The 57,671-nt window shown below is 45.5% G+C and carries 59 protein-coding genes (1 of these 59 running past the window's edge); 15 read left to right on the forward strand and 44 right to left on the reverse strand.

The window, feature by feature from the left end; all coding sequences use genetic code 11:
- The first annotated feature begins 337 nt into the window (after nucleotides 1-337).
- Entirely contained in the window at nucleotides 338-1,324 is a 987-nt protein-coding gene (locus tag C942_RS12190) for an integron integrase (protein WP_007466170.1), read from the forward strand.
- A 287-nt stretch (nucleotides 1,325-1,611) separates the two neighbouring features.
- On the opposite strand, the gene C942_RS12195 is transcribed toward C942_RS12190, so the two are convergent.
- The 11 genes from C942_RS12195 to fusA form a co-directional block, all read right to left on the reverse strand.
- A complete protein-coding gene (locus tag C942_RS12195) occupies nucleotides 1,612-2,508 on the reverse strand; it encodes a metal ABC transporter substrate-binding protein (protein ID WP_007466172.1) in 897 nt (298 codons plus the stop codon).
- A gap of 6 nt (nucleotides 2,509-2,514) precedes the next feature.
- Nucleotides 2,515-3,390, reverse strand: a complete 876-nt coding sequence (locus C942_RS12200; protein WP_036799977.1) for a metal ABC transporter permease — start codon at nucleotides 3,388-3,390, stop codon at nucleotides 2,515-2,517.
- Complete coding sequence (locus tag C942_RS12205; protein ID WP_198287491.1) at nucleotides 3,390-4,145, reverse strand: metal ABC transporter ATP-binding protein; 756 nt, start codon at nucleotides 4,143-4,145, stop codon at nucleotides 3,390-3,392. Before C942_RS12205 ends, C942_RS12200 begins: the two co-directional genes overlap by 1 nt.
- On the reverse strand, nucleotides 4,142-5,122 hold the full coding sequence (locus tag C942_RS12210) for a metal ABC transporter solute-binding protein, Zn/Mn family (protein WP_007466178.1): 981 nt from the start codon (nucleotides 5,120-5,122) through the stop codon (nucleotides 4,142-4,144). The genes C942_RS12205 and C942_RS12210 overlap by 4 nt, the downstream gene beginning before the upstream one ends.
- A 43-nt stretch (nucleotides 5,123-5,165) precedes the next feature.
- A complete protein-coding gene (locus tag C942_RS12215; RefSeq protein WP_036799964.1) occupies nucleotides 5,166-5,747 on the reverse strand; it encodes a DUF6162 family protein in 582 nt (193 codons plus the stop codon).
- Complete coding sequence (locus C942_RS12220) at nucleotides 5,744-6,061, reverse strand: hypothetical protein (RefSeq protein WP_036799980.1); 318 nt, start codon at nucleotides 6,059-6,061, stop codon at nucleotides 5,744-5,746. The genes C942_RS12215 and C942_RS12220 overlap by 4 nt, the downstream gene beginning before the upstream one ends.
- Nucleotides 6,062-6,155: 94 nt before the next feature.
- The gene (locus tag C942_RS12225; RefSeq protein WP_036799968.1) at nucleotides 6,156-6,992 is read right to left on the reverse strand and encodes a DUF4198 domain-containing protein; all 837 of its coding nucleotides are present in this window, start codon (nucleotides 6,990-6,992) and stop codon (nucleotides 6,156-6,158) included.
- A gap of 45 nt (nucleotides 6,993-7,037) precedes the next feature.
- Nucleotides 7,038-7,565, reverse strand: a complete 528-nt coding sequence (locus C942_RS12230; RefSeq protein WP_007466185.1) for a DUF2271 domain-containing protein — start codon at nucleotides 7,563-7,565, stop codon at nucleotides 7,038-7,040.
- Between the two features lie 43 nt (nucleotides 7,566-7,608).
- A complete protein-coding gene (locus C942_RS12235) occupies nucleotides 7,609-8,238 on the reverse strand; it encodes a PepSY-associated TM helix domain-containing protein (RefSeq protein ID WP_007466187.1) in 630 nt (209 codons plus the stop codon).
- Between the two features lie 99 nt (nucleotides 8,239-8,337).
- Nucleotides 8,338-9,102, reverse strand: a complete 765-nt coding sequence (locus C942_RS12240) for a metallophosphoesterase (protein WP_007466189.1) — start codon at nucleotides 9,100-9,102, stop codon at nucleotides 8,338-8,340.
- Nucleotides 9,103-9,209: 107 nt separating this feature from the next.
- The gene (fusA, locus tag C942_RS12245) at nucleotides 9,210-11,234 is read right to left on the reverse strand and encodes an elongation factor G (protein ID WP_007466191.1); all 2,025 of its coding nucleotides are present in this window, start codon (nucleotides 11,232-11,234) and stop codon (nucleotides 9,210-9,212) included.
- Between the two features lie 320 nt (nucleotides 11,235-11,554).
- Here fusA and rtcA point away from each other — a divergent pair, with 320 nt between their 5' ends.
- The gene (gene rtcA, locus C942_RS12250) at nucleotides 11,555-12,562 is read left to right on the forward strand and encodes an RNA 3'-terminal phosphate cyclase (protein WP_007466193.1); all 1,008 of its coding nucleotides are present in this window, start codon (nucleotides 11,555-11,557) and stop codon (nucleotides 12,560-12,562) included.
- 4 nt (nucleotides 12,563-12,566) lie between these two features.
- A complete protein-coding gene (locus C942_RS24395) occupies nucleotides 12,567-14,552 on the forward strand; it encodes an MBL fold metallo-hydrolase (RefSeq protein WP_007466195.1) in 1,986 nt (661 codons plus the stop codon).
- 146 nt (nucleotides 14,553-14,698) lie between these two features.
- On the opposite strand, the gene C942_RS12260 is transcribed toward C942_RS24395, so the two are convergent.
- The 7 genes from C942_RS12260 to C942_RS12290 form a co-directional block, all read right to left on the reverse strand.
- A complete protein-coding gene (locus tag C942_RS12260; protein WP_007466197.1) occupies nucleotides 14,699-15,862 on the reverse strand; it encodes a tetratricopeptide repeat protein in 1,164 nt (387 codons plus the stop codon).
- Nucleotides 15,859-16,473 carry an energy transducer TonB gene (locus tag C942_RS12265; RefSeq protein WP_007466199.1) on the reverse strand — a complete coding sequence of 205 codons (615 nt, stop codon included), beginning with the start codon at nucleotides 16,471-16,473 and terminating at the stop codon, nucleotides 15,859-15,861. The genes C942_RS12260 and C942_RS12265 overlap by 4 nt, the downstream gene beginning before the upstream one ends.
- A complete protein-coding gene (locus C942_RS12270) occupies nucleotides 16,473-16,877 on the reverse strand; it encodes an ExbD/TolR family protein (RefSeq protein WP_007466201.1) in 405 nt (134 codons plus the stop codon). The genes C942_RS12265 and C942_RS12270 overlap by 1 nt, the downstream gene beginning before the upstream one ends.
- Nucleotides 16,877-17,398, reverse strand: coding sequence for a MotA/TolQ/ExbB proton channel family protein (locus C942_RS12275; RefSeq protein WP_036799990.1), 522 nt, complete (start codon nucleotides 17,396-17,398; stop codon nucleotides 16,877-16,879). Before C942_RS12275 ends, C942_RS12270 begins: the two co-directional genes overlap by 1 nt.
- A 38-nt stretch (nucleotides 17,399-17,436) precedes the next feature.
- Entirely contained in the window at nucleotides 17,437-18,771 is a 1,335-nt protein-coding gene (locus C942_RS12280; protein WP_007466206.1) for a MotA/TolQ/ExbB proton channel family protein, read from the reverse strand.
- Complete coding sequence (locus tag C942_RS12285; protein ID WP_036799993.1) at nucleotides 18,771-19,535, reverse strand: DUF3450 domain-containing protein; 765 nt, start codon at nucleotides 19,533-19,535, stop codon at nucleotides 18,771-18,773. The genes C942_RS12280 and C942_RS12285 overlap by 1 nt, the downstream gene beginning before the upstream one ends.
- Before the next feature lie 184 nt (nucleotides 19,536-19,719).
- Complete coding sequence (locus C942_RS12290) at nucleotides 19,720-21,813, reverse strand: TonB-dependent siderophore receptor (protein WP_007466210.1); 2,094 nt, start codon at nucleotides 21,811-21,813, stop codon at nucleotides 19,720-19,722.
- A 293-nt stretch (nucleotides 21,814-22,106) separates the two neighbouring features.
- On the opposite strand from C942_RS12290, the gene C942_RS12295 reads away from it, so the two are divergent.
- Complete coding sequence (locus C942_RS12295) at nucleotides 22,107-22,547, forward strand: hypothetical protein (protein ID WP_007466212.1); 441 nt, start codon at nucleotides 22,107-22,109, stop codon at nucleotides 22,545-22,547.
- 144 nt (nucleotides 22,548-22,691) lie between these two features.
- Here the strand turns inward: C942_RS12295 and C942_RS12300 are convergent, their stop codons facing one another.
- Entirely contained in the window at nucleotides 22,692-24,071 is a 1,380-nt protein-coding gene (locus C942_RS12300) for a histidine kinase sensor domain-containing protein (protein ID WP_007466214.1), read from the reverse strand.
- Nucleotides 24,072-24,386: 315 nt separating this feature from the next.
- On the opposite strand from C942_RS12300, the gene C942_RS12305 reads away from it, so the two are divergent.
- Both C942_RS12305 and C942_RS25355 read left to right on the forward strand, forming a co-directional pair.
- Nucleotides 24,387-25,013 carry a hypothetical protein gene (locus C942_RS12305; RefSeq protein ID WP_007466216.1) on the forward strand — a complete coding sequence of 209 codons (627 nt, stop codon included), beginning with the start codon at nucleotides 24,387-24,389 and terminating at the stop codon, nucleotides 25,011-25,013.
- Nucleotides 25,014-25,455: 442 nt separating this feature from the next.
- Nucleotides 25,456-25,620 carry a hypothetical protein gene (locus tag C942_RS25355; RefSeq protein ID WP_007466218.1) on the forward strand — a complete coding sequence of 55 codons (165 nt, stop codon included), beginning with the start codon at nucleotides 25,456-25,458 and terminating at the stop codon, nucleotides 25,618-25,620.
- A 177-nt stretch (nucleotides 25,621-25,797) separates the two neighbouring features.
- Here the strand turns inward: C942_RS25355 and C942_RS12310 are convergent, their stop codons facing one another.
- From C942_RS12310 to C942_RS12335, 6 genes are all read right to left on the reverse strand, one after another.
- Nucleotides 25,798-26,070: a DUF1496 domain-containing protein gene (locus C942_RS12310; protein WP_007466220.1), complete on the reverse strand. Its 273-nt coding sequence runs from the start codon at nucleotides 26,068-26,070 to the stop codon at nucleotides 25,798-25,800.
- 77 nt (nucleotides 26,071-26,147) lie between these two features.
- A complete protein-coding gene (locus tag C942_RS12315; RefSeq protein WP_007466222.1) occupies nucleotides 26,148-26,915 on the reverse strand; it encodes an alpha/beta fold hydrolase in 768 nt (255 codons plus the stop codon).
- A gap of 210 nt (nucleotides 26,916-27,125) precedes the next feature.
- Nucleotides 27,126-28,691: a YfcC family protein gene (locus C942_RS12320; RefSeq protein WP_332308698.1), complete on the reverse strand. Its 1,566-nt coding sequence runs from the start codon at nucleotides 28,689-28,691 to the stop codon at nucleotides 27,126-27,128.
- A gap of 237 nt (nucleotides 28,692-28,928) precedes the next feature.
- Nucleotides 28,929-29,465, reverse strand: coding sequence for a GrpB family protein (locus tag C942_RS12325; protein ID WP_007466226.1), 537 nt, complete (start codon nucleotides 29,463-29,465; stop codon nucleotides 28,929-28,931).
- A 19-nt stretch (nucleotides 29,466-29,484) separates the two neighbouring features.
- Nucleotides 29,485-30,522 carry a DUF2955 domain-containing protein gene (locus C942_RS12330; RefSeq protein ID WP_007466229.1) on the reverse strand — a complete coding sequence of 346 codons (1,038 nt, stop codon included), beginning with the start codon at nucleotides 30,520-30,522 and terminating at the stop codon, nucleotides 29,485-29,487.
- Complete coding sequence (locus C942_RS12335; protein WP_051035814.1) at nucleotides 30,512-31,678, reverse strand: HlyD family secretion protein; 1,167 nt, start codon at nucleotides 31,676-31,678, stop codon at nucleotides 30,512-30,514. Before C942_RS12335 ends, C942_RS12330 begins: the two co-directional genes overlap by 11 nt.
- 239 nt (nucleotides 31,679-31,917) lie before the next feature.
- On the opposite strand from C942_RS12335, the gene C942_RS24400 reads away from it, so the two are divergent.
- The 6 genes from C942_RS24400 (at nucleotide 31,918) to C942_RS12365 (ending at nucleotide 36,247) form a co-directional block, all read left to right on the forward strand.
- Nucleotides 31,918-32,433 (forward strand): prepilin-type N-terminal cleavage/methylation domain-containing protein, encoded by a 516-nt coding sequence (locus C942_RS24400; RefSeq protein WP_007466233.1) that lies wholly within the window; start codon nucleotides 31,918-31,920, stop codon nucleotides 32,431-32,433.
- Between the two features lie 118 nt (nucleotides 32,434-32,551).
- A complete protein-coding gene (locus C942_RS12345) occupies nucleotides 32,552-32,857 on the forward strand; it encodes a hypothetical protein (RefSeq protein ID WP_007466235.1) in 306 nt (101 codons plus the stop codon).
- 195 nt (nucleotides 32,858-33,052) lie between these two features.
- The gene (locus C942_RS12350) at nucleotides 33,053-33,928 is read left to right on the forward strand and encodes an AraC family transcriptional regulator (protein ID WP_007466237.1); all 876 of its coding nucleotides are present in this window, start codon (nucleotides 33,053-33,055) and stop codon (nucleotides 33,926-33,928) included.
- 119 nt (nucleotides 33,929-34,047) lie between these two features.
- Entirely contained in the window at nucleotides 34,048-34,803 is a 756-nt protein-coding gene (locus C942_RS12355; RefSeq protein ID WP_007466239.1) for an AzlC family ABC transporter permease, read from the forward strand.
- Nucleotides 34,800-35,111, forward strand: coding sequence for an AzlD domain-containing protein (locus C942_RS12360; RefSeq protein ID WP_007466241.1), 312 nt, complete (start codon nucleotides 34,800-34,802; stop codon nucleotides 35,109-35,111). The genes C942_RS12355 and C942_RS12360 overlap by 4 nt, the downstream gene beginning before the upstream one ends.
- 731 nt (nucleotides 35,112-35,842) lie before the next feature.
- On the forward strand, nucleotides 35,843-36,247 hold the full coding sequence (locus tag C942_RS12365) for a hypothetical protein (RefSeq protein WP_007466243.1): 405 nt from the start codon (nucleotides 35,843-35,845) through the stop codon (nucleotides 36,245-36,247).
- 123 nt (nucleotides 36,248-36,370) lie between these two features.
- Here the strand turns inward: C942_RS12365 and C942_RS24405 are convergent, their stop codons facing one another.
- Together C942_RS24405 and C942_RS12375 are read right to left on the reverse strand one after the other, a co-directional pair.
- Nucleotides 36,371-36,871 carry an outer membrane beta-barrel protein gene (locus C942_RS24405; protein WP_007466245.1) on the reverse strand — a complete coding sequence of 167 codons (501 nt, stop codon included), beginning with the start codon at nucleotides 36,869-36,871 and terminating at the stop codon, nucleotides 36,371-36,373.
- A 120-nt stretch (nucleotides 36,872-36,991) separates the two neighbouring features.
- A complete protein-coding gene (locus C942_RS12375) occupies nucleotides 36,992-37,933 on the reverse strand; it encodes a LysR substrate-binding domain-containing protein (protein ID WP_007466247.1) in 942 nt (313 codons plus the stop codon).
- 112 nt (nucleotides 37,934-38,045) lie between these two features.
- On the opposite strand from C942_RS12375, the gene C942_RS12380 reads away from it, so the two are divergent.
- Complete coding sequence (locus tag C942_RS12380; protein ID WP_007466250.1) at nucleotides 38,046-39,368, forward strand: 6-phospho-beta-glucosidase; 1,323 nt, start codon at nucleotides 38,046-38,048, stop codon at nucleotides 39,366-39,368.
- 81 nt (nucleotides 39,369-39,449) lie between these two features.
- Here C942_RS12380 and phaC read toward each other — a convergent pair whose 3' ends face one another.
- From phaC to urtA, 17 genes are all read right to left on the reverse strand, one after another.
- The gene (phaC, locus tag C942_RS12385) at nucleotides 39,450-41,261 is read right to left on the reverse strand and encodes a class I poly(R)-hydroxyalkanoic acid synthase (protein WP_007466251.1); all 1,812 of its coding nucleotides are present in this window, start codon (nucleotides 41,259-41,261) and stop codon (nucleotides 39,450-39,452) included.
- 62 nt (nucleotides 41,262-41,323) lie between these two features.
- On the reverse strand, nucleotides 41,324-41,674 hold the full coding sequence (locus tag C942_RS12390; RefSeq protein ID WP_007466253.1) for a phasin family protein: 351 nt from the start codon (nucleotides 41,672-41,674) through the stop codon (nucleotides 41,324-41,326).
- A gap of 74 nt (nucleotides 41,675-41,748) precedes the next feature.
- The gene (locus C942_RS12395) at nucleotides 41,749-42,954 is read right to left on the reverse strand and encodes an acetyl-CoA C-acetyltransferase (protein WP_007466254.1); all 1,206 of its coding nucleotides are present in this window, start codon (nucleotides 42,952-42,954) and stop codon (nucleotides 41,749-41,751) included.
- Between the two features lie 39 nt (nucleotides 42,955-42,993).
- The gene (locus tag C942_RS12400; protein ID WP_007466256.1) at nucleotides 42,994-43,734 is read right to left on the reverse strand and encodes an SDR family oxidoreductase; all 741 of its coding nucleotides are present in this window, start codon (nucleotides 43,732-43,734) and stop codon (nucleotides 42,994-42,996) included.
- A gap of 584 nt (nucleotides 43,735-44,318) precedes the next feature.
- Entirely contained in the window at nucleotides 44,319-44,936 is a 618-nt protein-coding gene (ureG, locus tag C942_RS12405) for an urease accessory protein UreG (RefSeq protein ID WP_007466257.1), read from the reverse strand.
- 10 nt (nucleotides 44,937-44,946) lie between these two features.
- A complete protein-coding gene (locus C942_RS12410; RefSeq protein WP_007466258.1) occupies nucleotides 44,947-45,630 on the reverse strand; it encodes an urease accessory protein UreF in 684 nt (227 codons plus the stop codon).
- Between the two features lie 35 nt (nucleotides 45,631-45,665).
- Nucleotides 45,666-46,316, reverse strand: coding sequence for a HupE/UreJ family protein (locus tag C942_RS12415; protein WP_051035812.1), 651 nt, complete (start codon nucleotides 46,314-46,316; stop codon nucleotides 45,666-45,668).
- 85 nt (nucleotides 46,317-46,401) lie between these two features.
- A complete protein-coding gene (gene ureE / locus C942_RS12420; RefSeq protein ID WP_007466260.1) occupies nucleotides 46,402-46,860 on the reverse strand; it encodes an urease accessory protein UreE in 459 nt (152 codons plus the stop codon).
- Between the two features lie 11 nt (nucleotides 46,861-46,871).
- Nucleotides 46,872-48,575, reverse strand: coding sequence for an urease subunit alpha (gene ureC / locus C942_RS12425; protein ID WP_007466262.1), 1,704 nt, complete (start codon nucleotides 48,573-48,575; stop codon nucleotides 46,872-46,874).
- Nucleotides 48,576-48,594: 19 nt separating this feature from the next.
- Complete coding sequence (locus tag C942_RS12430) at nucleotides 48,595-48,984, reverse strand: urease subunit beta (RefSeq protein ID WP_007466264.1); 390 nt, start codon at nucleotides 48,982-48,984, stop codon at nucleotides 48,595-48,597.
- Between the two features lie 8 nt (nucleotides 48,985-48,992).
- On the reverse strand, nucleotides 48,993-49,295 hold the full coding sequence (gene ureA, locus C942_RS12435) for an urease subunit gamma (RefSeq protein WP_007466266.1): 303 nt from the start codon (nucleotides 49,293-49,295) through the stop codon (nucleotides 48,993-48,995).
- A gap of 64 nt (nucleotides 49,296-49,359) precedes the next feature.
- Complete coding sequence (locus tag C942_RS12440) at nucleotides 49,360-50,313, reverse strand: urease accessory protein UreD (RefSeq protein ID WP_007466268.1); 954 nt, start codon at nucleotides 50,311-50,313, stop codon at nucleotides 49,360-49,362.
- Nucleotides 50,310-51,005 (reverse strand): urea ABC transporter ATP-binding subunit UrtE, encoded by a 696-nt coding sequence (urtE, locus tag C942_RS12445; protein WP_007466270.1) that lies wholly within the window; start codon nucleotides 51,003-51,005, stop codon nucleotides 50,310-50,312. Before urtE ends, C942_RS12440 begins: the two co-directional genes overlap by 4 nt.
- 2 nt (nucleotides 51,006-51,007) lie before the next feature.
- Complete coding sequence (urtD, locus tag C942_RS12450) at nucleotides 51,008-51,907, reverse strand: urea ABC transporter ATP-binding protein UrtD (RefSeq protein ID WP_007466272.1); 900 nt, start codon at nucleotides 51,905-51,907, stop codon at nucleotides 51,008-51,010.
- Nucleotides 51,904-53,013 carry an urea ABC transporter permease subunit UrtC gene (gene urtC / locus C942_RS12455; protein WP_007466274.1) on the reverse strand — a complete coding sequence of 370 codons (1,110 nt, stop codon included), beginning with the start codon at nucleotides 53,011-53,013 and terminating at the stop codon, nucleotides 51,904-51,906. Before urtC ends, urtD begins: the two co-directional genes overlap by 4 nt.
- A gap of 3 nt (nucleotides 53,014-53,016) precedes the next feature.
- Entirely contained in the window at nucleotides 53,017-54,717 is a 1,701-nt protein-coding gene (urtB, locus tag C942_RS12460) for an urea ABC transporter permease subunit UrtB (protein WP_007466276.1), read from the reverse strand.
- A 143-nt stretch (nucleotides 54,718-54,860) separates the two neighbouring features.
- A complete protein-coding gene (urtA, locus tag C942_RS12465; RefSeq protein WP_007466278.1) occupies nucleotides 54,861-56,150 on the reverse strand; it encodes an urea ABC transporter substrate-binding protein in 1,290 nt (429 codons plus the stop codon).
- Between the two features lie 431 nt (nucleotides 56,151-56,581).
- On the opposite strand from urtA, the gene C942_RS12470 reads away from it, so the two are divergent.
- Together C942_RS12470 and C942_RS12475 are read left to right on the forward strand one after the other, a co-directional pair.
- Nucleotides 56,582-57,538: an AAA family ATPase gene (locus C942_RS12470; protein WP_007466280.1), complete on the forward strand. Its 957-nt coding sequence runs from the start codon at nucleotides 56,582-56,584 to the stop codon at nucleotides 57,536-57,538.
- Nucleotides 57,535-57,671, forward strand: the start of a protein-coding gene (locus tag C942_RS12475) for a DUF58 domain-containing protein (protein WP_007466282.1). Its footprint extends 805 nt past the window's final position; only the first 137 of its 942 coding nucleotides appear in the window; it begins with the start codon at nucleotides 57,535-57,537; its stop codon lies off the right edge, out of view. The genes C942_RS12470 and C942_RS12475 overlap by 4 nt, the downstream gene beginning before the upstream one ends.

The raw sequence follows: 57,671 nt of genomic DNA on the forward strand, positions 1-57,671 counted from the left end.
ATAACTTGTATTTGCAGCTAACATTATATTCAACGAACAAAGTTCGCATATCTCGTTCGTATATTTTGTTCGTAATCTCTCCTTGCTACCCCTTCATATTTTTATCAATAAAAACAGTAAGCTAAAGACAAAAACGTGCTATTCAAAGAGCAGATACACCGAACGAGGTTCGTGTATCACCTTTTTCTGCTACCACTTTCATTCAACTGATAAACAACAACTTTTCATTCTGGTGCGATAGACACTCTAAATCAGCGAACTCAAAGGATGTTGATATTGCTTTGAAAAGATACGTCATCTAGCCTGAATCAAAATTACTGTATGGATGAACAGATAAATGAAAGATATTCCCCACCCTATTTCATCAATCAATAGTAACTTTATTACCGAGGTTACATCATTTATTCGTGTTCGCGGTCTTTCTTATTCAACGGAGAAAACCTACCTGCACTGGATTCGGAGTTTCATTAAGTTTTGTGGTTATCAGTCAAGACAGGATATCTCAGCCAAAGATATCAGCAGTTATCTGAACCATTTAGTCACCAAGCAAAATGTCTCACCGAATACTCAAAAAACAGCTCTTAACGCACTCGTATTTCTCTGTCGGGAGTTATTAAAACAAAATACTGAATCACTGAGCTTCAAACGTGCGAAGAAAGGTCCAAAAGTGCCAGAGGTCTTTTCCCACTCTGAAGCATTAGCTGTTATAGATCATTTACCATTACCGTCAAAAATTATTGCACAGCTTATGTATGGGAGTGGCTTGCGAATCAATGAAGCATGTCGGCTCAGGATTGCAGATGTCGACTTTGAAGCAAGTTCTGTCACAGTAAGAAATGGCAAAGGAAATCGGGACAGAAAAACACTGTTGCCGAATTCTCTCCATGCACCACTTCAGCAACAAATAGCCATGGTTAATATACTTCATGAGCGCGATCTCGATAATGGGTTCGGCGAAGTTTACATGCCTTATGCCCTCGCTAAGAAATTCCCAGCCCAGGCTAGAGGCTTGGGTTGGCAATACTTGTTCCCGGCCCCAAAACTCAGTACAGACCCGAGATCAGGAAGGGTTATGCGTCATCACATTACTGATCGCGCTGTTCAAAAGCATGTCATGAAAGGTATACGAGCAGCACAAATTATTAAAAAAGCGGGCTGTCATACTTTTCGACATTCATTCGCGACCAGGCTGCTCGAAAGCGGAACTGACCTCAGAAATATTCAGGAGTTGCTGGGACATTCAGATATAAAGACAACACAAATCTATACCCATGTTGCAGGGCTTCATAAAACCGGAGTAAAAAGCCCGCTGGATAAGACTTAAATTCAAAATAGTGACATGCTACCGCCTAAGATACTGAAATCCCTCGCTGCATATTGATGATGTGCAATTGTAATACAAAGCATCATTATTTTGCTTTCAGGGATAGTCATTTTGTGAGAAATAGTGGGAATCAAAGCTCGGTTGTTTAATTTGTAAACAATATTGATACTTGCAAAAGCATTCTACTAACAAATGAAACAACACCTATTTTAATACCAAAAAGGCTTCAGCTAATGCTGAAGCCCTTCGTTATTAGGTGCTTTCGTCTGTTACAAAATAAATCTATTTTAGAGCTGTAGTTGCCAACGTTGTAGTGGTGAGTCAGAGTCAATGCCAGACCTTCCCCAACGATCAACACTGTCGACGACTAAGATACGCTCAGGGTTAGGAACCAAAGCTTTTAACACTTTGCTTGGTTTTCTTGCAGTCAGCAGCCAAAGCGATTCATCATCATTCAGCAATTGAATTAATGCTGTCTTATCTTTTTCAGTCCACTCAAGTTCAGGTGCAGTAAATCGGTCAACAACAAATAACTGATTGCCTGATGCAAAATCTTCAAGTTCTGTCGAAAGTAGAACAACCGAATGAACGTCTGCATCAAACAACGCATTTTGCTGCTGATTGATCAACTGACGAATATCCAGCATCAACTTTTGCTTATTAGCTTCAATGCTCGCAGATGCCTGAGGCCATACCCGTTGCAAGTCATCACTAACAATCGCAGTCATACGCGCCAAATTAGTCGGGTTTAACCAGGCGAATAAAGAGCTCGAACCGTCCTCTAATCGTAAAGATGCCACTCCCTGCGCTCGTGGAGATATAGCTTGTGAAGCATCAATTTCAATTATTCCGATATTTCCCATGCGGGCATGAACATATAACGGGTCATGTGGCCAAATCGCACCTAATGTAATCACCACTTTTGCTTGTTTCGCTGCTTTAGCTGTCAACTCCGCGCCTTTACTATTAAACCAGTTAGGCATTCGTTGTACACCATATCGCTTAGGAGGAAGATAGCTGGTTGTTATCGCCGTACCTTTCGTCAGTTCAGCGGCAAGCATGTAAGTTACAGGAGTAGCTGTCAGAATATCTTTTGCCTGTGCCAGTGACGAAGCGAATAGCCCACAACCAACGGCAAGCAGCCAACTCAGATTCAACAGCGCCTTTTTCGATAATAACGTCATTTTCATTTATCCCTTGCGAACAATGCGGAAAAAGGTGGCACTTAAGAAAAACAAAGCCGAGACGATAATGATTGCGGCTCCTGAAGGAACCGGAAGCTTTAACTCCATCGGCAGAATTGTTCCAACCAAACAGCTGATAGTTGCCAGCAGAGCCGACATCAATACAAAACTCCCCATATTTTTGGTCAGTAAGCGGGCCGTCGCGCCGGGAATCAACAGCAAAGCCCCCACCAGAACAGCACCGACAATTTTGACCGATGCAATCGTGACCAGAGTGATCATCATGACAAACAGATAGTCATAAAAGTTGGTCGCATAACCCCGGACTTTGGCGATATCCGGGCTGATACACGTCAGCAGTATCCGGTTAAAGGTCGGGATCAACAGCAACACAATTAGCAGGCAACTCAACGCCAGAATCAGCAGATCTTGATCAGATACCGTCAGAATTGAACCAAATAACACGTTTTCCAGCATGTGGATGTTTATCTTCCGGGCGACATACATCAGCAACGCTGCCCCTACAGCCAATGCCAGAGCAAGGAATACCCCAACCAGCGTGTCATAAGGCACATTGGTTCGATTACGTACGAAATGCAGTAATAACGCGAAAATCATGCAGAAGCTGAACAACCCTATCATCGGGTTTTCCGGTGGTTCACCAAGAAGTACACCCAGTGCGATACCAGTCAGAGCCGCATGCCCGACCGCTTCGGAGAAAAATGCCAGTCGCTTGGCGATAACTAAGGTTCCCAAACCACCAAGTAAAGGCCCTAACAGCAAAGCAGCCACTACCGCATTGACCATAAAGGCATAGGAGAAGCTTTCGCTAAGCAAGCCTGAGTTAACACCAGACTGTGCCCAGGTGCGAATGATATCCATCATGCCGCATCCTCCAAATTGGTCTTCGAAGGTAATGACGGAGCACTATAGTGATTGAACAAACGCTCAATTTTTTCCGGAATCAATACATCGGCAACAAAACCGCTATCAACCAACTGGCGGTTTACAACGTGTACCTGAGCATTTAGGCGCCTTACTGCTGTTACATCATGATGAACAGCCAGAACGGTTTTCCCTTCAGCAACTAACTCATGCATCAAAGATTCAAGATACCGAACCCCCTGTTCGTCCATACCGGTTGTCGGTTCATCCAGCACTAACAAATCCGGATTATCCAAAAGCGCCTGAGCAAAAAGAACCCGCTGTTGTTCGCCACCAGATAGCTGTCCCATTCTGCGCTCCGCTCTTTCTGCCATACCGACACGCTCCAGCTGCTGTAAAGCATATGCTTTCGCTTTTGCTCGACGGTGCCATTTGGGCCAGAACAAAGGCATTCTTGTTTGATTCAGCAAGATAAAATCCATAACAGTCAACGGCAGACTGGACTCAAAAGTCGCTTTCTGAGGAACATAACCGACTTTGCCTTTCTGCTCTCCCGGCCACTGAACCTGGATCTCTCCACTGAACGGCGTTAAGCCTAAAACCGAGCGAAGCAACGATGTCTTACCGCCGCCATTTGGCCCCATCACTACATGGCATTGCCCCGGCGCGAACACATGATTGATATCGTGCAGGATGATGTTGTCGCCATATTTCAGGCCAACATTATTAAGGTGAATACCCGGCCCCATTATTTGCCATCCTTATTTACAGCCACGCTTTTCACTGTGTTTTCAGCAGCAAACTTCATAGACCGAACCAGAGTATCCAAGTTCTCTTTCATCTCGACTTCGACTTTATCAGCTTCATACGGACCATGAGTCATGTGTGAAAAACGATAAAGCTGAACGCCGGTCGCTTTTTCGATGGTTTCGACATAACGGTTTGGCATGTTGAGTTCGTAAAAAAGTACATCAATGCCGGAATTACGGATCTTCTCTATCGTTTCCTGCAACTGGCTGGCGCTAGGCTCAACCCCGTGAGCAGGTTCGATAACCGCAGCCACATCAACACCAAATTCCTGCAGCAGATATCCATAAGCATTATGCGTGGTCGCCACAACCATACCGCTGGTATCCAAGTCTCCCAGCGTCATCATCGCGCTGTGTTTGAGCTTACGAAATTTTGCCGCATAGCTGCGGGCATTTTTACGGTAGAAACGGGCATTATCCGGATCAATTTTCGCCAGTTCATTTGCAATGGTGTAAACCTTCTGGATAGTGGTCGATAAACCGACGAAAGTGTGAGGATTTACCGCACCGTCACCGACAGACTGACCCATGGCAGGTAGCAGCGGTACATCTTTATTGGCTTCAATCACTATCAAATCATCACGATTAGCCGCTTTAATTACTTTCAAAGCAAAATCATCATGACCGATGCCGTTTACCACAATAATGTCCATCTGCTTCAAGCGACGGAGATCGTTAGGTTGCGGCTGATAGTTATGTGGATTAAAACCGGCGTCTACCAGCGGTAATACCTCAGCCTTGTCGCCAACAACCGCTTTTACATAGCTGTAATAAGGCTGAAGAGTAATGCCGATCGTGAGTTTATCTGCAGCCTGCGCGGTCAGACTGGTCAGCAGCAGGCCGAGTACAGATACCACTTTCAGCAAAGTGAGTTTTGTTGAAAACTTTTTAACCAACTGTCTTTGTAATAACTGTTTCATAACGTGTTTCACATCGTCGTTGTTGACACAATGAAAGGGAAAATTAATGGTTGTGAGTGTCCTGGTGGTCGCTAAATGCAACTTGCTGCCATCCAGCTTTAATCAAGGCTGAATCAGATAGCGACAGCTGAGAGACATCATCTTCAAAAGGCGTGGCTTGCAGATTGAAATCAATCCAAACATCCGGTTCCTGAGCATGACAGCTCAGAATTACAGACACGGCTCCCTGCTCTGACTGGCGAAGTCCCTGATAGATGCCGGGGGCGACCTGGTGCCAAAGGTGTTCACCTTTGTGTTGCCAGCTTTTATCTTTAACAAAAGGAGCTAACCACAAAGCTTCCAGTTCAGTAATCGACGGCCAGATATCTTTATCATCAAACTCAATGCTGTCCTGATGAATATTACGAATCTCTTCATGAGCGAGCCGAAGATCGCCAATCATCGCCAGTTCCTGCGCTTCAAGATTTGCCAGCGAAATTTGATGAGCGGCCAACTCCTGCTTATCAGAAACACACTGGTGATAAGGCAGCAAAATCGCGGCGACCAACAAAATAACGGCTATAGAAAGAGCCACCCATTTGCCTTCCCGGCCTCCGTCATCGGCTATGACTGATTCGGTGATCATTTCTCTGAAATCTCGACAACATCAACTTCAACCGGGCTTTCATGTCCGGCATCAAAAACCAGATAAAAATCTGTATCCGGACGTTTAAGCTCAGCAATGGAACGTCTGTCTGTGATCGATTTGGCAATCAGGTTATCGTCGTAATCGAACATATCGACGTCATAATCCACAGCGGTGCTGCCATCACTGTAACCGGCTTCGCAAATCACTTTGTCGGCTTCAAACCAACAACTCATCAACGGAAAGTGCGCATGTGCCGACATAGAAAACAGGGCCAAGAACGAAAGAAGCAACTGGCTGGTACGCTTTTTCATGAAATCCTCAAACAATTCTTTGAATACACTCTTGAACAAATTCTTGAACATAAGACAAAGGAAAAAACAGCCTGCTTCAGCAGGCCATCATCAGTTACTGAAGTACAGCTTCAAAAGTCAGGTGGACATTAACACTGGCGCGATCAGCCAGCGGATTGTTCGGTAAGTCGCCTCTATAGTTTGCTTTCATCAGCCAGCGACCAGCCTGTGCCGGCACGAATGTCACTATGCCGTTTTCATCACTGACTACATCAATTTGCTCCTGGTGGTTACGATAAAGCGTGCCTTCACGAGTGATTTCAGCGGTGACACCTTGCTGAGGCTGGCCGTTATAGAAGAACTGAAACTTTACTTCCTCTCCCTCAATAATGTCTGACGGGTGAGTGAGCGGCAGCATTTCGAGGTATTTACCTTCAAGCTCGAATGCTTTTTCTGTCGGCTTTCCTACCGTGACATAGCTTTCGGCACGGGTGAAACCAAGCTGAGTGACAACGTCACGGGACTTTACCGGCAACAGCTCATCACGTTCGGCTTTAGTGGCTTTCATCCACTTCACCGTGTCACGTCTACCAGCCTTATACTGGGTGTAATAAGACGGTGTGCCGTTAATCGCCACTTTATGTGTCCCTTCTTCTTCGAAGTAGAAGTCGAACATAGAACGGCGCTTACCGCGAATCACGAAATTCGGTCGTTCCTTTCGACCATCAGGCATCACAACCTGAGCGGTTTCACTTCCGGCCGGCTTATCAAATACAAAGGTACCGTGTGAAGCGGTTACATCGAAAGTCAGCCAGTCACCACCTTCTTTAGACACAGTGAAGTGCGAAGGTAATACCCAGCGCGGGTGAGCATTGGCTGTTGCAGATACCGCCAGACCGGCAACCATGGCACACGCCAGAGAGACCGCTTTCATCTTGTTATTTTTAATCATCATCAGACTCTTAAATATGTTTAATCCATTACATTTACGCTCAAGTTATTGAACCCGATAGCGTAGTTTGATCTCGCCAGTTTCTTCGGTCGGAGTTAGGACATGAGTAAACCCGGCTTCACCCAACTCCAGCTTCTGCCGAAGGTAGTTGCGGCCACCATGTTCTCGCACTACTTCGGCGTAGAAGGTGTACGCACCCTGCTCTACCCGGTTCCCATTATCGTCCAGACCATTCCAGACAAAACGGTATTCACCGGCTGGTCGTGTCGCCGAGGTCACCGCATCCACCAGCTCACGGTCATAACGCCCAACTTTGCGCCACCAGCTGCGCAAATCTTTCAGCCATTCGTCCTTTCCAACCCAGAGCTGAACAGTCCGAACCGGCTTACGATTGGCATCTTCTATCCATACCGCCACATAAGGGCGGGCATACATAGAGGTTTCAATTTTTGGCAGCTCAAATTCCACTTCCATCACAGCAGATTGAGGAAGCGGCTTTGCATTAACAGAAGCCGAAATAGCCAGCGGCAGTGCCACCGACATAGCCAGAAGTGACTTAGCAAAAGAAGTCATCACAAATCCTTTCAAAACAGTGGCACAGGCCCAGAGTTTGACCTTAGGGTACTGCGCAAAGAAAAATCAGAAGTGTGGAAAGCGAACCGACAGCAGTCCATACCAAAGAATTACTGAGTGTCTTTTTCTTCGGCAATAGCAAACAAACGCCTGTCATTACGAAGAAAATCATCAGCAACGCGGTGATATCGATAAACCACTTCCACACTTCACCACTGTTACGCCCTTTGTGCAGATCATTGAGCACAGCAACAGCGCCGTAATGGTTTTTCTCGATAATGGCTTCACGGTTAATTAAGTCGACATAAACCGATGCGTTGAACCCCGGACCTTTATAATCAAGGGTAATTTCCCCTTCGATTAACTCGCCGTCTTCCACATCAGTAAACACTTCCATGGCCGAAGGCTTACCGGACACATCACCTTCACTGGTCAGAAACGCAATCAACGCTGACTCGTCAGGCACAAACGGTCGACTGCCAGAGGTGATTAATGCATCAGGCAATGTCAGGGTCACTTCACTGATGGATGGCTTACTTTTGACGTAAAGTTCAGGCCTGTTGAGGGTGATGCCGGTTACAGCAAAAAAAAGCACCACAAACAACAGCGCCATTGATATGTAGATATGAAGGCGACGAGCCCATAGCTGGACAGCCTTTGTTTTTAGAAACATGAACAATCACATCAAAAACCACAGAAATCTAATGAGCACAATTTAATTGATAATTGTTTTCATTGGCATTTGATTTACATTGTTTACGTTTGGCAGGATTCAGATTTCGATTGTTCTGGCAGGATCAAAATCGTCATTAAGCAGCATCGGCCAGTAACCGCGAGGGTTAGCCAACACACGGGTATTGTGAATGGTCAAATCGGTACTGCTATGTATATGGCCGTGGAACCAGGCGGCTATATCGTATCTTTTCATCAGTTCTTCAAGATTACTGGCATAGGCGGCAGCAAGTGGCGGGATATTTTCATCAGGAAAGCATTTGGCGCTCGGGGCATGGTGGGAAACAATAACGGTTTTCCCCTGATAACCGCTTTGTAATTCAGATTCTAAAAACTGCAGGGTCTGGTAATGAATATCCAGTGCATCAATCGGTCTGAACATGGAACCTCGCGGATCCATATGAACCTTTCGGTGATCGTTCATACATTCCGCGGCTCGGTTCATCGCTTCCATAGGATTACCATCAATCCGGTAGTCGGTATAGAGCGTTGCACCCAGAAAGCGGACATGGTCGATTTCTATCGCTTCTTGCTCTAAAAAGTGAACATGGGTTCCCCGGGTCGCCGTTCGCCAGTTTTTATGGCATTTCTGCAAAATGGAACCATAAGGCTCATGGTTTCCGGCCACGACTATCGTCTGCTTGCCCTTTGTTTCAGCCAGAACCCAGTCAATATAGCGGCTCTCACAGCCGGTTCCGATATCCCCGGCAAGAATAATCAGATCAGCATCTGTCTCCGGCAACGAGAAATCCCACGGGCTTGCCATAAACTCCAGGTGTAGATCTGATAAATACTGCACGAGCATGCTTGTTCTCCGAAGCCGAGACAACAGAAAGCAGCCAACTGACTGCTTTCTGCTAATTACATTGTTATTTAATGATTTATATCATTATCTGCTCAGGTCAAAAGCCACTAACTCGCAGCCTGTGACTCACTGCACACACGTTTCTGAACATTTGGCGGTGCCGGTTCATAGTGACTGAACGCCAGACTGAAACTTCCCTCACCGCCGGTTATAGAGCGCAAGCGCTGTGAAAAGTCCTGAAGCTCATTAAGCGGAGCCTTTGCCTGAAGTGCTGTCTGGTTATTTGGTGTTACGTCGGTACCGACTATCACGCCGCGACTGGAAGAAAGATCACCGGTAACATCGCCGACAGCCGGAGTCGGTATCATCAGGGACAGATCAACAATCGGCTCCAGAACTATCGGATTTGCATTATTCACCGCATCCAGAAAGGCTTTCTTACCGGCAATAACAAAAGCAATCTCTTTCGAGTCGACCGAGTGGTATTTACCATCATAGACCGTCACTTCAATATCGCGGAGCGGGTTACCGGAAATTGCCCCTTCATCGACTGCTTGCCTGATCCCCTTCTCTACCGCTGGGATCAGCGCTGTCGGAATAGCCCCGCCAACCACTTTATTGACGAACTTAAACCCGGCTCCGGGCTCAAGCGGACGAACCTTTAACTGCACCTCACCAAACTGTCCGGCACCTCCGGTTTGTTTTTTATGGCGATAATGGCCTTCTGCCGGCATAGTAATTGTTTCGTAGTATTCAATGCTTGGCTGAGAAGTCTCCACGGTTAATTTGTACACCGTCTCCATTTTTTCCAGCGCGATCTTCAGATGAAATTCGCCCTGACCGCTCAACAAGGTTTCATTGGTTCGGGTACGATGCTCAAGCCAAAGTGTCGGATCTTCTGCCGCTATTTTCTGTAAAACTTCGGAAAGCTTTTGCTCATCCCCCCGCTTAATCGGCCGAATAGCTAAGCTGTACATCGGCTGCGGGAAAAACAAGGTGCTCATGACAATGCCGTCTTCGTCATGGGAGTCGTGGATCACCGAATCAAAGCCAAGCTCATCCACTTTCGCCAGCACACAAAGATCACCGGCTTTAGCGCTACTAATTTCAATGCGCTTTTTACCTTGCAACTGATACAGGTGCCCGACCTTAAATGCCTTGTTACTCTCTCCGATATAGAGCTGACTACCGGCATTAATCTCTCCCTGGAACACCCGGATATAAGCCAGTTTTCCCAGATAAGGATCTACACTGACCTTGTAAACATGAGCAACGCTGTGGTCCAGCTGATCACAGTCAACACTGATCTGCTTACCGTCTTTCTCCAGTAAAGGCGGGTTACCTTCTTCCGGCAGCGGCATAATTTCCGCCATGATCCGCAGTAGCATATCGATACCGACACCGGAATCTGCCGACACGAAGCAGACAGGAATCACGTGACCTGTTCGCAACGCTTCTTCAAACGGGTCATGCAGTTGTTCAGGGGACAGCGCAGAACCTTGTTCGAGATACAGCTCCATCAGTTCTTCATCAACTTCAATGATCTGATCAATAAGCCGTTCATGTGCCTCTGAAACACTGTCGAAAAGCGTCGGCTGATCATTATCAGGAGCAAAATAGCAATCGATAACACTGCTGCAATCTTGTGACGGTAAATTGATTGGCAAACAACAACTTCCAAAATGTGTTGATATCTGCGCGACAAAATCTGCCAATAAATTCGAATTCAAATCCATCTTGTTGATGATAATCATCTGGCATTTTTGCTGTTGCCGGGAAAATTCAAATAAACGCTCTGATACCTGATTGAGAGGAGTATTGGCATCCAGTACCAGTGCCGAAGTTTCAACTGCGGGGAAAATACTTAATGAGCGGCCGAGCAGCTCGGGAATTCCGGGAGTGTCGATGATGTTCATGCGGTGTTTATGCCAGGCTAAGGCAACGGGGGTAGCTTCAATACTGTGCTGGTACTGGATGGACTGATCATCAAAGTCAGTCACTGTATCCCCCTGCTGCACACTGCCCAAATGTGTGGTTGCATGAGCCTCGTATAACAAGCGCTCAACTAATGTTGTTTTCCCAACCCCGCTCTGACCAACAAAGCCAATGTTACGTATTTCATTTACAGACATAGATGCCCCCTGAATAACAAAGACGAGTGATGACACATTTTTACTGTGAGAGTTGGCGGCTATGCCGCCTTATCGTCTTCCAATTCATTTTCCGTCCGGGAACATCCATCAATGGCTCCATTCTTTGACCTGTTAATTAAAGCTTAACCTCACTTCCCGGCTCTGCCGTGATTTTCTTCATTAGAATCAATATGTATTCGAAATTTATGATGTTGCTCTCGCTCCAGTTTCATTACCTCATGCTGTAAATGAGGTATTCACTGGCACAGGCTTCCGCAGTGAACGATAGTTTCAGTATCTGAACTTAACGGATTCATCCGGTGAAAGGCATACATATTAATGGCGATCAGGGTGAAGGCGGCGGCCAGGTACTGCGAACCTGCCTGACTTTATCACTGCTGTACGGGATTAACTTCACCATCAGTAATATCCGGGCCCGGCGAGACAAACCCGGCCTGCGGCGACAACACTTAACTTGTGTGCGAGCCGCCAGGGAAATCAGCAACGCCCGTATTGAAGGTGATGAGCTTGGCTCCACCGAGCTGAGTTTCAGCCCCGGTGAAGTTTATGGCGGAGAATATCGGTTTGACATAGGTACTGCCGGCAGTACCACACTGTTATTCCAGACACTGCTGCTACCTCTGCTTCAGGCCAACAAAGAGAGCCGGATTACACTGACCGGAGGAACCCACAACCCAATGGCGCCAACACTGACCTACCTAAGACAAAGTTTCCTACCCTTATTAAGACAAATGGGAGCCAACGTCGAGGTAGAGGTGAAACAGTGGGGGTTTGTTCCCGCCGGAGGTGGGCAGTGGCTGGCGCGAATAAAACCGTCGAAACTCACTCCTATTGAATTAACAGAACGCGGTCGGCTAAGAAAATGTCGTTTGGTGAGTTACTGTGTAGGACTGCCAGAGAGTATTGGTAAGCGGGAAATCGACACCTTTATCGGCCTCTATCATGCCCCCATCGATAAATTTTACATTCGCTCTCCAGTAGCTTTATCCAGCGGCAACCTACTCTGCTTTGATATGAAGTTTGAACAGATGCAACTGAGCATAATCCAACTGGGAAGGTTAAAATTAAGAGCCGAAGCCGTCGCCGAAAAGCTCAATAAACAGGTCAGGGAATATCTTTCTTCCAAAGCCGTGCTGGACCGCTACCTGACCGATCAAATTATGCTGCCAATGGTCGTTGCCCGTGGTGGATGCTTCAGCTGTGATCAACTATCCACCCATGCCACCACCAACATGGAAGTGATTGCCCAAATGACCGGCTATCACCTTCTGTTTAAACCCGGTCATCCGTGCAAACTTATGGGGTAATGATATGTTCTGCCCGTCTAATATCCTCCGCTATTTAGAAGGTGTTGATACGCTTAATGAAAGTCTGCGCCAGCCATCAAGTCGTATTGTCTTATTTGGCCCACCGGGTGCCGGAAAAAGCTTCCTTGCAGCAGAACTGGCTAAGCGGATGCAATCTGAAGGTAAGCCTTGTGCCTGCCTGAGTGCCGATCCTGGCTCACCGGGGTTCGGTATTCCTGCTGCAATCAATCTTGGGATATGGAAGGAAACCGACTGGCAACTAACAGATTTCGAAGCTTTATGCAGCCTGGATGCTGCCCGCTTCCGCCTGCCGTTAGCAGAAGCACTCCGCAGCTTGATGCTACGTATTCCGGCGGAGATCCCGCTTATCATTGATGCACCCGGCTTAATTAAAGGTGTGGCCGCTGCCGAGCTTCTGCCCTCACTGATTGATATTACAGCCCCGACGCAACTGGCTGTGCTGGATAAGTTTACCAACAAGGACAGCCCGGAAAGCCCTGCATGCTCTGTCTCTCTTGAAAACGAAATAGCCAACCTCAACGTTCCGGTTATAGCGATAACAAGCTCTGAGCTGGCCATCTCACCAAACCGACACCAGCGAGCCTTGCGACGAACGGCGCTATGGGAGCAATACCTCAATACTTGTAGTGAAATGGAATTGGATATCCGGACACCAAAGCTACTCGGCACCCCGCCTCCTGTCGATCATCCTGAAAAATGGGCCGGGCTGGTTATCAAGCTAACAAACAGTGATGGCGAGACTTCTATGGGAGAAATCATTGAACTGGAAGATCACCTACTCAAGATTTACTGCCAGTCATTTAAACAGCCGACCGATCAATTACTGGTTCGCGATGCCAGGCATCTGCCCGGACACTTGCTGGTTACTGCCGTACCTAAGCATGCTGCCGGAGGTGCCTCTGACGCGCATAGACAAAAAACCGATACCCAATCTCTGGTTCATCCATCAGATGTAAAACCGCTTCGAAATACACCTCGCATCCGCCGAAGAGATATCACCGCGGAACTGGTCAACGGTCTGTTTGATGACCCGTTACTACTGATTAAAACCAACCAGAACCGTCGCTGCCTGCTGTTCGACCTTGGCAATACTTCCCGCCTGCCAGTTCGCCATGCTCATAATGTCAGCCATATTTTCATCAGTCATGCTCATTTCGACCATATCGGTGGATTTATGGGGCTACTCCGGGTAAGGCTGAGTACCAGTGGAAGCTGCCAGCTCTATGGTCCGCCAGGGCTGGCCAGACATATTGCCGGTATGATCAGCGGAATTTTATGGGATCGTATTGGAGACAACGGCCCTGTCTTTACCGTTTCTGAACTGCATGGCAACAAACTGTGCCGTTTTCGGCTTCAGGCAGGTCACCATGAAATACCGATTTTGCCGGAGATCACTGTTCATGACGGTATCATCCATCGTGAAGAGCGATTTATCATCCGAACCGTCGAACTTGATCACGGCACGCCTGTTCTGGCTTTTTCTTATGAACCGGTAGCTGCAGTTTCAGTCTCAAAGTCAGCGCTGAATGAACTAGATTTATCGCCGGGGCCATGGCTCGGAAAACTCAAATACGCTTACATGGCCGGAGAACAAGATCGATTAATTGACCTTCCGAACGGTGAAAGCCAGCCAGTGGCGATGCTGGCTAAGCAATTACTTCGCATGCAGGCAGGGAAAAAACTGGTCTATGCCACCGATCTGGCCGATACCACAGATAACCGTAAAAATTTAACTGCGCTTGCCCGTGATGCTGATGTTCTGTTCTGTGAAGCCACTTTTTCTCAAGACGATGTTCGCCGCGGTACTGATAACGGCCACCTGACAACCCGGGCTTGTGGTGAAATTGCAGCCGCCGCCGGGGTAAATCAGTTAGTGCCTTTTCACTTCTCCCGCCGTTATGAAAAACAGACAGACAAACTGTACCGGGAAATCGAGGAAGTGTTTCCCAATATCGTCAGATGCGACTGAAGCCAGTACAAAAGACAAACCGAAAACAAACCAACCCAATCCCCAAAAAATACGGTGAAACAAAAAAGCGAGAGCCTGTAATCAGACTCTCGCTTTCATATTTTATTGACACAAAGATGTGGTTTTCAGTGTCAGTTGCTGAAGCCTCAACTATTCATCTTTCGCATCTGATTCAGGTATTTGATCCAGCTTTTAGCGGCAGCCGTTGATTCAATATTGTCAGCTTTCTTGGCATGAACAATCGCGCTGTCGAAATCTTCCAGCTTGTAATAAACCCGTACTTTCGCCAATTCAACATCCGCCCGGCGTTTTCTATCGCTGACTTTATCCAGCTCAGTCAAAGCCTTTCGGTAATGGCCTTCCTGCAACAAAAGCTGAGCCAACGACCAGCGGTGCTTATTGTCGAGCTTGGCTGCCAACACCCAGACCTCAATGGCCTTATCCCACTCTTTTGCCATCTGCCAGTACATCGCCTGAGTGGAAACCAACTCAGCATCTGATTCTACACCGTTCAGTTCAGCATAGATTTTCGCCGCACGTTCAGGAATTCCTCTCTGAGCATATAACTGTGCCAGTGACTTAAGGTTCTGCTGGCTCAGTGCTACACCCTGGCGCTTAGCCAGAGCCAGCGTATCCAGCGCATCTATTGAACGACCAAGCTGCATCTGAATCCCGGCCGTCTGCTGCCACCATGCAGCTTTATTAGGCTCCAGCACAATTAGACGTTTAAGGGTCGGAATTGCAGATTTCCAGTACTTCAACTGAAGCTGGGCACCCAATTTAATCGTCAGCGGTGCCACCTCGTCATATTTAACAACAGACTCATAGATTTTCATTGCTGACAGCACCGATTTCCATTCACTCAGCTGGTAATGAGACTGAGCAATACGCAGCCACAATTCATCAGTTTTCTGACCTTCGGGAATATTCTTCGTCAACTGATAATAATGTGGCAAAGCCCGCCTGAACTTTTCATCAGATAGCAAAATATCCGCCAGCATTCGTTGCGTTACCCATGCCTGCTCATCTTCCAATAGCCCACTTTTGACGGCCTTTGACAGGTTCTCAATAGCTTTGCCAAGGTCACCCTGTTGCCAGTAGAAAACGCCCAACATACGTTGTACAAAAGCCTGATCATAAGCTTTCGAGGGAGAGAGGCCTGCCAAAAGGGCTATCGCCTCATCTAGCTTTTCTTCCTGTTGCAGGTTATGCGCACGCTGAACCTTGCCTGCGGTATATTGGGAAAGTTCGGCATTAACCGGCCCGGCGACAAATATCAGAGCCAGGACAAAAGCAAACTGCTTCATCATCGATCTATTTTAAACTCCAGTCTTACTGATTGCCCCAACTGAGCCACCGCTTTGCCATCTACAACTTTCGGTTGGTATTTCCATTTGCGCAAGGCACGTATAGCTTCCCTTTCAAAAACTCGGCGAGGTTCTGCATCCACAACTTGAATATCAGCCGGACGGCCCTGCGGATCTATGGTAAAGGTGAGTGACACATACCCTTCAAGCCCTTGCCTTTGTGCTTTGGACGGATAACGAGGTTCAACCCGATACAGCGGCATTGCCTGCTGATTAGCGCCAAAGTCAGAAAACTGAGGAACATTAATCGCCAAACCGGTAATTGCGGTATCCAACGCCAGACTTGGCATGGTCGGCGCTACTGTTGCGTTCGCCGTTTGCGATGCAGTCGGGACGGCTTCCGGCGGAGGCTCAGGAGTATCCGGCTTTTCCGGCACAGCTCGTTTGCGGCGCTGAACTTCCTGCTCCTGCTCAACCATCACCATGTCAAAAGCAAGCAATTGCTTATCATCCTGTGCCCGCTGATTGCCGTTATCCACCATCCAGGCCATGAAAGTAAACAAGCCAATCGCGGTTACCAGCGCCAGGGGCAGTGCAATGATTAAACGCAGCATCAGCGTTTCTCCGCAGCCAGCGCTATCTTCTTAACTCCGGCCCCTTTCGCTGCATCCATAACTTTAACAACCGTTCCGTTATATGCATGTTCATCTGCCTGAATGACCAAAGAAGCTTCCGGTTGCTCAAGCAACAGGTGTTCTAATGTGGCCTGAACACGCTCAACATCGACAACCCGCTTGTCGATATAGATGTCGTTAGCTGAAGTAATCGCAATGAAAATACCAGCATCTTTCTGGCTAACCACATTGCTGGCCTGCGGGCGATTTACTTCAACACCAGACTCTCGTACAAACGAGCTGGTCACTATGAAGAAGATCAGCATGATGAAAACAATATCCAGCATCGAAGTCAGATCGACCTGGGCTTCTTCACGAGCAGAAGACGGACGACTTAATCGCATCACTGGCTCCTTAATAATTTTTCTAACTTGAGTTCACGCAGATGGCAGGCTTTTGAAAGGCGGGCGTGAACAAACATACCGGCAAGAGCTGCAACCATGCCGGCCATTGTCGGCAATGTTGCCAACGAAATCCCTGATGCCATCAGGCGTGGCTGGCTACTTCCCTGAGTTGCCATCACATCAAACACTGAGATCATGCCGGTAACTGTGCCAAGCAACCCTAACATAGGGCAAATTGCCACCAGCACTTTTATCAGATTCAGATTCTGGTTCAGCGCAATACGGGCCTCACTCAACCAACCGTCACGAAGGGCATGGGCATACCAGGATGTTTGATCGTCTCTCGCCTGCCACTTCGCCAGCCATTGCTGTTTATGTTTGGGGTAAGTAAACGCCAAATAAAGAATCCTTTCGATCACCAAAAGCCAACACAGGACAACCACAGCAGCCAGCCACCATAGCACCTGGCCGCCCTGGTTCATAAAGTGCTGCAGCGAATACCACCAGGATTCCAGCCCCATCGCTTGTATAAAATGCACTTCAAAAATATGGGATCCCATCAGGCTGCGCTTCCTGCTTTTTCAGCCTGTTCCGCAACCAGGCTGATGCCCTGTTTCTCCAGAATATTGCGGATATTATCAGCCTGAGTACTCAACACATTGTGTGCTAGAAGCAACGGCATTGCTGAAACCAGTCCCAGTACCGTTGTTACCAACGCCATGGAAATACCTCCGGCCATCACGGTCGGATCACCGTTACCGAACTGAGTGATCACCTGGAAAGTTTCAATCATACCGGTTACTGTCCCCAGCAGACCCAGCATCGGTGCCAACGCCGCCAGCAGTTTCAGCATCGACAGACCTTTTTCAAGCCCCTGCTGTTCGTCAACAATGGTCTCAAGCAGGCGAAGCTCCAATGCTTCAACTGAACGGTTCTGCGCTTTGCTATACACGTTCAGCACGCGACCAAGCGGATTGTTACCCGGCTTAGTAGGATTTTTCAGCTGGGCTTTAATTTGCTGACGGATCATCATCAGTTTTACGCCACGGAACAATGCAATCACAGCACCGACAGCCAACAGACCAAGAATGATCTTACCTACGACACCACCATGTTCGATGCGATCTTTTAATTCAGGAGAATTAGCCAGTTGCTCAAGCATCACGCCTCGGGAAGGATCAACAACCACTGCCTGCAAACCGGATTCGTTTAATTGGGACATCACGGAGACAGAAGGGCCATTTTCCGGCTGTTTAAGATAAGGTGTGGCAACATGACGTTTGCCATCCCAGGAAATGTAACCCTGATCAGCAATCAGGCCCATGCTTCCCAAACGGTATGCCTGAACAACTGACTGGTGACCTTCACCATTGATGAAAGGAACACTAACCTGACGTAGCTCTGTACTCGCCTGGATCTGCTCAGTCATACCCAGCCAGAGGCCGTTTAACTGAGTGATTGAAGGTAATGCTTTTGCAGCAACAATCTCATTGACTACGGCATCATAGTTTGAGTGATCTGCACCGGTAACTGAAAACGCCATTTCAGTATCCAGTTCTTTTGCAGCCTGACGGACAACACCAAACAACTCACCAAGACTGCCGGTTTCCAATCGTAACTGCTCTTCAAGCTTCGCCAGCTTATTTTCATTTTTGCTGAATGACTTGCTTAACAGCTCAGTTTCTCGCTGAAGGCGGTTACGCTCAGCAATCAGGGCATTGCGCTTCGCTCTGACTTCTTTTTCCGTCAGTTTGAAACCGGCTTCACGCTCTGCGTTATGCGTTTTTTGTATCTGTTGTTCTTGTCTGGTTTTCTCAAGAAGAGTCGGATTTGCAGAAGCCGCAAAAGGCAGGCTAAACAGACATAGTGCGATTGCTAACGTTTTGATTTTCATTACTTGCTCTCCACGTTAACAGATACAGGAAGTGAAATGAGGCCAGGTGCTGCCTGCTTTGAGGCGATAGCAAAAGCCTGATCAATACCTTTGGCAAACTGTGAATCCAACGCCTGCCACCCTGAAACCTTATCGTTCCACGCCCAGTAGCGTTTACCGTCCAGGCTTCGGGCAACCAGTGAAATTCGGCCAAGATACAACAAGTCAGCTTCGATAGAGTCCAGATCCATCAGCTCAATCCGACCCTGATAAATACCCAGCTTGGTGCCGTAATCAACTTCTATCTGATAAGCCTCCAGAATACGGCGATACTTTTCTGCATCACTGACATCGGCCTGCCCCATCATCGCATCTAATTTGGCGATTCTTGCCAGCCGATGCTCCCGACGAACAGGTTTATCTTCAGCTACCAACACTTTTAAACCGTCAATCATCTTATACATCAGAGGAACGATGCCCTGACGGGTCTCACCGATGCCGCGGATTTGAACATTAAGGCTATCAGCCTCTGCTTCCTGGCTCACAACAAGACGGGCTAAGTGATCGCGGTATACAGTCAGGTTCTTCACTTCTTCCTGAAGTTGTTCAATCTCAGCCGCCATCGATAGTGTCGCTTCGGCACTTTTATCAATTTTTTTCTGACTTTGCGCAGAAGAAACATTGATATTCCTTTCAATCGACCTTGCGCTCTCGAGGCTATCGGCGTTTGCACCTGCGGCAAAAAAGCCCATTATTACTGCAAGGCTGGTTTTTCTTAGCTTCATTTTACAAATAATGCCTTCAGAGGATTCATAAAAATAAAAAATCGCTATGAGAATCATAGAGATAAAGTTTAAAAAACAAACAGCGGCATCATAAATGAAAATCAATATCATTTAAAGTATTTTGTTGCTTGAATCAAAAATGTGGGGGAACGTTCACTCCCCCCCACATTAAAACTTAATTTGATTAATAACGTACTTGCAATGTCGCCATGTAATTGCGTCCTTCACCCAGAATGGTCTTGGTCTGACTGCCACCTGCCAGGTAGTCTGTGTCAAAGACGTTTTCAATATTCAGGCGCATGATGATGTCCAGATCCTGATCGTATTTAATCGTATGAGCAACACCTGCATCTACACGGGTATAAGCATCTTTCTTATACTCGTTTTCAGTGTCACCGTAACGCTCACCGACATAAATCACACCCAGGTTAGCATCTGTATTATCCGTAACTGAATAACGGGACCAAATACTCGCTGAAAGCTCAGGTACATCTGCCGGACGCTTACCGTCTTTCGTTACATCAGTAGGGTCTTTCACTTCTGCATCAAGGTAAGTAAACGAGCCATTTAGTGCCAGTTTCTCGGTTACATAACCAGAAGCACTCAGCTCTGCACCACGGTGAACCTGCTCACCAACCTGAGTCGTTATACTTTCTTTTCCAGGTACATCCGCAACATCTTCGCTCAATACTTTGTTTTCCTGAGTGATATCGAAGACAGCTGCCGATACAAATAGCTGATTATCAAACAATTCCCACTTGCTACCCAATTCATACAGTTTGCCCTTCACCGGCTTTAATTCCATGCCATCATTGACATCTTTTTCATCTTTCACCGGATCTTTTGGCTCAAAGCTTTCAGAATAAGTGAAGTAAACAGAACCATTAGATTCAGGATGGAAAATGATACCTGCTTTTGGCAGTACATTGTTGTGCGTATGTTGGTCATTTTCAAAGCGGTCAAAGCGAACACCAGCCAAAACCTGCCATTGCTCATTGAAGGTAACCATATCCTGCAGATAAATACCGTAGGAATCGCGTTCAGTCGGATCTTTCACTTTACCATTGCTATAATGCAGGTTTGCAGGCTTATCCATTGGCTGGCCGACAGAAGCTGTAGAGCCTTTCAAGTACTGGCTTTGCGTTTTGTAGTAGTAACTTAGCCAGTTTGCACCGACAAGCATCTGATGGTCGACACCCAGTGCATCAAACTCACCGACGAAATCAACATAAGCAGTATCAAACTGCCAGTTGTCCCAGCGGTCGTAGCCATTATAAGTGAATGTACCACCAGCCGCGTTGTAAGTATTTGGCTTGGAGAAGCTTTCAATGTCCCGACGCTCAAAGTCCTGATGGTTATACCCTGCCGCAAGATGCCAACTGTCTGTCAGTTGCGCTTTAACATCCAGACCAATATTTTCGACATCATTTTCGATGTTTGACCACTGAGCATCCCACACATGGCCTTCGCCTAAAACAGGTTTACCGTCAACAACGTAGGCCCCGGTATCTACACTGCCGTGGTCATTGGTTTTGTCATAATGGAATGAAAGAGTGACATCATCGTTGATGTCATAATCAACAAACAGGCCACCAACAAATCGTTCAGTTGAAGGGGTGCTGCCGTCGGTGTAATGACGCCATGAATTATAGCTCTGTTTGGCCAGCACAGTTCGAGCACGCAGAGTCTTGTCTGCATTCAATGATCCGCTGACATCAACAACGGTACGTGATGAATTATTCGAGCCGATATCCTGACTGACATTAACCTGAGTTTCATAAGTCGGTTTCTTCGAAACCATGTTGATCAAACCACCCGGCGCAGACTTACCATACAGAAGGCCAGCCGGACCTTTCAGCACTTCGACTCGTTCGAGCAATTCTACCGGCTGACGGTAGTGAGACCAATGTTGCTTGCCGTCTCGAAGATAGCTGTCGCCACTGCCAAGCTCAAAACCTCGTAACTGAAATACCTCACGGTTACGGCCTTTCCCGCCTTCCGAGATACTGGAGTCATTCTTCAGCACTTCTCCCAGCGTAGAAGCCCGTTGCTCATCAATAATCTGCTCATCAATGATTGCTACCTGTCCCGGTGTTTCCAGCTGTGTCGCCTCAATGCGCATTGAAGTGGTGTTAGTATCCGCTTTATAGCCGTAGTCACGGGCGGTAACGACCATGTGTTCATCCACACTGTCCACCTGATCATTGGTTTGTGCATAAGCGGCCGGTGCCGACACGATGATACCAATCAATAAAGCCAGCTGACTTTTAGAAAACATTTTTCCGTTATCTCCATATTATTTGAGCAACTAAGCCTCTCCGGTGGTTATTGTTTTTGAGAGGTAGAATTCAGGCTCACATACGCCCGAGGGCATTACTGCTTAATCTGGAGCGAAATATAAGTGATAACAATTCACATTTGCAGGTAATTTACATTCTTTGCATTCGTAAAAAAGTGTCAGGAAATCATTAACGGAATATCCACTATCACTGGAAAATCGCATCATTCGTGATATTTACTGGATTGGGCGCTATAATGCCGCGGATTTTATTGATATACACGGTATAAGAAGTGACACAAGTAAACCTAGACGAAGTACGTCGCCAACTGACTGAGCTTAACTACAAAGCTGATAAGATTCGCATCGTGACAGTATCACCGATGGACGAGGCGCTGCTGGAGACTTGCACAACCACTGAAAATGAGTGCTTCTACAACAGCTATATGAATGTAATTTATGGCAAAGGCGAGCGTTACGTTCTGGGTTACCGTTGTGAAGATCCAATCATTGATCACGCAATTATCCGCAAAGGCGATCAGTACTTTGACCCGACTCTTCAGGCTGAAGGTGATTTTGAACCTTACCAGTATGCAATTCTGACTGAGTTCACTGTGTTTGACATGATGAAACACGCAAAATCAAACAAAGATTTCCCACCTGATGTTGATTACCTGTTGTCTAAAGCAAGTAAATTCAAGAACGTTATCGACGCAGAAAAAATACGTAAGTAAAACTTCGCAAGCAATGTTTCGGCACGTTATATGTCGATAACAGTCTCAAGCCTGCTTACAGATTTTCCTCCCGTAAGCAGGCCTGGTTAAAAACATACCCTTTATTTTCTTTTCCCGCGCCTAACCCTGCTAAAGGAGCAGTTTTCAGGCTGGCCGGAACAACAAGTTGATCCGCAAACCGCCTTCCGGACGATTTTCAGCACTGACATGCCCGTTCATCAATGACATGGATTCTTTAACAATTGCCAGCCCCAAACCGTAACCACCGGATTGTTTATCCCTTGCCATCTCCAGACGGGTAAACGGATCGAAGATCTGCTGAAGTTGCTGCTGGGGAATGCCGCAACCATCATCTTCAATCACCAATTGTGTCCAGCCATTCCTGTGACCGAGTGAGACTGAAATCTCGGCTTCTGCTCCGGCGTATTTCACCGCATTCCCAAGCAAATTTTTAACCACCCGGAGCAACAGGCGATTATCGGCCTGCACCATTTCGCCACCGTTGTCTCCTTCAAATGTCAGTACCTGCCCCGGCTGAACTTTATCCTGCATATCCAGCACTATATGCTGACAAACAGTTTCCAACTGCACCGGAAGCAGACTCACCGAGTATTTAGCATTCTCAAGCTGGCTATATTCAAGGATCTCTGTTACCAAATCGTTCATCTCGTCAGACTCTTTTTCCAACCTATCCAACAAATGCTGACTATCAACTGGAATCCGCTTACGCAGCAGGTGAAGAGCAAGGCTATGCCGTGCCAACGGTGTTTTGAGTTCATGAGAAACATCACGAATAAGCTGTTTCTGCTTTTGCGCCAAGCCATGAATACGCGTTGTCATATGGTCGAAAGAGTCAGCAAGATGCGCGAACTCAGTAACCTTATCCCCCACCTCGTTACTCACCCGAACACTGAAGTCACCGTCGGCAAGACGATTACTCGCATCCTGAAGCTTATTGAGAGGACGCTGTAAATAACGCGCTAATAGCAAAGAAAACACACTCAATATTAAGATCGCTATAAAGACCTGAATAAGCGAGAAATAATATGGGAAATAGCGTGCAGGATGGTGCTGGCGAGGGAATTGGATCACCAATGTATGACCGGTACGAAGCGGTATGGCAATAATCGGCTGATTAACTCGATTTTCAAATGTCGTATCCAGGCGACGAATAAACTGCAACTTAAATTCAAAATGCGGGTGCATTTCACGGCCACTGATCGTTTTCTTCTCATTATTGAGCACAAACAGGTAATAATTCTGTGCTTTTTCCCAGTCAGCCAGTTCATCCATATCACCGTCTTCAATCATTACTTCAGCCTGATAAGCAAGTTCTAACATTTCTTGTTGGATCTTTTCAGGAACATGAAGCATGGCCCTGATAAGCGCAACTTCTGCGATATTCTGCAAAATAAGGATTAGCAGCAGGATGACAGCAAAATAAGAAAAAAGGCGAAATGCCAATCCATCTCGATTACCAACAAAGAACAGAGATTTGACACTGGAAAAGCGAATTGAACTCATTCTTTTTATTATCTAGCAAAAAAAGAGCGCCACTTTATCACAATTAACAGAAACCTGACTAACAGCATTTAGGAGTTAGTGAAAAAACATGCCATAACTATAGGTGAGATCCGTGCACCTCCTCATAACTATCAAGTTTAAAAGCAATAGATTACACTTACTAAGTGAACAGCACAGTAAACTATGGCATATATTAAAAGAATAAGAACCAAGCATGCTCAGCACCTTTAGAGCATTAAGGTAAAAACTAACGGGCGTAAACCATTACCTATAAGCAGCCCAGTTAGCTAACAAAAAGAACAAGGAATAGTGGCGATGAGACTTTTATTTTTCCTATTTTCCAGCTTGTTAATGTTTGGATGCAGCTCTGGAGTATCTGTTTCCCTCCCTGAGAAGTTTGAAGATACCCCAGAGGACACCGTCGGCTACCTAACCGGTAGCTTGAGTGCGACAACACACGGTCCGTCTTCCGGTGAAGGTCTTGTTACTACCCTGTATTTTCGCCAGTCCGGTGACAATGAGATCATCACTCTGGTCAACGATAGCGACGACTATGATTATAATACCGGTTTTATGAGGGGGCAGCTTTTCAGCATCGCACTACCACCAGGAAAGTACGAACTGTTCTGTGTTGGCTTCAAAGGTAGCAACGGCAATAAACGGATCATTTCGAAATCCCGAGATGATCTAGGCCTGGAATTTACGATTTCGCCGAGTCAGGTCACTTATATCGGGCAGTTTATTACTTCAAGCCTTGTAGCGAAAAGTAAGCTATGGAACCAGGAGTACCCGAGCGGCTACGGAGTGATCACTTATAATGAAGCCAATGAGCGTGACAAAGCTTTATTTTATGAGCGTCACCCTAATCTGATTGGTTTTGATTTCGATTACCAAAAACTGGCTGAACGAGACAGTCAGGTTGTTTCAGCTAAGTCCAATTAGGCAACAGCCAGCAGCACCTTACGTAGCAAAAAGCGAGAGTCATAGTCTCGCTTTTCAGATTATTGAAGAATCCAGCTCCTGCGAGGTTTTCTTTTATCAGTTGATGTTCATCACGGCAACAACTCTATGACTTGCTGGATCCGATGGTCTGCCTTTATCAGCAGTCTGAACCAATTCCCTGAAGGAATTGGCTTTTTTAATACTATTAACGAACTATATTTACCCTTACACATTAAATTCCCGTCAAAGCGCATAAATATCCGCTTACCTATCAGATATGCATGGTTGTTTTTTAAAATCCGTATAAAATTTGACGCATGTAGATACGTAAAGCGCATTTTTTTCTGGAAATGCACCTCGTTTTGTATGAAAATGACAGCATATAATTAATGACATGGCAGCCGGTATTTACCCAATACCGCAAATGAAAAGGAATAGTTCAATGAATAGCCACAAAGCAAAAGTTATCGCCAATTGGAAACCAACTAACGCACGCGAAGCCGCAGCCATGAAAGAACTGCTAATGCAGGAAATGGGTGTAGCTCCAGAGCATCACCAGGGCGGTACCGGTAAACTTGCTCCAAACTCTGGTCGTGTGATTCGTTAATCACAAGACGTTCGGTATTCGGAAAAGGTAACAGTTTCCCCCTTGCTAGCCCAAACCGAATACCAAAATCCAGCCTGATAAAACCACCAATTACTCTTTTTATCTGCTGGCTTTAAAGCAAAACGCCGTATCGTTTATCACGATACGGCGTTTTCTTTTTTAACGGTTCAAGTTAACTTACTTCGTCTCTTCCAGCTTATTCCAACGTACTTTACCGTTTGATTCAAAATCGTTTTCTGGCCCACATTCAATTGTAATTTTACCAATTACAAGCACTGCGCCAACGGAGTACTCTTTACCATCATAAAAACAAACCCGCTGATTCTGCAAAACAGGTTGCAGGGTAATTTCCGGTTTACTCGATACCGACACTTCCTTCGCGGCAATACCAGTAGAAAAACCACTCATTAATAAGCCTGAGCAAACAACAGCTGCTGCCAATTTCTTCATACACTACCCCATCTGAGCAGATAGCAAAAACATCTCCTGCGATAGTAAGTTATCTGAGAGGTTATTGATACATTAAATCACTCCAAAAACTCTTTTACAGCCATACTAAAAATTTCTGGCGATTCTTGATGAGCGGCATGTCCAACAAAGGGAATATTCAAAAAAGAAGAGTTCATTATTCGTTCCGTCAATTCCACAGCTTCACGCAATGAGAACAGTTCATCCTCATCACCACGAGCAATCAAAACAGAACATCGAATATCATCCACCGTTTCTTTAGGGTACCCGGAGACATCCAGATCTAACCACAGATCCTCTACAACGGATTGGATCAGTCGCTCAAAATTTCTGTCCGGATTGATCTTCGTATAGTATTCAACCGAATCTGGATACGATTCCATCCAACTATCACTGGTTAATCCGGCAAGCAATGGAAATGATGGATCATTGGATTCAAGCCGCCACTGAGCCCCTAGTGCAATAAGTTTTTTTACGCGATTTTGTGCATTTGCAGCCAGTCTATAGCCCACAATACCGCCATCACTAAAACCTAACACAGAAAATGCAGTGATTCCTAAATAGCGCAATACAAGTTCAACATCTTCCTGATAACGGGCATAACTTAATCTGCCTGTACCAAGCGATGACTTCCCATGTCCACGGAAATCAATTCCAACAACATAATAATGATCAGAAAAACGCTCAAGAATAGGGTTGAAATCAACTATAGAACCCAAACCACCATGCAAAAAAACGAGTGGCTTCCCCGCTTTATTCCCCGTAGTTTCAAAATAAATATCCGCGTCACCAACAGATAAATATTCACCATCTCTGTGTGTAAACATCGGTACTTCTCTCAAGCATAATTAATTTTTTTTAATTATATTACAGCCCTAGAACACCTATTCCTTACTTTAAACAATCCTTATGAAAACTTGGAATGACAGCAAAAAACTATGTAATAAGAAACTCTTATTGCTCCATTAATGACAAATAAAGCCACGTTTTAAATAACGTGGCTTTTAAGACAGTATTATTTCCTCGGTATTTAAAGGTTAAACCATCATAACCTGCCCTACCAGCAGTGCTGAACCAAACACTAACAGGAAGGCCACAATTGGAAATACGAATTTAACCCACTTGTTGAATTGAATATCCAGCATCTGCAAGGTCACCAGAACCAAGCCGGTTGGAGCCAGGAACAACATTGCGTACTGTCCCCAGTTATAAGCAGAGACTACGATATCACGTGGGATCATTACCGTATCCGCCAGAGGTGCCATAATCGGCATTGAAAGAACAGCCAAGCCGGACGAAGACGGAACAACAAGACCAAGCAAGAAGAAAATAAACATCTGAGCAACAGCAAAGACACTACCGTGCATACCAGAAACTAAGTCAGACGCATAGGCCAAAATAGTGTCTGAAACCATGCCCTGCTCAAGAACGATGTTCACACCACGAGCCATACCGATAATCAGAGATACTGCGACCAGTTCGGATGCACCTTGAGTAAACGCTTCTACCGCTTCTTTCTCATTCAAACCTGAGATGAAGATAATGATAATCGCAATAGTCAGGAATGATGCTGCCATTTGCGGGAACCACCAACCGGCTACAGAAACCCCCCATACCATCAGCGGAAAGGCAATTGCGAATAAAGTGAGAATCACCTTACGACGCAAGGTAAAAGGAACTTCTGTATCCAGTTCGCCATTTTTCAGGAAACGAGCACGAAACTCTTCACGATCTTCATAAGTATACGAAAAAGATGGATTCTTTTTGATTTTTTCGCAGTACCAATACAGGTAACCGATAACGACAGTTACACCGATTAAAAAGCCGAAAGAGCGAATTCCTAATCCTTCAGTAAAGGAAATACCAGCTGCATTAGATGCGATAACCACAGAGAATGGGTTAATAGTAGAGAACGCAGTACCGATAGAAGCCGCCAGGAAAATAGCGCCAACACAAACAATCGAGTCGTAGCCAAGAGTCAGGAATATGGGCACCAGAATCGGATAGAAAGCGACAGCCTCTTCTTCCAAACCACAGGTTGTGCCACCGATTGCCATAACAATAGAAACCAGAGCAACAAACAGGAACTCATTGCCTTTGGTTTTTTTAGACAACGCAACCAGTCCGGCATCAAAAGCACCTGTCTTATTAATGACGCCGATCAGACCACCAAGAATAAGAATGAAGACAATAATATCGGCACCTTCTATTGTCCCCTTCACCATACTTTCAGCTACATCTCCCAAACCTTTTGGTGATTGTTCCAGCCGTTGATAAGTATCTGGTATTGCGATTGGTTTACGAATGGTGCCATTTACGAACTGATCAATATTTATATTGATATTTAACTTCTCTAATTCATCCTGATTTGCAGCAACGCTGGTAACATCACCATACGGACTGGTGACCAGTAAGTTATTACCGTCAGAATTATAAGAGAGCTTTGAATAAGAACCTGCGGGGACAAACCATGTCAAGCCAATCGCCAATAACATAATTATAAATAAAATTGTAAACGCTGTCGGAAAGCGAAAAGTTTTCCCTAATTTTTCTGTAATAAGCATAAGACGTCCCCAAAGGTTTATCTGGAACAAGTAATTCATTCTTACGCCCGATAAGATATTACGATATCACATAAAAATATGTCGTCTGAGTCGCAAATGAAATAACTGAAAAATCATTCCCGTATAATCACTTTATTTTCATAACCCTCATTTTCGAAATCTAATTGTTTAGATATCAAGAAATAAAACACATAAAGTAAAACATCGCTCGAAGATTATTGAAAGATCGCAAACAAAAACTCAGCAAATAACTTTCATTATCACATTTAATTCAATTTAAACATTTACTTTCATGCCCCATTTTATGGCAAGTGATTCTATATTTTTGACAAAATCATTCTTATCTTGACAGTAAGCATCAATATTATTATTGCAGCTTTTGGCATTTCTCTTTTTCAATAAGCCATATTCACTAGCAATATCAGGGTGAGCAATAAGGTAATCCCGAAAGCAAAGATGACGATAAATATGCGAGTTGCCACGTTCAAACACATGCAGATGACAAATATGCCTCACACCACCTTTTTCGAAATAGCGCCGCCCTGAAATACCATTTTCACCTTTTGCTACATAGTCGGCTGCCGCGAGCTTATGGGCCACCTGTACGAAGCTGTTCATATCGCTGACTTCAGCAAGAATGTCTATAGTTGGCTTAGCAGCTAGCCCTGGAACTGATGTACTCCCGATATGATAAAGTTTAATTGATAACGGTTTTATCTGTTGCTTGATATTCTTAGCTTCAACTTGAAATTGTTCAGGCCAATACGGGTCGTAATCCACAACTTCAATAATTCGCTTTCCTTTTTCACTCATAGCTATCTGATATTTCCTCCTACTGCGTTTCATTTTCTTTGGATTTCTCATAAAGATCCATCAAAACAGAAACACTGATCATATAGACTGATGCCAACAGAATCTGTGCGATCCGACCATAAAAGCTCAGCTCGATTAACTTGCTGTCAGATGAAATAGTGCCTCCCAGAACAACAAGCATGGCAGACATAACTCCAGCGCATAAAGGCGCTTTTTCCGGCTTTTCATAAATCATTGAACCAATGCTCAGACTAACAAGAGTAATCAGTGCAATGAGAAAGATAAACTGTGGTGTAGTTACAAGCAGCTCGTACAAAATTACTGCTAATAAACCTCCAATAGTATTAGTTAATAATAAAAACAGACCTATTTTGATACTCTTTACGGTCGTGATTTGTAATGACAAAATGCCAATAAATACCATGGTCAAAATCGCACCGTTAATCTGAAAATAGTAAAAATATACAATTACCGGATAAGCGACTATTAAGGCTTTAGCAGACGCATAAATTCTAAGTTCTTTCGATAAAATCTCCGGTGTCGATAACTGAGTTTTCTGCAGGGGATCTGGAAATAACCAATGGAGAACAGCAAAGGCTATAACAGCAAGAACACCGGAAATAATCAGTCCGGTGCCAACATAAATGGCGACAGCTGAGTTGGTTATCCCCAGATAAGGCAATAGCATGACTGATATCAGCAAAATCGTAGCGAAAAAATTCCAGTGTGGATCAAGAAACAGGTAATAGGCATAAAACATCAGCCCGCCAACCAAGATAAGTAGAATCAACGGATACTGTGTTATCCCCATACTGACAGCCAATCCCACCAGCACGGTCAGCACCATCGCTAACACCAGTTGCTGGAATCTATCTCGGTTAGATACAGGATAATCAGCTAAGAATTTAGCAAGGAAAACAGGGAAAACAAATGACAGCCCCCAGCCTATGCCGAAGGCCAACATACAAGCAGTTACAACACCAATTACATACCGCTTTACCCTTACAACATAAAGCTGCTGTTCCAGTAACACCTGATTATCTTCACTAGCGGACATAGGATAACCAGCTAACAATACGAATCCAGATTCTTCCGAAAATATTCAGCGCTGAATTTTCTTGGGTATAAACAATCACATCAGCCTGACCACCAACCCGCCGCAGTCCTCTGGCACTATCGTCATCAAACTGGATGGTTACCGGGAATCGCTGCGTCTGCCGCAGCCATCCTGTCTGTGAAGAAACTGAGGCCAACTGCCCTACCTGTTCTGTTTGCCCCCAGTTAATCCCCCAGTCAATACTGGCTACCTTCCCTTTAAAAACACGGCCTGGAGCGTAATCGAGAACAATTTCCACCTCATCACCGACAATCATGTTACCCAGGCTGTTTTCACGAAAATACGCATCAATCCAGACATCTTCTCCTGAAACAAACGTCAGTAACGGCTGACCTGAACGGGCATAAAATCCTTCATCAAGCCGAAAGTTGGACACCCCACCTATAGCCGGTGCGCGAAGAACGGTTCTTTCCAAATCGAGCTGAGCTTTTTGCAGTTTCAGCAATGCAGACTTCATCTGGCTGTTATTTTTTCCCTTCGCTCCCAACTGTGTTTTAGCCTGTTCAAGGTTTGCCTGCGCCGATTCAACCTGAGCTTTGGCACTCGCCAGTGATGCCCGTGTTTTGTCCGCTTCTGCTTTCGGGACAATCCCTTTTTTCGCCATGGCCAGAATACGTGATGCCTGAGTACGAATATGTGCCTGGTTAGCCAATGCATCAGAAAGCTTTGCCTGTGCCGATGCCACTGATGCAGTCTGAACACCAACACTCTGACCGGCTTTCACCAACCCTTGCTCAGCTTCTTCTACAGCCAGCTGATAATCAGCTGGGTCAATCCTAATCAAAGCATCTCCTGGCTGAACAACCTGATTAGGCTCAACTTGTACTTCCACAACACGTCCCGAAACCAGAGGTGTCACCGGAATAACATATCCCCGGACTCGCGCCATATCAGTGGATGGAATATAACGATCAGCGAGAACATAAAAAATAAACAATCCAATACAAATCAGCAGAACAAAGAAGGTTGCCCGCTTCACTTTCTCTTGTGCGGTTCGCTGTTTCTTTTCTTTTTTTGTTCTATCTTTCTTCACCCGCTTCGGCTTTGCTGATCTGGCCCTTATTCGCTCATCTGGCTCAGCCTGAACATTCGGCATGTTTTCATCAGACATACAAATGGCTCCGTCAGAATTATCAACGCCCCTTGCGGGATGATTTTAATGCCCGATATAGATTTTAGCTGTCATGGCTTTATCCAATGCATTAACAAAGAGAATCATTTTAAAGCTCACCTCACTACATCAAATAAAAGTATTTCTCTTGAAACTATTTATATAGCTTAATATTCCATTTAAAATACACAACCCAGAATACAATTACGCATTAAGGTGTATTTGTGAAATATATATCCAAAGATAATGGTTTTACCATTATTGAATTGATTGTGGTTATAGTTGTTGTAGCTATTGTGGCTGCCATTGCCGCTCCACGTATCATGAACACTTCTACTGACGCTAAAATTGCCAGCTTAAACGGGTTTATCAGCGCCTTCCGAGCAGCAGAAAGTATTGTGGAAGGAAAGATGATCATTGAGGGAAAAGAGATGACCTCTCAACATGTGCTAACCAGCCAAGAAGGCATCGAAGCTCAATATGGTTCCATTCGGCTGAGTAACGATAACCTCAAGCGCATGATGAATGTAGATGGGTATCGTATCGTGACCTGTTTGGATAAAACCCAAATGTTTGTAGTACCAGCCACATACAAAGACGTACCTGACGGTGAAGATTCAATAGAAGCCTGCCGCGCAGCTCTCGCAACCTTCTGCTGGGTTTCTCTTTACAACCCTCAAAAAGAAGGAACGGAAAATGAGAGAGTTTTCGATATCAGCCGAAATTACACAAAGTGCTAAGTTGATTTACTGAACTTACCTCAAACAACATAAGCTCTCATGAAACTACGTGGCAACAAATTTCAGCTAGGATTTAGTCAACCCTTTTTCTGGCCACTAAAGAAGCGAGAGCCAAGTCATGAAAATGCTGATGAATGTCGACTTCCCTCACGAACCTTTTAACTCACTGGTTTTGGAAGGCAAAGCCGGTGGGATCATAAAAAAAATCCTTGATGATATAAAACCAGAACACAGTTTCTTTACCGAAAATAACGGTAATCGAAGTGCTGTACTGGTATTCGATATAACAGACAGCTCGAAAATCCCCAGTTATGCCGAACCCTTCTTTCTAGTATTTAAGGCAGACTGCCACTTCAGAATCGCAATGACGCCAGCCGATCTCGCAGCATCCGGACTCGATCAGCTTGGTAAAAAATGGCTCTGATTTATAGCGGTGTCTAATTCACCCTTTCTGACTTCGTAAGTTCAGTGCCTGAACAATCATATTGTCCCGTCAGGCACTTCCTCCTCCTCTGTGTCTCTCATTTGTCGAAAGAGCAATTTTGTACAAACACCAACAGTGCTATTTCGTTATACTCATGGTTGCAACACAACTACAAAGGATCCTGACAGATAAGCCATGGAGAATCATAACAACAAAAACACTCGGAAAAACAAGACGTCAAAAGAGCAGGCAACTTATAGCGTTGCCAAAGAACTCGGTGGCATTGAGATACTGGATGCTAACTACCATCATCAGAATTTTTCACGTCACAGTCATGAAGGCTATACCGTCGGTATTATTGAGCACGGCGCGCAGAAATTCTATCGAACTGGCGGTAATCATATCGCGCCGCAAGACAGCATTATTCTGGTTAATGCCGACGAAGTTCATAACGGTCACTCTGCAACAGAAGGTGGCTGGTCTTATCAGGCGATGTATCCCCTGCCACAGCAATTTGAGGCTATCAGCAAAGAACTTAATTCTAACCTTTCAGGAACCGGGCGAGGAGCCCCGTATTTTCCATCCCCTGTTGTTTATGATCCTGAGTTGGCTAACCAGTTCCGCCTGGTTTTTGATACGTTGAAAAAATCAGACAACCGACTTCTGAGGGAAACCCTCTTGTACAGTGTCCTGACCCGGCTGATGTGCAAACATAGCAAGCGGAGTGTGACTCCACACGAACCATCCAAGGCACAACGACAACTTAAGCTGGTCAAAGAATTTATTGATGATTTCCCCAGCGCTGATGTCTCACTGCAAGAACTGGCAAATCTGGCCTCATTCAGCCCTTTTCATCTGGTTCGGGCCTTTCAGAAAGCCTATGGATTTCCTCCTCATGCCTATCAGATCCAGACAAGGTTACGACTGGCAAAAAAGCTGATCAGACAGGGATATAAGGTTTCTGATGCAGCACAGGAAGCAGGCTTTCACGATCAGAGTCATTTCCACCGCCACTTTAAAAAAGCGATGGGTATTACACCAGGCCAGTTTGCCGGACAGGTTAATGCCTAAGCGGAGAGTGTGGCAATAGCTCAGATTTTCAAGCAAACTGAGCAAAAACGTACAAGGTAACTCTCCTGCCAATCTCTACAGTAAGTAAGACCAATTAAATAAAATGAAGTAAATATTCAATGCAAACACCTGTTTCATCAATAGATCACACCCTGCGCGGTGAAAACGAGAATAAATTTAAACTGTTCAGACAAGGCGCACTGGCCGTCACCCCTCTCTGCGTAGCAGTAATTCCATGGGGTTTACTCGCGGGCTCCTTTGCGGTTGATATTGGCCTGGACATATTTCAAAGCCAAGCTCTGTCAGCAATTGTATTTGCCGGCTCGGCACAACTTGTCGCTACCGGTTTGATCAATGCAGGTGCTGGATTGGCAACTATCCTGCTCACCACCCTGTTCATTACCTCCCGCCATCTGCTCTACGGGCTGACCATGCGCAACACCATCAGTCCGTTGCCGCTACGCTGGCGTCTTGGACTTGGTTTTCTGTTGACCGATGAATTGTTTGCCGTATGCGGGCACCATTCTCCAAAAACATTTAATCGCTGGTATGCGCTCGGTGCTGGTCTCTGGTTCTATATCTGCTGGAATCTGGCCAGTTTCGCCGGAATCGTTGCCGGTAAATTTATTCCAAATCTGGATTCACTCGGCCTGGACTTTGCCATTGCAGCAACCTTTATTGCTATTGTGATCCCGACCATCAAAAACATTGCTGTTCTGATTTCAATTCTGGTCGCTATGGTTCTTTCTGTGACTTTACAAGCGTTTGAGGTTGAAGGCGGACTGATGATAGCAAGTCTTGCCGCCATGATTGCCGGGTACAGCTACGACAAAATGTTCGGCAAGCGACAGCAGGAAACAGGAGACAATGCATGATCTGGCTGACAATTTTCCTAATGATGCTTATTGTTTTTTCTAGTCGTTATATGTTTCTGGCACCTAAACTACCATTAAAACTTAACGCAGAAGCACAAAAACTACTGAGTTACTCCAGCCCTGCAGTATTAACGGCTATCTGGGCACCAATCGTATTTCTACAGGACGGAAAACCTGAAATCACGCTACATAATCCATACCTGATTTCAGCAGTGCTCGCTGCGTTCATTGCATGGAAAACAAAGAGCGTTCTTGTTACGGCAGTGATCAGTATGACGGCCTTCTTCCTGCTCACAACAGTTATCTGATTTAAAATACCCCCCCAAAAAAAGCCGTACTTATCCAAATAAGTACGGCTTTTTCAGATTCTTAAATGCCCAGCATGTAGAAACAAAGTGTAATAGCTAAAAATCTTATCCTACAGACGCTAATAAGCACCGTTTGCAAGCCACTCATCTCATCAGAGTTAATCGTGCAGATATTTTCTACGGTAATCTGATGCCTTAGCAAAAACAAACATTGGTAGAGCAGGAGCAAGTAAACCCAAGCTATACACTAACTCTTCATTCTCCAGTAACTGGTAGGTACTTATCAAAAAAAGCAGAAACAGCCCACATAAAATGAACCAGTGGATTACAGGATGATCTTTAGAAAACTGTGCGTATTGACGGATCACTGAACTTATTACTCGGAATTATTATTGCTTACGAAATTCAAGCGACCAGCTACTAGTTAACTTAAGTAAATTTTCATTTTTGAGTCATTTTACGCATTTTTAGTGACATTAAGCCCAACTATATACATTTAAAGAATTCTACAAAATGCACACAACCATCACTTTTTATTGGTAACCATATTAAAGAGGAAGAAAACAACTTATTGACACAGCAACTCATAAAATTGATTTCTCGACAACAAGATATAATTCGGGAAAACAGATGTTGGGGATAGCATTAATGTGAACGCTGTTCTATTTTTTATCTCAGTTTACGTCTCAGCTTCAGACTACAATCTCACATACATCAGAAAGGAGTTCAGGATGTTCTTATCACTACTGGGCGTCACGTTTTGCGTATCACTCTTCGTTTGCTTCATTGTCTCACGACTGTTCGAAAAGCCTCTCGACGGAATTCTTGAACGTATCGTTGCCGATGATATTGCTTATGCATGGACAAAATATCTGAAATTTGCCATTTATGTAGTTGGTATTTCAGGTGGTGTAAGGATCTATTATCTGGAAAATTTCCTGCGAACTCCCACTGAAGACTTCGCCCCACCCGTTCTAAACACAGATCGCTGGGTACTCGAAATCTACAGAACAGTAATAGAGTCTCTGCAATCTATCGCATGGATGCTGCTGATCTTCTTCATCTTTGCGCTAATTGCGTATGTCATCGTTAGAGTCTTTGAATTACGGACAGGAAAAAGCGTTAAACCTGATTAACAATCAACAACTTATCACAAGTGCAAAGTGAGTATATACTCATGTTGTCTCCATTGTTCATGAGATAAAACCAAAAGAGCCCGCAATCACTGCAGGCTCTTTAATGTATATAATATGTATCTATTAATTAAAGCGGTAATTCAAGCCGACGCTCAGGCTGTCTTCGTCAATATTATCCTGATTGGATTTCATTCCAAATGAGTGGTTATAGTTGCTGACAATCTGGAACTGCTTATTGATGTTGTACCCTAACGATGCCCCCACCATTACTCCCAAATCCGACTCTTTTAGCTGTTTATCTTCATAGCGAGCATAAGTAACACCAGCTTCAGGTGAAACAAAGAAATCAGACTGCTGAATACTGTATGGCTTTTCAATTGCAAAAGTATAGTTATCATAATCAGCGCCATTCCCTGTTAGTGTGGCCGCTGTACCTTTGAAGTTCCCCCAACCTAATTCGCTGGCAGCCTGAAATTTAATTCCATCTACTGTGGTGTGACGGTTTCCGACTTTAACATCACCGTGCTCATAGGTCGCTCCCATGTAAGTCTGCACATCCTGAGCCTGTGATACAGCAGGTAATACGGCGATCATTGCGACGGTAAGCATTTTTAGGTTTTTCATATTATTTATCTCCTATTGGCTGACCGTTTTATCATATTAAAAACACCGTACATTAAAAGCGTGTTCTGTGACAAATTAAGATTGCACATTTGTATGACCAATTGATACTTACTGTCCGACCTAACCCACCAACAACGACTGAATCCAGTTAGCAAACGCTTCAAATCTTGGTCTTTTTTCCAAGCCTTTTGGACAAATCAGATCGTAGCCAAGGCCGGTATTAATTGCTTTGAAAGGTGCCACCAGCTCTCCTTGCTCAATATAATGCCGAACCAGTTCATAACGGCCCATCGCAATTCCCATCGACTGCCTTGCCGCTGAAATTGCCATTTCTGCATGGTTAAAAACGTATTGCTGCTGAGATGTATCAATCTCAACATCAACGCCCTCCAGCCATTGTTGCCACTCATGATTAGGAGAAATAGCGTCTAATGATTCTGTACAATGGATAAAACAGGCTTGAGAAAGCTTCGATTGCAATAGTTCAGGTAAAACTGAATCTTCATCACCATTTGAATTATGCAACAAACCTAATTTTTCTGCGTAATCAGGACTACAAACCGGCGTCAGCGTTTCATCAAACAGCCTTTTGCAGTAAAAATCACTATGGTGAGCATCACCGTAATATATAGCCAAATCGACCGGTTCATTCTGAAAATCCAGTCTACTTGCTTTAACCCGAATTTTGACATTCAGGCTTGGATATAAGGCCTGAAATTTTGACAATCGAGGCAATAACCAGGCCTGACCGAAAGTTGGGGCTACACCGATATAAAGCTCACCGCGCAATTCGTTAAAACGAATATCTTCCATTTCGGCAAAAATGCGATCAAAAGAAGCGTTTAATGTGGCCAGCATTCGCTCCCCTTCCGGAGTCAGTTCCAGTCGACGAGTTAAGCGTACAAACAACTTAAAGCCCAATTGCTCCTCAAGCTTTTTAATCCTCTGGCTTACTGCGCCTTGGGTAAGGCACAGATCCTCTGCAGCTTTAGTAAAACTTAAGAATTTCGCTGCCACGCTGAAGGTATGCATATTGGCTATCAAAGCCTGTTTATGATCCATTTTGACCACCATGAATTAAACCAGCTAATGCATGATAGCTTTTATTTGGTTTGTCCGCTTGATTTGTTTGGCGTTTAATCAACTCAGGTTATTTATAGGCGAGGCAAACACCATGAAGGATTATCTTAAAATTGCAGTGATCGGCGCAGGTTCCAGCTATACACCCGAGTTGATTGAAGGCCTGCTTAAACGCAAACACGAACTTCCAATTGGCGAACTCTGGCTGGTTGATATTGAGGAAGGTAAAGAGAAAGTTGAAATCATCGCCGGACTAACCCGCCGCATGATTGCCCGAGAAGGTCTGGATATTAAAGTTGAAGTCACACTTGATCGTAAACCAGCCCTTAAAGATGCGGATTTTGTTTGCTCACAATTCCGCGCCGGTTGTCTTGAAGGTCGTATCCGCGATGAGCGCATCTCACTAAAATACGGCATGATAGGTCAGGAGACCAATGGTCTTGGTGGCTTTGCTAACGCATGTCGTACTATTCCGATCACTCTCGAAATTTGCCGAGAAATGGAAGAGCTTTGCCCAGAAGCATGGCTACTTAACTTCACTAACCCATCAGGTATGGTAACTGAAGCAATACTTCGCCATACAAAGGTAAAAGCCGTCGGCCTGTGTAATGTTCCGGTTATCATGCAAAAAGGTGTAGCCAAACTGCTTGATACTGAAGAACAGGATGTAATCATGCAGGTAGCTGGTCTTAACCACTTTATCTGGGCTCGTCAGATTCTGCATGAAGGTCAGGACAAATTAAAACATATCGTCAGTGAGATTCTTTCAGGTAAAGATTACCTGGTACCTAAGAACATACCACCATTTGCATGGCCTTCTGACTTGCTGGAAAACATGGGGATGATCCCATGCGCATACCTTCGCTATTACTACATGAGTGAAGACATCATGAAGCAAGAGCTAGAGGAAGCAGATGGCGAAGGTACTCGTGGTGAAGTTGTCAAAGCGATGGAAAAACGCCTATTTGATATCTACAAAAATCCTGAACAGAATGAAAAGCCAAGGGAACTGGAGAAGCGCGGCGGCCAATACTACTCGGAAGCTGCTTGTGAATTGATGAGTTCTATCTATAACGACAAACGCACAATCATGCATGTCAACACTCGTAATAATGGCGCTATTGCCGGGCTCCCTGATGATTGCGCTGTAGAAGTAAGCTCGGTTATTACCAAGAGCGGACCATTGCCTTTAAATGTTGCACCATTCCCAAATGATACATTGTGTCTTATCCAGTTAATGAAAGAATTTGAGAGCCTGACGGTTGAAGCTGCCGTAACAGGAAACCTCAATATGGCTAAACGCGCTTTGATTCTGAACCCAATTGTTAATACAGGCTCAATTCTTGATCAAGCACTCGAAGAAACTGTACGTGAAAATCTGGACTATATGCCTCAGTTTCGTCACTTAATTAAATAGTGAGGAATTGTTAAGTATTAATAAAAAAACCAGCGGGTTAACCGCTGGTTTAATCTAAGGTTTACCTATAACTTTGAGGTATCAGGCTTCTTGTATCACTTCCGCTTCCAGTGCATTTGGCACTTCAATTGGTAGTGTCTGCAATACATAGCGACCCGGAGCTTGGCAAATTACAGGATAATTTGCATTACCTGCATTTCTGGCATCAACCTGCTCAGCAGAATCAAATCCCGCCATCCAGTCGTTCCAGTGTCCCCACCATGAGCCTTCATGACGCTCTGCACCATTTTTCCATGATTCAGGATCAGCTTCGGGCTTACCATTAACCCAGAACCCGTACTTGTTTTTAGCCGGATGATTAACAATACCCGCGATATGACCAGACTCACCCAACACGAAAGTTACTTTGCTGCCTAAGTTCTGTGCACCACGGTACGTACCCTGCCAAAGCGCAATATGATCATCTTCAGTTGAAATAAAGTAAGATGGCACTTTGATCTTATTCAGATCAATATAAACACCACCAACCTTAATTCCTTTCGGATCTTTCAGCTTATTCTCAAGGTACAACTGACGTAACAGCGTATTATGACAAGCAGCTGCAACGTTTGTACTGTCACCATTCCAGTAGAGCAAGTCGAAATCAATCGGGCTATTACCCTTCAGGTAATTATTGATGTAATAGTTCCAGTACAAGCTATTTTCACGCAACATGCTAAATGTGACGCTCAATGAGCGACCATCCATATACCCCTGCGTAATATTTTGAGCTTCAATCGCTGAAACGATTGGATCATTAATATAAGCACCGATTTCGCCAGGCTGAGAAAAATCTAGCAAGGTGGTAAAGAAGGATGCCGACTTAACACGACTGCGCATACGTTTAGCTGAGTAGTAGCCAAGTGCAGCACCCAACAACGTGCCACCTATACAATACCCTGCTGCATTAATCTGCTTCTCACCTGTAATATCAACAACTGCGTCCACAGCCTTGACGACGCCATCAAGAACATAGTTCTCGAAATCAACATCAGCCATGCTGGCATCTGGATTCCGCCATGACATCATAAAGACGGTATGGCCTTGCTCAACCAGCCAACGCACCATGGAGTTCTTCTCGCGAAGATCCAAGATGTAATACTTATTGATAAACGGAGGAACAATCAGCAATGGTGTCGCCTTAACCTTTTCAGTCAAAGGCTTGTACTGAATCAGTTCAAACAGTTCGTTTTTGAATACTACATCACCTGCCGTATTCGCTACGTTTTCCCCCAACTGGAAGGCATCATCATTTGTCATACGGATTTTGAGTACATCCGCACTTGCCTGCATGTCTTCCTGTAGCAACTCCATACCTTTCACTAGGTTTTGGCCGTTCGTTTCGAACGTCAACCGAGCCAGTTCCGGGTTTGTTGTAATGAAGTTAGTCGGTGAAAGTGCGTTAATTGCCTGGCGAGAAAAAAAGCCGATTCTTTCTTTGGCTTTTTCATCAAGCCCATCAATCGACTCGATAGTTTCTTTCATCGTATTACTGAACAGCAAATAAGACTGTTTCAGATAGTTATAAAACATCTCGTTATCCCAGGCAGGATCAACGAAACGTTTGTCATCTTTTTCAGGCTTAATAAGATCTGAGCTGTCACCATTTTGTGTGGTGACGTTTTGCAAGATCTTCATTTGATTTTCCCACCAGTCCAGTTGCAACTGAGCAAGCTTTGCTGGCTGCGCTGCTGCTTTTCCAATCAACTCAGCGGTATCTTCTAGGTTGATTTCATTGAGCGCTTTATTTACGGGAGTATTCATGGCTGCCTTGCCAGTCTCCAGCTCCTTCCACCACATATTGTTCATATCCTGGAGCTTAGCAAAGTAGTCCGAAAAGAAGTTATAGTTCATTCCAATGACCTCTGAACTTGGACTATTGAAGCCGCCTCTTAAGCGAGGCGGCTGAGTGGTCATTATTGAGCTGGTGTAACCTGCTTTACGTTCTCGGCAACTAGCTCTTCAACTTCTGTTTTGAAAGTCTGAGCAATAGCATTGAACTTGTTACTGTCTTCGATTAGTTGTTGAGACAGCTTGGTTAGCGCTTCAAGCTGCTGACTATTGAAGGCAACATAAGACTGCATGTCTTTCACATCGCTTAACGCTTTCAACTGATTCAGACCTAGCTCACTATATGAACGAACAGCAGTAAGCTGAAGCTCAGTCAACTCTTCAACGTTTTTAGTGAAAAGCTTGTTGAACTTAACGTATGGTGCGAGTGTTTTCTCAGTCTGTTCAGAGAAAGATTTAAACATTTCCGTATACATAATTTTTTCCTTCAATTAGTAATTTACAGTGAGGTATCCGAATCTATTGATCCGGATACAATCAATACTTCTGATTAAACATTTTTGAGTACAACTGCAGTACCCATACCGCCACCGATACACAAAGTAGCCAGACCGTACTCAGTGTCGCGACGACGCATTTCATGAAGAAGACTAACAATGATGCGGTTACCAGATGCGCCCAGAGGGTGACCCAGTGCTATAGCACCACCGTTTACGTTTGAACGCTCAGCAAGATCTTCGACTTTAGTGTCCAACTTATCTGATAGTTGATGCAGAACCCCAAGTGCCTGAGCTGCAAACGCTTCGTTAAATTCGAACAAACCAATCTGGTCAACATTAAGCTCTGCTTTTTCCAACGCTTTTATTGTTGCAGGCACAGGACCCAGCCCCATTACTTTTGGATCAACACCACCCTGAGCATAGCTATACAGCTCTGCCAGCGGCGTCAGGCCGTATTTCTCGACAGCTGCTTCAGAGGCAAGAATAATTGCGCTACCGCCATCATTAATACCTGAAGCATTACCTGCAGTAACAGAACCTTCCTTCCTGAATGCCGGACGCAGTTTTGACAAGCCTTCAATAGATGCATCTGATTTTGGATATTCGTCAGTATCAACAATCCTTGTCTTACGACGTTCAGTGACTTCTACTGGCACGATTTCTTCAACAAATTTGCCCTGCTCAATCGCCGCAACCGCTTTTTGTTGACTTACCAAAGCAAAGTTATCTTGCTGTTCACGGGTCAGACCAATCTGTTCAACGATATTTTCTGCAGTCATACCCATGTGATAATTATTAAACACGTCAGTCAGACCATCAGAGATAAGCAGATCGGCCAGTTCCATGGCACCCATCTTTTGTCCATCACGAATTTTTGATGACACACTAAACGGAATTCGTGACATGTTTTCTGCACCAGCGGCAACTACCAACTCAGCATCACCAGCTTTGATGTGAGCCGCAGCATCCATTACCGCTTTCATACCACTACCGCAAACCATGTTAAGGCTATAAGCCGGTACTTCTTGTGGAATGTCTGCATAAATGGCGGCTTGACGACCAGGGCCCATGCCCTGACCAGCGCCAACAACGTTACCCAATATCACTTCATCAACATTCGCTGGCTCAACCTTTGCCTCCTGTAAGGCAGCCTTGATAGCAGTCGCAGCCAAGATTGATGCAGGGACAGATTTAAGCGAACCATTAAAACTGCCCATTGGTGTACGTTTTGCAGCCACAATAAAAACTTTAGTCATTTCTTTAGCGTCCTTTCCTAAAAATTACTTAGCCAACTATCAGTGCATGTACAAACCGCCGTTTACAGACAAGGTTTCTCCCGTAATGTACGCTGCAGCATCACTGGCAAGGAAAGTTACCGCAGCAGCAACTTCATTGGGTTTTGCAAGACGCCTCATTGGTATTTCAGCTTTGATACCCTCAAGCACTTCCGGCTTGATATCATCAACCATAGGCGTACTTGTGTAACCTGGTGCAATTGCGTTAACAGTAACTCCGTACCGAGCACCTTCTGCAGCCAGAGCTTTGGTAAAACCAAGCATTCCAGCTTTTGCAGCAGAGTAGTTGGCTTGGCCAAACTGACCTTTAAGCCCGTTGACCGACGAAATATTAATAACTCGTGCATTGCCGCTGTCACACATAGAAGAAAATAATGGATGAGTGACGTTATATAGACTATTTAGGTTTGTTGTTATCACCTCATTCCATTGCTTCGCCGTCATACGTTTAAACGTTGTATCACGGGTGATCCCAGCATTATTAACCAGCACATCAATGTTACCCTCTTCTTGCAGCAATGTTGCAATCGCCTCTTCACAGTAATCTGTATCCGTAACATCCAATGGATAGAGCCTGACCTGCCCCTCTGAATAGTTATTCTCTTTAAACCATTTCCGAGCACATGCTTCATTGCTCGGGAAGTAAGCTGCTATTACTCGGTATCCTGCCTCAATCAAAGAGTTCGTGATTGCAGATCCGATTCCACCTTTCGCACCAGTTACTAATGCTTTCTTGCTCATTACGGAAGACTCCATTCCATCGGTGATGATGATTAAAATATTGATATCAAAACACTAATGACTCTGATATCAGTAAAAGGGTTTATCCAAACCCAAACAACCACTCGGTTCATGACCGAATTTTTTATAAATTTATCTGTTTAAAAAGACACTTATGTGACCATCAGATTGCATAATTATTATAAGAACACACGCACATATTAATATCAACACACAGCATCAATGGTCGTACCAATATTCCTGAATAGAATCACATTTATTGGGTGCAACAGCGCAATTGATAGTTGTTATTATAATTTTGCAAGAATGGATATTCCGGCATAGCATTAACAGACATAAAGGTCAGTAATGAGATATGAATAAAATATAAAAACAAGGAAGGTGTTTTATGCAAAATTTCACTCTAAACAAAGTGAAATAATTTAGACTTTATTTTAAATTAAATAATTAAGTAAAGACTCAACCAAAAATCAAAAAACCGTAAAAATAAACGTACAGTGTGAATTATTTTAATTTCGTTCGTATTCTCAAAATATGGGAAGCCTGATTTTTCAGGCTTCCTCATGAGCAGGTTAATTTAATAATTAACCATCAAGCATTCCCTGTGTTACAACAAAATCGATGATGTCTGATACCCCCTTACCTTCTTTGAGATTTGTAAAGACGTATGGCTTATCCGGACGCATTCGCTTGGTATCCTGATCCATAATCTCCAGTGAAGCACCAACATAAGGAGCCAGATCAATCTTATTGATCACCAATAAGTCTGAGCGTGTTATGCCCGGTCCACCTTTCCTTGGGATCTTTTCTCCTTCTGCTACATCAATGACATATATTGTTAAGTCAGCCAGTTCCGGGCTGAAGGTTGCACTTAGGTTATCACCTCCACTTTCGATAAAAACTACGTCCAGCGTTTGATGTCGTCTTGCAAGATCTTCAACTGCGGCCAAATTCATTGATGCATCCTCACGTATTGCCGTATGAGGGCATCCTCCGGTTTCAACACCTATGATTCGATCCTCAGCCAGAGCCTCAGCCTTTGTCAGGATCCTGGCATCTTCTTGTGTGTAGATATCATTGGTGACAACAGCAATGTTGTATTTGTCGCGAATTGTTTTGCATAACACTTCAAGCAATGCTGTCTTACCCGAACCGACAGGGCCGCCGACGCCAACCCGTAACGGTGACTTGTATGCTGTCATATTCTTATCCTTAAGAGCGATATAGCCGTGTGTATTGTGTTTCGTGCCGACTGCTTGCTATGGCCTGAGCCGGTGTAAAACTACCTATTTCATGATCTTCAACCTGTCTGGATGCCGCTATCGCCTCAGGCAATCGTGTTGAAACCTCCAACAAAATCTGTTGTCCCTGAGTTTGGCCAAGCGGAATTAACTTAACTCCAGCCATCGTTGCATTTTCCAGCCAACTCCACAGATAGCCTGCACATAAATCATCACTATCGATTTGCCACAAGTTGGCAGCAAGAGCAAAAGCGACTAACTGGTTGTAGTGCTCAACCTCATCCAACAAGTTATTGAACCTTTCATCCAATTGCCTAAGTAACCTGACGGCAGCCAGCCCTCGCTGCTTCTCTTCAAGGCGCATTTCTTTCGTTTCCCGGCAAGCATAAAGCCACTGGCTCCACCTATTTACAGTCCGAATATCCTGTGCATTCATTGCTTGATATAACCGCTGTAATAGGGGTAACTCCATTGTTACCAGGCTATGATGGAGCATATCTTCAAGCCATTTTTGCAGACTTTTCTGATCTGTTACCCAACCATGCTCAACCGCCCATTCAAGCCCTTGCGAATAAGTGAAAGCACCAATCGGAAGAGATGGACTCATCAACTGATATAAGCGAAAATCCGCCAGAAAACGCTTGGTTTCAATCATTTCTGCTCCCGCTGGTATTACATTAAGTTGAGTAATTAACCGGTTACTGCCAGAACAAGTCCACTAGCGCCTAAAAACACCCCTTGCCATCCGGGGACCATAACTCGTCCCAGCATAAATCCGACTGAACTCAAGAATCCGGCGCCAACAAGCATCCCTGGAGCGAAAGCCAGCAGGCTCTGTCCTGAAGCTTCCGCCCCATGAGCCCAGCCATGAAAAATCAACATCATCGCTGCAATTGCTGGCAATAAAGACAAAACTCGATGTTTTGATACAGAAAATCTATTGAGACTTAGAGCGGTAATAGCGACAACAAATACCGAACCAATAATCATTGGCTCAACTCCATTTACCTCCCCTGCAAAAGCCCCCATACCAAGACCAACTAACATACAAATCAACGCCATCAAAATCGGACCGAGTCCGCTATTGTTTGTCCTGAGTTTCTTATATTGGGCTGCTATTAATCCGATGCCTATGAGCATTACCAAATGGTCAAAACCAGTCAGTGGGTGGATTATCCCTGAATAAAATGCCGATATGAGCCTGTCGGATACATCACCTCCAGCTAATGATGCTCCGCTGTCATGCGCCCACACTGAACCGGATGTACCTAATGCACCTAATGTGGCTACCATACGGCTGATGCCCTGTTTTCCCGAACAATTGAACTCTAACCTGGTCATTGCTTACTCCTTGCCTGATTAATAAGCGCTTCATGCTGTTCTGATTTCTATTGGTATGATCTGCAAATATTGTCGCTATACCGTCTTAATGATTGTGTCCGTGTCCACCATTTATGCCGCCATAAGCACCATCCTCAGGCTCAAAAGGAGCAAGCTCGGACACCACATCCGCACCTAACGCAGTAACCATTTCATCTAAGACACGATCGTGCTGGTAACGAACCCAATCTGGCTTAATTTCCAAGGGAACGTGGCGATTTCCCAGGTGATAACAAACGCGAGCCATCAAGTGCGAGTCCCGGCAATATACGGTTGATACACTCTCATTCGCCGCACGAATCTGGACTTTTATCCCCTCATCTCCTTGTATGACATCTCCGCCGCGTAAGATCTTTCCTCGCGGTAGGAACAAACCAGCTTCCCGGCCATCATCAAGCGTCACTTTAAGACGACTTTTGATCCGTAAATCAATTGGCAAACTAAGAGTGACATCAAAAGCTGAATCAGACTTTTCTGCCTGCAAAACATGGGTAAGCACAATCATTTGTTTCCCCCTTAAAATAAAAAATACCGCTGCGCCATCGGCAAGACGTCTGCCGGTTCACAAATCAGAAGTTCGCCATTGGCTCGAACCTGATAGGTTTGAGAGTCCACTTCGATATTGGGCTGCCAATCATTTAACACCATGTCTGCTTTGCTGATATCACGACATCTTTTTGCAATACCAATCTGACTCTGTAATCCAAGCTGGCCATCAATCCCCGCGGCCTTCGCTGCTGCTGAAATAAATAACATTGAAGTTTTCTGCCTGGCTTTACCAAAACTGCCGAACATAGATCGATAATGAACAGGCTGAGGGGTGGGAATTGAGGCATTAGGATCACCCATAGGTGCGGCGGCTATCATCCCCCCCTTAATTATTGAGCTCGGTTTAACTCCGAAAAAAGCCGGTTTCCAAAGCACCAGATCTGCCAACTTACCCACTTCGATTGATCCCACTTCATGGCTGATACCGTGTGTAATAGCCGGGTTAATGGTGTATTTGGCAATATAACGTTTGAGCCTGAAATTATCGCTGTAACCGGAATCTTGTGGCAGACTTCCTCGCTGTACTTTCATTTTGTGCGCAGTCTGCCAAGTGCGAGTAATCACTTCACCCACTCGCCCCATCGCCTGGGAATCGGAAGCGATCATCGAAAACGCTCCCAGATCATGAAGAATGTCTTCCGCTGCGATGGTTTCACGACGGATACGAGATTCGGCAAATGCAACATCTTCAGCAATTGACGGAGAAAGATGATGGCAGACCATCAGCATATCGAGATGCTCATCAACCGTATTGACGGTATAGGGCCGGGTTGGATTGGTCGAAGATGGCAACACATTTGGCTCACCGCATGCGCGGATAATATCCGGAGCATGCCCTCCCCCCGCACCTTCGGTATGGTAAGTGTGGATAACCCGATCACCGATTGCAGCTAAAGTTGACTCGACAAAGCCTGACTCGTTCAACGTATCTGTATGAATGGCGACTTGCACATCAGTGTCATCAGCCACACTCAGACAGTTATCAATCGACGCAGGCGTAGTCCCCCAGTCCTCATGTAATTTAAGACCTACCGCTCCTGCTTCCACCTGTTCATACAAAGCATCAGGTAAACTGGCATTCCCTTTTCCCAGCAAACCAAAGTTCATCGGAAAATGGTCCAGCGATTCCAGCATACGGTGAATATTCCAAGGCCCCGGTGTACAGGTTGTAGCATTTGTTCCTGTTGCCGGACCGGTTCCACCGCCAAGCATTGTGGTGATCCCTGAGCACAATGCCTCTTCAATTTGCTGAGGGCAGATAAAGTGAATATGAGAATCAATTCCTCCGGCAGTCAGGATCGAACCTTCTCCGGCAAGAATTTCTGTTCCAGGGCCAATCACAATGTCGACACCGGACTGGACATCCGGATTACCCGCTTTGCCGATACCGCTAATCCGCCCCTCTTTTATGGCGACATCTGCTTTGACTATGCCCCAGTAGTCCAGTACAACTGCATTGGTGATCACCAGATCCGGAGTTTCAGCTGACGGACACTGACTTTGTCCCATTCCGTCACGAATAACTTTTCCACCACCAAACTTAACTTCATCGCCATAACGTGTGTAATCTTTCTCAACTTCAAGCCACAGTTCTGTATCGGCCAGCCTGACCCTGTCGCCGACCGTCGGACCGAACATCTCCCCATAAGCCTGTCGGGATATCGTTGCCATCTAATTCTAAGCCTCCCTGCTATTTTTCTGCCTCAATGCCATTAGTTCCTGTCAATGGCAACTCCGCGTCCAGAGGCCCCATGACTTTTCCCTGAAAGCCGTATATAGACATGGTTCCGCCGAAACTCACCAGCTCTACTGTCCGGATTTGGCCTGGCTCAAAACGTATTGCTGTACCGGCAGCAATATTCAGCCGATACCCCAAGGTTGCTTCCCGTTTGAAATCCAAAGATTCATTCACTTCATAAAAGTGGTAATGCGAACCAACCTGTATCGGCCTATCGCCCAAATTAGCAACAGCAACAGATATCAACGGCCTGCCCGGATTCAGTTCAATATCAGCAGCCGCACACTGAATCTCACCGGGAATAAGTTCACTTTTTTCATTTGAAGCTTTAACACCAGACATTCCGCACCTCACACAATAGGATCGTGTACTGTCACCAATTTAGTGCCGTCAGGAAAAGTTGCCTCCACCTGCACATCATGGATCATGGCGGCAACGCCTTCCATAACCTCATCAGCAGATAAAATGGTCCGACCGAAATCCATCAGTTCAGCAACCGTTTTTCCCTCTCTTGCACCTTCCATGACTGCCGCGCTGATCAAAGCAACCGACTCCGGGTAATTCAGCTTCAGGCCTTTGTCACGACGTTGTTCTGCTAATAAAGCGGCGGTAAAAATTAACAACTTGTCCTTTTCTCTGGGGGTTAACTCCATCAGTCCCTCCTGCAATAGCTCAAATGACTTTCAATTTCCCCATATATCCGATTGCCCCTACCTCTCAGGTTGCCCATATCCTCGGCAGGTTAGGCGACGTTCCATGCCAATATTCCCTGACCGACGTCCAAACCTCCCGAAACAGAGTCATGATTGGCTCCGTACCGTTACCCATTACCCTAATGACCAACACCCTGTGTTTATCATTGATATCCGCAACTTCAGTAACGCCTGACACAATCCTGTTTTTCGTCAGGTAGTTCTGATAGTGGTTTAGCAAACCCTGTACCATATTGAGCAAAAAAACATCAGAATCAGTAATCATCATGGTTGCCAGCATAGCGTTACCCCGCATCCCGGCCGAATACTGATGCGGGTCATCCCCATGGACATTTAGTTGCTCAGCAAGAATCAGATTATCTTCGATACGTAGACAAGTGCTGCCAACAACAGACCCCGTCGAAAATCCCTCTTTTAGTGCAGGCCGCCCAAAACAGTGCAATTCCCAACCAATAAACCGACCACCTGCCTCTACATGAATTTCGGTATCCATCCTGACTCGCGCCTCAGGAAAATAGATATTTTCCTGAGGCAACCATTCCAGCATCGCACCTTTTTTCACGGTAAGACTCTGCTTCTGGCAAGCAAATGCACCCGCAGAACGATAAAACTTAGTGGCTCCTGGCGTGGTAACCAGCGCACTTGCACCCGGGCCACATGAAACCTCAATCGATAATTTATCGCCTCCGACAACACCTCCGGGAGGGTGAAGTAAATACGTGTGGCAAATTCCACCTTCAGGATAAAGAGGCCGCTGCACAGCCAAGGGACCATACTGTCTGCGGTGTTTGAGCAAGGTTTTGCCGAACCGGGCAGAAAAACCCAGTTCCAACTGAGCCCGCCATCCCTGCTGTTGATCCAGCTCTGCTGGTGTCGGCTTAGGTCTGACAGAAACAATCTGCAATTTCTCATCACTCAAACAGGCATCTAACGGCTTCCTTTCCGGCATGATGGTCATACGGTCAGATACTCCCTGATAAGTTGGTCATTGAGCTGTGTCATATTCCCTTTGGCTACAGCCCGCCCCCGGTCAAGCAGACAAAAATGGTCACCGACTTTTCTGGCAAAGGGCAGCTTCTGCTCAACCAGCAACACAGTCAGCCCCAGTGTTTGATTTAGCTTGAGGATAATGTCTGCAATTTCCTGAACGATATTAGGCTGAATGCCTTCTGTTGGCTCATCCAGAATGAGCAGCCTCGGATTAATCACCAGTGCCCTGGCAATCGCCAGTTGCTGCTGCTGGCCACCGGAAAGATCACCACCTCGACGATGAAGCATCTCTTTCAGCACAGGAAACAGTTCATAGATAAATTCCGGGATAATTCGATCCCCTTTGGCACGGATCGGCAAACCAATCTGAAGGTTTTCTTCAACAGTCAGCAGAGAGAAAATCTGCCTTCCTTGCGGAACATAACCCACACCATGACGGGGACGGCTTTCGGCAGACATCGCACTGATATCTTTGCCTTCCCAGATAATTTCTCCGCTATCGACAGGCAGCAATCCCATCACGCATTCCAACAAAGTAGTTTTACCGACTCCATTTCGTCCCATCAGCACTGTGCACTCGCCTTCAGGAACGGAAATATCAAGATCCCACAAGGTGTGGCTTTCACCATAGAATTGGTTCAATCCTCTGACTTCCAGCATCACTACTCTCCCAAATAGACTTGTTTAACCTGAGGATTCGACTGAATCTCGCTCATGCTTCCTTCTGCCAACACATGTCCCTGATGAAGAACAGAAACCGTACTGGCTATCGAACGCACAAAGTCCATATCGTGCTCGACAACTACAACAGAGTGTTCGCCAGCCAGTGATGTCAGCAACGCCGCCGTTCTGTCCATTTCCTGATGAGTCATCCCGGCAACAGGTTCATCCACCAGCAATAGCTTCGGCTTTTGCATCAGTAACATACCAATCTCAAGCCACTGCTTCTGACCGTGAGACAAATTCCCCGCTAATAGAGAGGCCTGATTACACAAACCAACCTGTTCCAGGACTCGATTAATTTCATCTCTTTGCGCCCCGTTTAAACGGGCACGAAAAACATCAAACACACCGCGCTCACCAGCCATTGCCAATTCAAGGTTGTGCCACACCGTCAGACATTCAAATACGGTCGGCTTCTGAAATTTACGGCCAATACCGGCATTAGCGATTTCAGCTTCGTCCATATTTAGTAAGTTGAGGTTTGAACCCAGCCAGACTTGGCCTTCATCAGGCCGGGTTTTGCCTGTGATGATATCCATCATGGTCGTTTTGCCCGCTCCATTCGGACCAATGATGCAGCGCAATTCCCCTTCCCTGATATACAAATTCAGATCATCAATCGCTTTAAAACCATCAAATGACTTAGTCACCCCTTCGATATAAAGCAAAATGTTGTGTCGGGTATCCAATAAGGGGTGGTATTGCGGCTTAAGGAAGTCGAAAACCTGATCCCGGCGCACCAGGTTCCTTAATTTCCGGCGAAACTGGGATTCAGACGGGTTAGCGTCGCCCGTCTTGAGCAGCTTTTGCGGTGATAGTTGCTGAGGAATGGTTGTCATAATGACGCCTCCTTAGCAGGAGTTTTTCGGGAGAAACACTTACTGATAAAACCAGTAATACCTTCGGGCAGAAACAGCGTCGCCATTACAAATAATCCGCCAAGTGCGAACAACCAGACTTCAGGCAGTTCTATCGTAAACCAGCTTTTGGCGTAGTTAATCAGCACCGCGCCGACCACGGCACCAAACAAGGTTGCACGGCCACCAAGCGCAACCCAGACAACAATTTCAATGGAGTTGAGCGGTGCAAACTCTCCGGGGTTAATAATACCGACCTGTGGGACATACAAGGCACCGGCAATACCCGCAAGAACGGCAGACAAAACAAAGATCCACAGTTTGATCTGATCAACGTTATAGCCAATAAAACGAACTCTTGATTCTTCATCCCGGGTCGCAAGCGCTACTTTACCCAGCCTGCTGGCGATTACCGCCCGGCAAACCAGATAGCCAGTCATCAATGCAATAGCTGAAGCAACAAACAACACAATTCGGGTCGTGTCTGATTGCAGGCTGAATCCGAGAATATCTTTAAAGTCAGTCAGCCCGTTATTGCCGCCAAACCCCATTTCATTACGGAAAAATGCCAGCATCAGCGCAAAGGTCAGCGCCTGGGTCATAATCGAAAGGTAGACACCGGAGACTCGTGAACGAAAGGCCAGATAACCAAACACCCAGGCCAGAACTCCCGGCACCAGAACAACCATCAAACAGGCAAACCAGAACATATCAAACCCATTCCAGAACCATGGCAATTCTTTCCAATTCAGGAACACCATGAAATCCGGTAGGATCGGGTCGCCATACACACCTCTGTCACCAATCTGGCGCATCAAATACATACCCATGGCATAACCGCCCAGAGCAAAAAAAGCGCCATGCCCGAGACTGAGGATCCCCAGATACCCCCAAATCAGATCAACGGCCAGCGCCAGCAACGCATAAGTCAGGTACTTACCAAGTAAAGTAATGGTGTAGGTTTCAACATGTAACGGGTGCCCCTCCGCCACAAGCATATTCAGGGCCGGAATGACAAAAGCCAATATGAGCAGAAGAGTCAGCAACAACTGACCACCACGATCATCCTTTAATATTGATTTCAACATACGCTAACCCTCCACTGCCCGACCACGTTGTGGAAACAATCCGCGAGGTCGCTTCTGGATAAACAGAATAATGAAGACCAGCACCAGAATTTTCGCCAACACTGCTCCGGCCCAAGGTTCGAGGGATTTATTGAAGATCCCAAGACTCAGCCCTGCAACCAGAGTTCCCCACAGATTGCCGACACCACCAAACACCACCACCATGAAAGAGTCGATGATGTAACTCTGCCCCATGTTGGGGCCAACATTAGTCAACTGAGAAAGCGCAACGCCAGCAACACCGGCAACCCCGGAACCCAAACCAAACGTCATCGCATCAACCCACTCGGAGCGAACGCCCATAGCACGGGCCATAGCTCTGTTCTGCGATACAGCCCGAACCTGAAGACCCAAAGATGTTTTTTTGAGAATGAAAACCAGCGCAGCAAAAACCAGCAGACAGAAGAAAATGATATAGAGGCGGTTATAAGTCAGCGAAAGCATGGGATTGACTTCCAGCATCCCACTCATCCAATCAGGGGTTGAGACTGAGCGGTTAAGAGGAGAAAAAATACTGCGCACCGCTTGCTGCAAAATAAGACTGATACCGAATGTTGCTAGTAACGTTTCCAACGGACGACCATAGAGAAAACGAATCACTCCCCGCTCAATTGCTACCCCCACTGCCCCTGCAACCAGAAAGGCTGCCGGAATAGAAAGAATCAGCGACATGCCTGTATGGCCAGGCATCAGCTGCTGCATCACATAAGTGGTATATGCCCCCAGCATTATGAGTTCACCATGCGCCATGTTGATAACACCCATAACACCGAATGTAATCGCCAGACCGATTCCGGCTAACACCAGCACAGAACCGAGGCTAAGCCCAAAATAGAGAGTCTCTACAGAGCTATACAACCGCTGGCTTTGCTCATAACTGTCAATGCCAAGCTTGAGCCCGGCGATAAATTCAGCATCACCGTTTTCTCTGGCAAGCTCAGCATCCAATGATTTTTTCATCGCCAACTGCGCCGCAGGCTCTAAAGAACCATTCAACGCCTGTAATGCTTTCATACGCACTGTCGTGTCATCAGAGCTGATATCGGAAATAGCCAAGACCAATGCCAGCACTTCTTTCACCGATACTGATGTTTCCAGCTGATAAGTTTCCCGCACCAATGCCTGAACGCTATCAGATGTGTTTCCGAGTAAATCTTTTGCGGCCCGCAGACGAACATTTTCTATTTCCGATGCTAAATCAAGCTGAGCCAGCCCCAGGCGAACCGCTGAACGAAGGCGATTATTGAGTTTTACTTTTTTATAATCCCGTCGGTTGGTTATCAGGACTTTTTCACTGTCTGCTTTACTGTCTTCAATTAGAAATGCCGACTCATTAATATTAAGAACAGCAATATGAAATAATCTTTTGCTTTGACGATGGTAATAAATTTGACCTTCCAGCAATCCATTAAGGATCCTGGCGGCAGAAGTGTGACGAGATAAAACCAACCATTCAATGGCCTGCTGCTTCTTAGCAAAATTACGTTGTGACAGCAGTTTTTCAACATTCTGAAAAGAGGCCACATCGCCAACAACCGGAGCCGCAATTGAATCAGCCACTAAACTCAGGAACAAAACAACCGACAGCAAACCTACAGACAGTAATTGAGATATTGTTGAAGACTTATCTGGCAATCGAACTGTCAGCCAACTGTGTATATTCATAAAATACCTACCCCAAACTCAAACTTGTGCTCACCATTGTCCAGGCTGAAAAACCCGTCCAGACGTGAACACCTAATAAAATCTGGCAAGGCGCGGGAGATGTCATCCGTTGACGCACCCACGCCTGCCGAGATTGGGTTCAGTTATTTCTTGGTTCCGGCACACTTACCGGTAACAACATTGAAGCTTCCGCATTCAAGAGGTTTCAGCCAGCTGGCGTAAAGATCCTTTGAACCCGGTAAATAGTTAGACCATGCATCACCAGCAACGACACCTTCAGTTTCCCACACCACTTCGAACTGACCGTCATCCTGAATCTCACCCAACAATACCGGCTTAGTAATATGGTGATTCGGCATCATAGTTGCGTAGCCGCCCGAAAGGTTAGGCACAGTAATACCGATAATCGCTTCCTGTATCGCATCAGACTCTGTAGAGCCTGCCTTTTTAACGGCTTCTACCCACATGTTAAAGCCGATATAACTGGCCTCCATCGGATCGTTAGAAACCCGTTTTTCGTCTTTTATGAACTTGTGCCATTTTTCTACAAACTCGCCGTTTGCTTGTGTATCGACACTCATGAAGTAGTTCCATGCAGCCAGGTGACCCACCAAGGGAGAAGTGTCCATCCCTGACAGCTCTTCCTCTCCCACAGAAAACGCAACAACCGGGATGTCTTCAGCAGATACCCCCTGTGCACCTAGCTCTTTGTAAAACGGTACATTGGCATCGCCATTAATAGTTGAAACTACAGCAGTTTTCTTGCCTTGAGCACCAAACTTTTTGATATCAGAAACAATGGATTGCCAGTCAGAGTGACCGAAAGGTGTATAACTGATCATGATATCGCTCTTGGCGACACCTTTTGACTGAAGGTAGGCTTCAAGGATTTTATTGGTCGTGCGGGGATAAACATAATCTGTTCCAGCAAGTACCCAACGCTTCACTTCCAGTTCATTCATTAGGTAATCAACGGCAGGGATAGCCTGCTGGTTTGGAGCCGCTCCGGTATAAAAGACATTTTTGGAGGACTCTTCCCCCTCATACTGGACAGGATAAAACAGCAGACTATTTAGCTCCTCGAAAACAGGGAGCATTGATTTACGGGATACTGATGTCCAGCCGCCGAAAACCACGTCCACTTTTTCTTTTTCGATCAGTTCACGAGCTTTTTCAGCAAACAAGGGCCAGTTTGAAGCAGGGTCAACAACAACAGCTTCAAGCTTTTTACCCAGCAGCCCTCCTCTTTTATTTTGTTCCTCAACCATCATAAGGATGGTGTCTTTTAGTGTTGTTTCACTGATTGCCATTGTCCCTGAAAGGGAATGCAACACCCCAACTTTGATCGTATCTTTCGCTGCAACAGCGTTAAATGACAAGAGCAGTGATGCAGCAACACCGACTAATGTACTTCTGAACATCTTGGTTGACATATTGTATAGCTCCTTGTGAATAATCATTCTCATCAGAGCAAACAACAGGCCAAAATTCAGCCAACTTTTAAAACCAAAATAAAACCCTAAATTTCAATAAGATAAATGCATGGAACAAAAACACGGTTAATTACAGTGCAACTTATCAGTAAGCTTTGGTGCATTACCTGACTTGCTGTGCACCATGTTGGTACATCATAACAAGGCTACCCGTCAGCGGAGGTCTTTATTTAATCCATTGTGGTGCGAGTAATTACAATTGAAAGCTAACCCTATGAGTAAGCTATAATTCGTCGCTAAGATCTTTCATGATGAATGTGTGGCTAAACATTGCGCATATAAACGCACTACATGAACTTTATCACTTTTTTCAGGTCAAAATTTTCATCATTTTCGTTTGACTGTTTGTTTTTATAGGACATTGCCAATCTATGCTAACGTCTACTTTTCAAAACCTTAAGACTTACCTAGACAGCCAGGTTATTGGCCAGCCTGATCTTGTTAAACAGTTGCTTATTGCACTTCTTGCCGATGGCCACATCCTTGTTGAAGGACCTCCGGGCCTAGCAAAAACGCGAGCAGTCAAAGTACTGTCCGATTGTATCGAGGGCAGCTTCCACCGTATCCAGTTCACCCCGGATCTGCTTCCGGCGGATTTAACCGGTACGGATATCTATCGCCCGGAAACCGGGGAATTTACTTTCCAGCCGGGCCCTATCTTCAATGCCTTGGTTCTTGCTGACGAAATCAACCGTGCCCCGGCCAAAGTTCAGGCAGCGATGCTTGAAGCCATGGCCGAAAAGCAAATTACCGCAGGCCGTAAAACCTACTCCCTACCGAAACTGTTCCTGGTGATGGCGACTCAGAACCCGATTGAGCAGGAAGGTACTTACCCGTTGCCCGAAGCCCAACTTGACCGTTTCTTGCTGCAACTGAATGTTGATTACCCAGATGCGGATAGCGAGCTACAAATCCTGCGCCTGAATCGTGGCGAAGCAATGGGAGAGGAAAAAGCAGAGCCGGTTCAAATCAGCCAAGAAGAGATCTTCAATGCTCGCCAGCAAGTACTGAATATTCACATGGCAGAAGAAGTCGAGCATTACATTATTCGACTGACAATGGCGACCCGTCAGCCTCAGCGTTACAGTGATCAGCTTGCTAACTGGCTACAAATGGGTGTCAGCCCGCGTGCCACTCTTGCGCTTGACCGCTGCGCCCGAGCCCATGCATGGCTGAACGGCCGTGACTTTGTCACCCCGGAAGATGTCCAGCAAATGGCTTACCCGGTGCTGCGCCACCGTTTGCTGCTGAGCTATGAAGCCCAGGCCGAAGGTGTTTCTGCTGATACTATTATCAGCCAGCTGATTGCACAGGTAGCCTGCGCATGACAGAGACATCCATGACACCTACCCTGCCGTCACATAGTGACGGGGTAAACCTGTGTCTGGCTGAATTGCTGCAATACAAAAATCAAACTGTTCGTTGGCTGCCACCTGCACAGAGTGTGTGGTCGCAGCTCAA

Origin of the sequence: Photobacterium marinum (genome assembly GCF_000331515.1) — a bacterium.
GTDB lineage: Bacteria > Pseudomonadota > Gammaproteobacteria > Enterobacterales > Vibrionaceae > Photobacterium > Photobacterium marinum.

What these genes read in the sequence shown, in the direction of transcription:
- C942_RS12190 (WP_007466170.1), top strand. Translation starts at nt 338, where the DNA reads ATGAAAGATATTCCCCACCCTATTTCATCAATCAATAGTAACTTTATT.
- C942_RS12195 (WP_007466172.1), bottom strand. Translation starts at nt 2,508, where the DNA reads ATGACGTTATTATCGAAAAAGGCGCTGTTGAATCTGAGTTGGCTGCTT.
- C942_RS12200 (WP_036799977.1), bottom strand. Translation starts at nt 3,390, where the DNA reads ATGGATATCATTCGCACCTGGGCACAGTCTGGTGTTAACTCAGGCTTG.
- C942_RS12210 (WP_007466178.1), bottom strand. Translation starts at nt 5,122, where the DNA reads ATGAAACAGTTATTACAAAGACAGTTGGTTAAAAAGTTTTCAACAAAA.
- C942_RS12215 (WP_036799964.1), bottom strand. Translation starts at nt 5,747, where the DNA reads ATGATCACCGAATCAGTCATAGCCGATGACGGAGGCCGGGAAGGCAAA.
- C942_RS12220 (WP_036799980.1), bottom strand. Translation starts at nt 6,061, where the DNA reads ATGAAAAAGCGTACCAGCCAGTTGCTTCTTTCGTTCTTGGCCCTGTTT.
- C942_RS12225 (WP_036799968.1), bottom strand. Translation starts at nt 6,992, where the DNA reads ATGATTAAAAATAACAAGATGAAAGCGGTCTCTCTGGCGTGTGCCATG.
- C942_RS12230 (WP_007466185.1), bottom strand. Translation starts at nt 7,565, where the DNA reads ATGACTTCTTTTGCTAAGTCACTTCTGGCTATGTCGGTGGCACTGCCG.
- C942_RS12235 (WP_007466187.1), bottom strand. Translation starts at nt 8,238, where the DNA reads ATGTTTCTAAAAACAAAGGCTGTCCAGCTATGGGCTCGTCGCCTTCAT.
- C942_RS12240 (WP_007466189.1), bottom strand. Translation starts at nt 9,102, where the DNA reads ATGCTCGTGCAGTATTTATCAGATCTACACCTGGAGTTTATGGCAAGC.
- fusA (WP_007466191.1), bottom strand. Translation starts at nt 11,234, where the DNA reads ATGTCTGTAAATGAAATACGTAACATTGGCTTTGTTGGTCAGAGCGGG.
- C942_RS24395 (WP_007466195.1), top strand. Translation starts at nt 12,567, where the DNA reads ATGTTCTGCCCGTCTAATATCCTCCGCTATTTAGAAGGTGTTGATACG.
- C942_RS12260 (WP_007466197.1), bottom strand. Translation starts at nt 15,862, where the DNA reads ATGATGAAGCAGTTTGCTTTTGTCCTGGCTCTGATATTTGTCGCCGGG.
- C942_RS12265 (WP_007466199.1), bottom strand. Translation starts at nt 16,473, where the DNA reads ATGCTGCGTTTAATCATTGCACTGCCCCTGGCGCTGGTAACCGCGATT.
- C942_RS12270 (WP_007466201.1), bottom strand. Translation starts at nt 16,877, where the DNA reads ATGCGATTAAGTCGTCCGTCTTCTGCTCGTGAAGAAGCCCAGGTCGAT.
- C942_RS12275 (WP_036799990.1), bottom strand. Translation starts at nt 17,398, where the DNA reads ATGGGGCTGGAATCCTGGTGGTATTCGCTGCAGCACTTTATGAACCAG.
- C942_RS12280 (WP_007466206.1), bottom strand. Translation starts at nt 18,771, where the DNA reads ATGAAAATCAAAACGTTAGCAATCGCACTATGTCTGTTTAGCCTGCCT.
- C942_RS12285 (WP_036799993.1), bottom strand. Translation starts at nt 19,535, where the DNA reads ATGAAGCTAAGAAAAACCAGCCTTGCAGTAATAATGGGCTTTTTTGCC.
- C942_RS12290 (WP_007466210.1), bottom strand. Translation starts at nt 21,813, where the DNA reads ATGTTTTCTAAAAGTCAGCTGGCTTTATTGATTGGTATCATCGTGTCG.
- C942_RS12300 (WP_007466214.1), bottom strand. Translation starts at nt 24,071, where the DNA reads ATGAGTTCAATTCGCTTTTCCAGTGTCAAATCTCTGTTCTTTGTTGGT.
- C942_RS12305 (WP_007466216.1), top strand. Translation starts at nt 24,387, where the DNA reads ATGAGACTTTTATTTTTCCTATTTTCCAGCTTGTTAATGTTTGGATGC.
- C942_RS25355 (WP_007466218.1), top strand. Translation starts at nt 25,456, where the DNA reads ATGAATAGCCACAAAGCAAAAGTTATCGCCAATTGGAAACCAACTAAC.
- C942_RS12310 (WP_007466220.1), bottom strand. Translation starts at nt 26,070, where the DNA reads ATGAAGAAATTGGCAGCAGCTGTTGTTTGCTCAGGCTTATTAATGAGT.
- C942_RS12315 (WP_007466222.1), bottom strand. Translation starts at nt 26,915, where the DNA reads ATGTTTACACACAGAGATGGTGAATATTTATCTGTTGGTGACGCGGAT.
- C942_RS12320 (WP_332308698.1), bottom strand. Translation starts at nt 28,691, where the DNA reads ATGAATTACTTGTTCCAGATAAACCTTTGGGGACGTCTTATGCTTATT.
- C942_RS12325 (WP_007466226.1), bottom strand. Translation starts at nt 29,465, where the DNA reads ATGAGTGAAAAAGGAAAGCGAATTATTGAAGTTGTGGATTACGACCCG.
- C942_RS12330 (WP_007466229.1), bottom strand. Translation starts at nt 30,522, where the DNA reads ATGTCCGCTAGTGAAGATAATCAGGTGTTACTGGAACAGCAGCTTTAT.
- C942_RS12335 (WP_051035814.1), bottom strand. Translation starts at nt 31,678, where the DNA reads ATGCCGAATGTTCAGGCTGAGCCAGATGAGCGAATAAGGGCCAGATCA.
- C942_RS12345 (WP_007466235.1), top strand. Translation starts at nt 32,552, where the DNA reads ATGAAAATGCTGATGAATGTCGACTTCCCTCACGAACCTTTTAACTCA.
- C942_RS12350 (WP_007466237.1), top strand. Translation starts at nt 33,053, where the DNA reads ATGGAGAATCATAACAACAAAAACACTCGGAAAAACAAGACGTCAAAA.
- C942_RS12355 (WP_007466239.1), top strand. Translation starts at nt 34,048, where the DNA reads ATGCAAACACCTGTTTCATCAATAGATCACACCCTGCGCGGTGAAAAC.
- C942_RS12360 (WP_007466241.1), top strand. Translation starts at nt 34,800, where the DNA reads ATGATCTGGCTGACAATTTTCCTAATGATGCTTATTGTTTTTTCTAGT.
- C942_RS12365 (WP_007466243.1), top strand. Translation starts at nt 35,843, where the DNA reads ATGTTCTTATCACTACTGGGCGTCACGTTTTGCGTATCACTCTTCGTT.
- C942_RS24405 (WP_007466245.1), bottom strand. Translation starts at nt 36,871, where the DNA reads ATGAAAAACCTAAAAATGCTTACCGTCGCAATGATCGCCGTATTACCT.
- C942_RS12375 (WP_007466247.1), bottom strand. Translation starts at nt 37,933, where the DNA reads ATGGATCATAAACAGGCTTTGATAGCCAATATGCATACCTTCAGCGTG.
- C942_RS12380 (WP_007466250.1), top strand. Translation starts at nt 38,046, where the DNA reads ATGAAGGATTATCTTAAAATTGCAGTGATCGGCGCAGGTTCCAGCTAT.
- phaC (WP_007466251.1), bottom strand. Translation starts at nt 41,261, where the DNA reads ATGAACTATAACTTCTTTTCGGACTACTTTGCTAAGCTCCAGGATATG.
- C942_RS12390 (WP_007466253.1), bottom strand. Translation starts at nt 41,674, where the DNA reads ATGTATACGGAAATGTTTAAATCTTTCTCTGAACAGACTGAGAAAACA.
- C942_RS12395 (WP_007466254.1), bottom strand. Translation starts at nt 42,954, where the DNA reads ATGACTAAAGTTTTTATTGTGGCTGCAAAACGTACACCAATGGGCAGT.
- C942_RS12400 (WP_007466256.1), bottom strand. Translation starts at nt 43,734, where the DNA reads ATGAGCAAGAAAGCATTAGTAACTGGTGCGAAAGGTGGAATCGGATCT.
- ureG (WP_007466257.1), bottom strand. Translation starts at nt 44,936, where the DNA reads ATGACAGCATACAAGTCACCGTTACGGGTTGGCGTCGGCGGCCCTGTC.
- C942_RS12410 (WP_007466258.1), bottom strand. Translation starts at nt 45,630, where the DNA reads ATGATTGAAACCAAGCGTTTTCTGGCGGATTTTCGCTTATATCAGTTG.
- C942_RS12415 (WP_051035812.1), bottom strand. Translation starts at nt 46,316, where the DNA reads ATGACCAGGTTAGAGTTCAATTGTTCGGGAAAACAGGGCATCAGCCGT.
- ureE (WP_007466260.1), bottom strand. Translation starts at nt 46,860, where the DNA reads ATGATTGTGCTTACCCATGTTTTGCAGGCAGAAAAGTCTGATTCAGCT.
- ureC (WP_007466262.1), bottom strand. Translation starts at nt 48,575, where the DNA reads ATGGCAACGATATCCCGACAGGCTTATGGGGAGATGTTCGGTCCGACG.
- C942_RS12430 (WP_007466264.1), bottom strand. Translation starts at nt 48,984, where the DNA reads ATGTCTGGTGTTAAAGCTTCAAATGAAAAAAGTGAACTTATTCCCGGT.
- ureA (WP_007466266.1), bottom strand. Translation starts at nt 49,295, where the DNA reads ATGGAGTTAACCCCCAGAGAAAAGGACAAGTTGTTAATTTTTACCGCC.
- C942_RS12440 (WP_007466268.1), bottom strand. Translation starts at nt 50,313, where the DNA reads ATGACCATCATGCCGGAAAGGAAGCCGTTAGATGCCTGTTTGAGTGAT.
- urtE (WP_007466270.1), bottom strand. Translation starts at nt 51,005, where the DNA reads ATGCTGGAAGTCAGAGGATTGAACCAATTCTATGGTGAAAGCCACACC.
- urtD (WP_007466272.1), bottom strand. Translation starts at nt 51,907, where the DNA reads ATGACAACCATTCCTCAGCAACTATCACCGCAAAAGCTGCTCAAGACG.
- urtC (WP_007466274.1), bottom strand. Translation starts at nt 53,013, where the DNA reads ATGTTGAAATCAATATTAAAGGATGATCGTGGTGGTCAGTTGTTGCTG.
- urtB (WP_007466276.1), bottom strand. Translation starts at nt 54,717, where the DNA reads ATGAATATACACAGTTGGCTGACAGTTCGATTGCCAGATAAGTCTTCA.
- urtA (WP_007466278.1), bottom strand. Translation starts at nt 56,150, where the DNA reads ATGTCAACCAAGATGTTCAGAAGTACATTAGTCGGTGTTGCTGCATCA.
- C942_RS12470 (WP_007466280.1), top strand. Translation starts at nt 56,582, where the DNA reads ATGCTAACGTCTACTTTTCAAAACCTTAAGACTTACCTAGACAGCCAG.